The 57671-nt window shown below is 48.9% G+C and carries 38 protein-coding genes (2 of these 38 running past the window's edge); 7 read left to right on the top strand and 31 right to left on the bottom strand.

The genetic code is table 11. The annotated features are described in order from the left end of the window. From gltB to AC2CG4_RS05235, 4 genes are all read right to left on the bottom strand, one after another. Nucleotides 1-4321, bottom strand: the 5' portion of a protein-coding gene (gltB, locus tag AC2CG4_RS05220) for a glutamate synthase large subunit (RefSeq protein ID WP_484485264.1). Its footprint begins 131 nt before the window's first position; only the first 4321 of its 4452 coding nucleotides appear in the window; its start codon is at nucleotides 4319-4321; the stop codon falls past the left edge of the window. A gap of 263 nt (nucleotides 4322-4584) precedes the next feature. Further along, complete coding sequence (locus AC2CG4_RS05225; protein WP_484485265.1) at nucleotides 4585-5043, bottom strand: hypothetical protein; 459 nt, start codon at nucleotides 5041-5043, stop codon at nucleotides 4585-4587. 65 nt (nucleotides 5044-5108) lie between these two features. Next, nucleotides 5109-6644, bottom strand: coding sequence for a tryptophan halogenase family protein (locus AC2CG4_RS05230; protein WP_484485266.1), 1536 nt, complete (start codon nucleotides 6642-6644; stop codon nucleotides 5109-5111). 32 nt (nucleotides 6645-6676) lie between these two features. After that, nucleotides 6677-7630 carry a hydrogen peroxide-inducible genes activator gene (locus AC2CG4_RS05235; protein ID WP_484485310.1) on the bottom strand — a complete coding sequence of 318 codons (954 nt, stop codon included), beginning with the start codon at nucleotides 7628-7630 and terminating at the stop codon, nucleotides 6677-6679. 278 nt (nucleotides 7631-7908) lie between these two features. On the opposite strand from AC2CG4_RS05235, the gene xdp1 reads away from it, so the two are divergent. From xdp1 to AC2CG4_RS05255, 4 genes are all read left to right on the top strand, one after another. Beyond that, nucleotides 7909-8619, top strand: coding sequence for an exosortase-dependent surface protein XDP1 (gene xdp1, locus AC2CG4_RS05240; RefSeq protein WP_484485267.1), 711 nt, complete (start codon nucleotides 7909-7911; stop codon nucleotides 8617-8619). Between the two features lie 149 nt (nucleotides 8620-8768). Then, nucleotides 8769-9542 carry a ThuA domain-containing protein gene (locus AC2CG4_RS05245; RefSeq protein ID WP_484485268.1) on the top strand — a complete coding sequence of 258 codons (774 nt, stop codon included), beginning with the start codon at nucleotides 8769-8771 and terminating at the stop codon, nucleotides 9540-9542. A 36-nt stretch (nucleotides 9543-9578) separates the two neighbouring features. Then, the gene (locus tag AC2CG4_RS05250; RefSeq protein WP_484485269.1) at nucleotides 9579-11081 is read left to right on the top strand and encodes a phospholipid carrier-dependent glycosyltransferase; all 1503 of its coding nucleotides are present in this window, start codon (nucleotides 9579-9581) and stop codon (nucleotides 11079-11081) included. Nucleotides 11082-11083: 2 nt separating this feature from the next. Continuing rightward, the gene (locus AC2CG4_RS05255) at nucleotides 11084-11647 is read left to right on the top strand and encodes a PA14 domain-containing protein (RefSeq protein WP_484485270.1); all 564 of its coding nucleotides are present in this window, start codon (nucleotides 11084-11086) and stop codon (nucleotides 11645-11647) included. A 74-nt stretch (nucleotides 11648-11721) separates the two neighbouring features. Here AC2CG4_RS05255 and secD read toward each other — a convergent pair whose 3' ends face one another. The 10 genes from secD to AC2CG4_RS05305 all read right to left on the bottom strand — a co-directional run bounded on the left by secD (nucleotide 11722) and on the right by AC2CG4_RS05305 (nucleotide 36133). Beyond that, complete coding sequence (gene secD / locus AC2CG4_RS05260) at nucleotides 11722-14028, bottom strand: protein translocase subunit SecD (RefSeq protein WP_484485271.1); 2307 nt, start codon at nucleotides 14026-14028, stop codon at nucleotides 11722-11724. Nucleotides 14029-14122: 94 nt separating this feature from the next. Further along, nucleotides 14123-14527 (bottom strand): hypothetical protein, encoded by a 405-nt coding sequence (locus AC2CG4_RS05265; protein ID WP_484485272.1) that lies wholly within the window; start codon nucleotides 14525-14527, stop codon nucleotides 14123-14125. 139 nt (nucleotides 14528-14666) lie between these two features. Then, complete coding sequence (locus AC2CG4_RS05270) at nucleotides 14667-17666, bottom strand: TonB-dependent receptor (protein WP_484485273.1); 3000 nt, start codon at nucleotides 17664-17666, stop codon at nucleotides 14667-14669. A 68-nt stretch (nucleotides 17667-17734) separates the two neighbouring features. Continuing rightward, nucleotides 17735-22216 (bottom strand): alpha-1,6-glucosidase domain-containing protein, encoded by a 4482-nt coding sequence (locus AC2CG4_RS05275; protein ID WP_484485274.1) that lies wholly within the window; start codon nucleotides 22214-22216, stop codon nucleotides 17735-17737. A 266-nt stretch (nucleotides 22217-22482) separates the two neighbouring features. Beyond that, on the bottom strand, nucleotides 22483-23622 hold the full coding sequence (locus AC2CG4_RS05280; RefSeq protein WP_484485275.1) for an acyltransferase family protein: 1140 nt from the start codon (nucleotides 23620-23622) through the stop codon (nucleotides 22483-22485). A gap of 98 nt (nucleotides 23623-23720) precedes the next feature. Further along, complete coding sequence (locus tag AC2CG4_RS05285) at nucleotides 23721-27581, bottom strand: glycoside hydrolase family 97 N-terminal domain-containing protein (protein WP_484485276.1); 3861 nt, start codon at nucleotides 27579-27581, stop codon at nucleotides 23721-23723. 70 nt (nucleotides 27582-27651) lie between these two features. Next, entirely contained in the window at nucleotides 27652-29517 is a 1866-nt protein-coding gene (locus AC2CG4_RS05290) for a glycoside hydrolase family 13 protein (RefSeq protein ID WP_484485277.1), read from the bottom strand. Nucleotides 29518-29566: 49 nt separating this feature from the next. Next, the gene (locus tag AC2CG4_RS05295; RefSeq protein ID WP_484485278.1) at nucleotides 29567-31087 is read right to left on the bottom strand and encodes a tryptophan halogenase family protein; all 1521 of its coding nucleotides are present in this window, start codon (nucleotides 31085-31087) and stop codon (nucleotides 29567-29569) included. 108 nt (nucleotides 31088-31195) lie between these two features. Beyond that, nucleotides 31196-34075, bottom strand: coding sequence for a TonB-dependent receptor (locus tag AC2CG4_RS05300; RefSeq protein ID WP_484485279.1), 2880 nt, complete (start codon nucleotides 34073-34075; stop codon nucleotides 31196-31198). A 435-nt stretch (nucleotides 34076-34510) separates the two neighbouring features. Further along, nucleotides 34511-36133: an alpha-glucosidase family protein gene (locus AC2CG4_RS05305; RefSeq protein WP_484485280.1), complete on the bottom strand. Its 1623-nt coding sequence runs from the start codon at nucleotides 36131-36133 to the stop codon at nucleotides 34511-34513. Between the two features lie 454 nt (nucleotides 36134-36587). Here AC2CG4_RS05305 and AC2CG4_RS05310 point away from each other — a divergent pair, with 454 nt between their 5' ends. Together AC2CG4_RS05310 and AC2CG4_RS05315 are read left to right on the top strand one after the other, a co-directional pair. Then, entirely contained in the window at nucleotides 36588-38990 is a 2403-nt protein-coding gene (locus tag AC2CG4_RS05310) for a glucan 1,4-alpha-glucosidase (RefSeq protein WP_484485281.1), read from the top strand. Nucleotides 38991-39120: 130 nt separating this feature from the next. Then, nucleotides 39121-40593 (top strand): MFS transporter, encoded by a 1473-nt coding sequence (locus tag AC2CG4_RS05315; protein ID WP_484485282.1) that lies wholly within the window; start codon nucleotides 39121-39123, stop codon nucleotides 40591-40593. Nucleotides 40594-40658: 65 nt separating this feature from the next. Here the strand turns inward: AC2CG4_RS05315 and AC2CG4_RS05320 are convergent, their stop codons facing one another. The 10 genes from AC2CG4_RS05320 to AC2CG4_RS05365 all read right to left on the bottom strand — a co-directional run bounded on the left by AC2CG4_RS05320 (nucleotide 40659) and on the right by AC2CG4_RS05365 (nucleotide 50350). Beyond that, complete coding sequence (locus AC2CG4_RS05320) at nucleotides 40659-40952, bottom strand: type II toxin-antitoxin system RelE/ParE family toxin (RefSeq protein ID WP_484485283.1); 294 nt, start codon at nucleotides 40950-40952, stop codon at nucleotides 40659-40661. After that, complete coding sequence (locus AC2CG4_RS05325; RefSeq protein ID WP_484010553.1) at nucleotides 40953-41192, bottom strand: type II toxin-antitoxin system ParD family antitoxin; 240 nt, start codon at nucleotides 41190-41192, stop codon at nucleotides 40953-40955. Between the two features lie 94 nt (nucleotides 41193-41286). Beyond that, nucleotides 41287-42327 (bottom strand): LacI family DNA-binding transcriptional regulator, encoded by a 1041-nt coding sequence (locus tag AC2CG4_RS05330; RefSeq protein ID WP_484485284.1) that lies wholly within the window; start codon nucleotides 42325-42327, stop codon nucleotides 41287-41289. A 213-nt stretch (nucleotides 42328-42540) separates the two neighbouring features. Next, nucleotides 42541-43731, bottom strand: coding sequence for an ABC transporter permease (locus tag AC2CG4_RS05335; RefSeq protein ID WP_484485285.1), 1191 nt, complete (start codon nucleotides 43729-43731; stop codon nucleotides 42541-42543). Nucleotides 43732-43733: 2 nt separating this feature from the next. Then, nucleotides 43734-44891 carry an ABC transporter permease gene (locus AC2CG4_RS05340; protein WP_484485286.1) on the bottom strand — a complete coding sequence of 386 codons (1158 nt, stop codon included), beginning with the start codon at nucleotides 44889-44891 and terminating at the stop codon, nucleotides 43734-43736. A gap of 2 nt (nucleotides 44892-44893) precedes the next feature. Next, nucleotides 44894-45628 (bottom strand): ABC transporter ATP-binding protein, encoded by a 735-nt coding sequence (locus tag AC2CG4_RS05345; RefSeq protein WP_484485287.1) that lies wholly within the window; start codon nucleotides 45626-45628, stop codon nucleotides 44894-44896. 212 nt (nucleotides 45629-45840) lie between these two features. Next, nucleotides 45841-47064 (bottom strand): efflux RND transporter periplasmic adaptor subunit, encoded by a 1224-nt coding sequence (locus tag AC2CG4_RS05350; RefSeq protein WP_484485288.1) that lies wholly within the window; start codon nucleotides 47062-47064, stop codon nucleotides 45841-45843. 214 nt (nucleotides 47065-47278) lie between these two features. After that, on the bottom strand, nucleotides 47279-48193 hold the full coding sequence (locus AC2CG4_RS05355) for a hypothetical protein (RefSeq protein WP_484485289.1): 915 nt from the start codon (nucleotides 48191-48193) through the stop codon (nucleotides 47279-47281). Between the two features lie 113 nt (nucleotides 48194-48306). Next, nucleotides 48307-48864 (bottom strand): single-stranded DNA-binding protein, encoded by a 558-nt coding sequence (gene ssb / locus AC2CG4_RS05360; RefSeq protein ID WP_484485290.1) that lies wholly within the window; start codon nucleotides 48862-48864, stop codon nucleotides 48307-48309. A 97-nt stretch (nucleotides 48865-48961) separates the two neighbouring features. Next, nucleotides 48962-50350 (bottom strand): MFS transporter, encoded by a 1389-nt coding sequence (locus tag AC2CG4_RS05365; RefSeq protein WP_484485291.1) that lies wholly within the window; start codon nucleotides 50348-50350, stop codon nucleotides 48962-48964. 185 nt (nucleotides 50351-50535) lie between these two features. Between AC2CG4_RS05365 and uvrA the strand changes: the two genes are divergently transcribed. Next, complete coding sequence (uvrA, locus tag AC2CG4_RS05370; protein ID WP_484485292.1) at nucleotides 50536-53409, top strand: excinuclease ABC subunit UvrA; 2874 nt, start codon at nucleotides 50536-50538, stop codon at nucleotides 53407-53409. A gap of 370 nt (nucleotides 53410-53779) precedes the next feature. Here uvrA and rplQ read toward each other — a convergent pair whose 3' ends face one another. From rplQ to secY, 7 genes are all read right to left on the bottom strand, one after another. Next, entirely contained in the window at nucleotides 53780-54172 is a 393-nt protein-coding gene (gene rplQ, locus AC2CG4_RS05375) for a 50S ribosomal protein L17 (protein ID WP_062059535.1), read from the bottom strand. A 138-nt stretch (nucleotides 54173-54310) separates the two neighbouring features. Next, nucleotides 54311-55297 (bottom strand): DNA-directed RNA polymerase subunit alpha, encoded by a 987-nt coding sequence (locus AC2CG4_RS05380; RefSeq protein WP_062059533.1) that lies wholly within the window; start codon nucleotides 55295-55297, stop codon nucleotides 54311-54313. A 26-nt stretch (nucleotides 55298-55323) separates the two neighbouring features. Continuing rightward, nucleotides 55324-55944, bottom strand: coding sequence for a 30S ribosomal protein S4 (gene rpsD / locus AC2CG4_RS05385; RefSeq protein ID WP_062059531.1), 621 nt, complete (start codon nucleotides 55942-55944; stop codon nucleotides 55324-55326). Nucleotides 55945-55957: 13 nt separating this feature from the next. Further along, nucleotides 55958-56353 (bottom strand): 30S ribosomal protein S11, encoded by a 396-nt coding sequence (rpsK, locus tag AC2CG4_RS05390; protein WP_062059529.1) that lies wholly within the window; start codon nucleotides 56351-56353, stop codon nucleotides 55958-55960. A 55-nt stretch (nucleotides 56354-56408) separates the two neighbouring features. Next, entirely contained in the window at nucleotides 56409-56765 is a 357-nt protein-coding gene (rpsM, locus tag AC2CG4_RS05395; RefSeq protein WP_062059527.1) for a 30S ribosomal protein S13, read from the bottom strand. Nucleotides 56766-57004: 239 nt separating this feature from the next. Then, nucleotides 57005-57121, bottom strand: a complete 117-nt coding sequence (rpmJ, locus tag AC2CG4_RS05400; protein ID WP_039912586.1) for a 50S ribosomal protein L36 — start codon at nucleotides 57119-57121, stop codon at nucleotides 57005-57007. A gap of 22 nt (nucleotides 57122-57143) precedes the next feature. Continuing rightward, nucleotides 57144-57671, bottom strand: partial view of a preprotein translocase subunit SecY gene (secY, locus tag AC2CG4_RS05405; protein WP_484485293.1) — the 3' end only. It continues 810 nt past the right edge of the window; 528 of the gene's 1338 nt are visible here — the last part of the coding sequence; the start codon falls outside the window, past its right edge — the gene reads right to left on this strand; its stop codon occupies nucleotides 57144-57146.

The following is a 57671-nucleotide window of genomic DNA, read 5'->3' on the forward strand; positions in this document are numbered from 1 at the left end:
CTTGCACAAATTCTTCAATCACGGTGCGCAGATGATGGCGATGCGCTTCCAGTGCTTCGGTATTGATACGATGGATATCCACCAACTCGTGGTTGTAGCGATCCACAAAGTCATTGGCTTCATCCAATACATAGGCAAAACCACCGGTCATACCGGCACCGAAGTTAACCCCGGTTTGACCCAGTACGGTCACTACACCGCCGGTCATGTATTCACAGCAGTGATCGCCCGCACCTTCCACTACCACATGGGCACCGGAGTTACGCACACCACAGCGCTCACCTGCAGTACCGGCTGCAAACAGCTTACCGCCGGTTGCACCATACAAACAGGTATTCCCCATAATGCTGGTTTTGTTCGATTTGAAGCCGGAGCTGCGCGGTGGGCGAATGACCAGCTTACCGCCTGCCATACCTTTACCTACGTAGTCGTTGGCATCACCTTCGAGATACATTTCCAAGCCACCGGCGTTCCACACACCAAAGCTTTGACCTGCGATACCGGTCAGCTTCAGCTTCAATGGTTTGTCGGCCATTCCTTGGTTGCCGTAGCGCTTGGCGATTTCACCACTGATACGCGCACCGATGGAGCGGTCGCAGTTGGTGATATGGAATTCAAACTCACCGCCGGTTTTGGCTTCGATGGTTGGCAGCAATACCTTGATCATCGCCTCAGCGGTTTCGCCTTTATCAAACGGCTCGTTTTTGCTGACTGCACAAAGTTGCGGCTTGGTTTCAAGGAACGCATCGGTATGGATGATTGGTTTTAAATCCAATTGTTGTTGTTTAACCGTTTCGCCTTCGAGAATCTGCAACAGATCCACACGGCCAACCAGATCACCCAGAGTGCGTACACCTAAACGCGCCATCCACTCACGAGTTTCTTCTGCCACGAACTTGAAGAAGTTCATCGCCATTTCAACCGTGCCTATGTAGTGGTCTTTACGCAGCTTATCTTGCTGGGTAGCAACACCGGTCGCACAGTTGTTCAAATGGCAAATACGCAGGTATTTACAGCCGAGCGCCACCATTGGGCCAGTACCAAAACCGAAGCTTTCCGCACCCAGCATGGCCGCTTTCACTACGTCCAGACCGGTTTTCAAACCGCCGTCGGTTTGCACCCGGACTTTATCGCGCAAGTCGTTAGCACGCAGAGTTTGGTGAGTTTCAGACAGACCCAACTCCCACGGCGAACCCGCATACTTAATAGAAGTCATTGGGCTGGCCGCCGTACCGCCATCGTAACCAGAGATGGTGATCAAATCGGCATAGGCCTTGGCCACACCGGCAGCGATAGTACCTACACCTGGGCGCGATACCAGCTTCACCGATACCAACGCATCTGGGTTAACTTGTTTCAAGTCATAAATCAGCTGCGCCAAATCTTCGATCGAGTAGATATCGTGATGCGGCGGAGGCGAAATAAGAGTCACACCGGGAACCGAGTGACGCAGTCGCGCAATCAGCGCATTCACTTTACCGCCGGGCAACTGACCGCCTTCACCGGGTTTTGCACCCTGGGCGACTTTAATTTGCAGCACTTCAGCGTTAACCAAATAGGCTGGAGTCACACCAAAGCGGCCAGAGGCAACCTGCTTGATTTTGGAAGTCTTGATGGTGCCGTAACGCGCCGGATCTTCACCACCTTCACCTGAGTTAGAGCGTCCGCCCAAGCGGTTCATGGCTTCAGCCAAGGCTTCGTGCGCCTCTGGCGACAAAGCACCGAGCGACATACCGGCCGAGTCGAAACGCTTGATGATGCTTTCGATTGGCTCAACTTCAGACAAAGGCACCGGCTTGCAGGCATCTTCACGGATGGCCAATAGGTCGCGCAGCATGGATACCGGGCGCTTGTTTACCAAATCCGCGTAATTGCGCCAGAGCGCATAGTTACCGCTCTGCACTGCCTTTTGCAGGCTTTGCACAACATCCGGGTTGTAGGCGTGATACTCCGAGCCGTGTACATACTTGAGCAAACCGCCCTGAACAATCGGCTTGCGATCCAACCAGGCAGTCTGCGCCAAAATTTTCTGATCCGCTTCCAAATCTTCGAAGCGCGCGCCCGCCACACGGGATGGCGTGCTTTCAAAGCACATAGAAACCACTTCTTCCGACAGACCAATCGCTTCAAACAATTGCGCACTGCGGTAGGAGGTAATAGTGGAAATACCCATTTTCGACAGGATTTTCAGCAAACCCTTGTCGATACCTTTACGGTAGTTTTTGTAGGCTGTATCAACATCGCTGAGCAATTCACCGGTTTCGATCAGATCGTTGAGCACGTAGTAGCTCAGGAATGGATACACAGCGGTGGCGCCGTAACCAATCAACGCAGCGATTTGATGTGGATCGCGGGCGCTGCCGGTCTCCACAATCAGGTTAGCATCACAGCGCAAACCAACGTTAGTCAAATGCTGGTTGACCGCACCCACTGCAAGCAGCGCCGCAATCGGCAATTGGCCCTTCGCAAAGCCTGCATCGCTCAATACGATCAACACTTTGCCCGACTTAACCGCAGCAGCTACGTCGTCGCACAGCTTGGTTAATGCCGCTTTCAGATTGGTCTCGTCAGCATTGTAATAAAGCGAGAATGTTGCCTGCTCATAACCAGGGCGGTTCAGACTCATCAAACCACGGAACTTCTCTGGCGAGAGTACGGGCGAAGTCAGAATCACGCGGTCAGCATGTTCGGGCAATTCATCATAAACGGGTAATTCACGGCCGAGACAGGTTTCCAGCGACATTACAATCGCTTCACGCAATGGGTCGATTGGCGGGTTGGTAACCTGGGCAAACTGCTGACGGAAGTAGTCATACAGCGAGCGCTGCTGACGTGACAGCACGGCCATTGGGGTATCGTCACCCATGGAGCCAACGGCTTCCTGACCACCTTCCGCGAGTGGGCGCAACAACTGGTCGCGCTCTTCAAAGCTGACCTGGAACATTTTCATATTGGCTTTCAGCGCAATACCATCCAGACCGTTTTCTTTGGCGTCGGTGTTCAGGGTAGATTCAATGCGCAGCGCGCGCTCTTTCAGCCACTTTTTATAGGGCTGGGTAGATTTCAACTGATTGTCGATATCTTTGGTGTTATGCAAAGTGCCAGTCAATGTATCGATCGACATAATCTGGCCTGGGCCAAGGCGACCTTTTGCCACTACGTCAGCCGGATCGTAAGCGTACACGCCCACTTCCGACGCCACGGTGATCATATCGTCTTTGGTGATAACCCAGCGCGATGGACGCAGGCCGTTGCGGTCGAGTGTACAAACCGCGTAGCGACCATCGGTAATTACCAAGCCAGCTGGGCCGTCCCAGGGCTCGATATGCATAGAGTTGTATTCGTAGAACGCACGCAGATCCGGATCCATATTCTCTACGTTCTGCCATGCCGGCGGCACGAGCATACGAATGGCGCGGTGCAGTTCCATTCCGCCAAGGGTCAGTATTTCCAGCATGTTATCCAGGCTGGAAGAGTCAGAACCGGTCCGGTTTACTAGCGGGGTTACGCTGTGCAGATCAGGCAATAGTGGCGTTACAAATTTAGGAGTACGCGCCACCGCCCAGTTGCGGTTGCCCACAATAGTATTGATCTCACCGTTGTGCGCCAACATACGGAATGGCTGCGCCAGCGGCCAGCGCGGCGAAGTATTGGTAGAGAAGCGCTGATGGAATACGCAAATGGCAGTTTCCAGGCGCTCGTCAGCCAAGTCAGAAAAGAAGCGCGGCAGGTCTACCGGCATCATCAATCCTTTATAGGAGAGAATCCCGGTACTCAGGCTGCACACATAAAAAGATTTGTCGTCGGCAAGGCGGATTTCCGCTTTGCGGCGCGCCATAAACAACTTGGAATTGACCTGCTCAATAGTCAGATCAGGGTTGTTTACAAACAGGTGATTAAAGGTCGGCAGCGATTTCAGCGCGATTGGACCGAGGCAAGTCGGATCAACCGGCACTTCGCGCCAGCCAGCTACAATTAGCCCCTGAGCGGTCAACTCTTCCGCCATAATTGCGCGCGCCTTGTCGGCAATGGCAACCTCTGGGCTGAGCATAATCGCGCCCACACCATAGATAGGAGTCAGCTCTGCACCGCAGGCTTCTTTAGCCACAGCGCGCAGAAAGCTGTCTGGTTTTTGGATTAACAAACCACAACCGTCACCGGTTTTGCCGTCCGCATTGATACCACCGCGGTGGGTCATGCAAGTCAGGGCTTCGATAGCAGTGGTAAGCAGGCGATGGCTGGTCTTGCCCTTTAAATGGGCAATCAAACCAAAACCGCAGTTATCTTTGAACTCGTCTATCTGGTAGAGGCCAGTGGTCATAGGCTGATTCTCAACAAAAAACTCTATCAAGGGATACGTGGGCTAAAAGCCTAAAGCACATGCGAAAGCCGCGCCAAATCACATCCCAGACAAAAAAGCCCCTGAGGTGTAGGGGCTAGGCAAATGGGCGCAGGATATTACCCGCTTAGCAGGCTATTAGCAAGACAAGCACCGAAGTGGCAGAGGATGAAAAGCGAACCAGATTGACGCAAAAACACGCCAACCTGACGATTACCCTGCCCCCTAATCTACCATTGGCGGGACTAGGAGGATTTTTGCCAGCGCTCTGGAGTCAGGGTTTGTTTGGCGCCAAAAGCCTGCCGGTCAGCATCAGTAGCGCCATCTTTACACTCGCCGCGCACCCAGAGGTGATAGCGCGAAATACTGCGATCCAGCTCAAAAAAACCGTCGCGACAATAGCCCGCCTGTTTGACGGCATAAGCGGTATTCGTCAGCAGGCGATCGTAGGTATTGCGCCCCAGATCAACACCGCCTTGAGCAAACTCCCGGCCGGGGTCACTCCCCCTGCGCGCGACATTGATATGACTGGGAATTAACTCTTCCGGCCAGCGCAAACGATACGTGAACATTTTGCTAGTGTTGGGCAATATCTCCACCTCCAGCGTCTCGGTCATTTCGGTTTCGACATAGCTGCGCCCGTTGTTCGAACTACAGCCCATCAGCAACATTGCTGCCAAAATCAAAACTCCGCACTTGCTCATGCACACACCCTATTATCAATAATGGATTTCATACCACTTTGGCACTCAAGTAGCTGTGACCTGCATCATCCGCCCGAGTTCAGCGGCACGGCAGTTGGCGACTCCGCAGCTGCACCATAATGCTCCTCTAAATAGGTATCGTGCAAAGGTAAGGTTTTTACCATATTGAAAATGGCAGAGCGCGCCAACTTCAAGGTTTTGCTAATTCGGCCATAATCGAGACTATCTACATGCGGACTGTATTTTAATGGACGAATCCCCATCCCCTCGAACACCGACTGCCAACTGCTCGCGCGAAACAACTCATCATTATCTTCGCGCAAAATTCCGTGCCCTTTAAATAACTCAATACGCTCACGCAGGGATTCGGGCAGCACCAGAGTTTTACACCAGCGCCAAAACTCGCTGTCATCGCGCTCACTGGTGCAGTAATGCAGCAGAATAAAATCGCGCACCTCTTCGTAGTCTGCGCGCATGCGGCGATTGTACTCGCGCTGCAAGCTGGGCTCGCATTCTACGTCCGGGAAAAAGCGCAAAAATAAATCCATGCCGCGGGCGATCAAGTGAATCGCGGTGGACTCAAGCGGCTCGATAAATCCGCCCGACAAACCCAGCGCCAGACAGTTATCTTTCCACAATTCCGTGCGCCGCCCGGTAGTAAACTGGATCACACGCGGCTCACTTATCCGCAGGGCATCCAGATGTCTTAGCAATGTATTTTTGGCTTCAGCATCGGTGCAAAATTGACTCGAATAAACATAGCCATGCCCCGTGCCATTGCGCAACGGGATACGCCAAGCCCAACCGGATTTACGCGCCGTCGCCGTGGTATAGGGCATGCGCGAGCCCGCCACCTGGGTTTTAACCACTATGGCGCGATCGCAGGGCAAATAGCTCGACCAATCTTCAAACTCAACACCAAGTGCCTTTTCGATCAGCTGCGCACTAAAACCCGAGCAGTCGATAAAAAAGTCGCCGTGAATGCTGCGCCCATCCGACAATTCAAGCGCATCGAAAAAACCATTATCCTTGCGTAGCACCTGCACACAATTGCCCTCGCTGCGCACCACACCGCGCGCCTCAGCGTAGCGGCGCAGATAAGCAGCGACCAGCTTGGCATCCAGATGCACTGCATAACTGGCGCCGCCTATCGGCGTATTTATCGCTTGCATGGGAGGAAAAAAACGCTCCTGCGCCGCCATCACCGCACACGGCGAAAAATCCTGCAAATCGTACTGCTCCCCAGCCATAGTCGCCTTGAGCCAGCACTGATAAAAATCTTGCGCGTCGATGCGTTTACCCAGTGCGCCATAGGGGTGGAAATAAGATTGATTTTTGGTGCGCCAATCGACGAACTTAATCCCCAGCTTATAACAGGCCTGAGTCTCACGGATAAACTCGGCCTCATCGATACCCAAGCGGTTAATCAGGCGCACCACCGGTGGAATAGTGGACTCACCCACGCCAACCGAGCTTATTTCATCTGACTCGATCAACTCGATCTCGCACCGCTCGCGCTTGAAATGAGCTGCCAGCATCGAGGCTGCAATCCAGCCGGATGTTCCGCCACCGAGGATGACAATTTTTTTAAGGGGATTCATACCTGTACTCATCGCCACATGGCATTCAATTATTACCAACCTTGCAGCGGCAGCATGGTCTGCTCAACCGCTTCCTGCTCAGTAGTGAAATTCCAGTAGGCGCCACTACAAGTCTGGATTGCCTTGCGCAGCACATCAATCGCCTTGTGGCGCGGGAAACTTGCACGCCACGCCAACCCCAGCTTGCGCTGCCCGCCCACCAGCGGACGAGCGACCAATCGATTAGCTGCACATAATCCCGATTCTGCCGCTGAACGCGGCAACACACTCACACCCAATCCTGCCGCCACCATACAGCGCAAGGTTTCAAGACTATTTCCTTCAGCCCTGTGGCGTGCCGACTGATCATCGCGCCATTCAGGATGCAATGCCAAGATTTGCTCGCGCAGGCAATGCCCCGCTCCCGGCAACAGTAAATTGGCGCTTGCGATATCCGCAGGGGTAACCTCCTGCTTACGCGCCAGCGGATGCGACTGCGGCATAACCACCACTAGCGGCTCATCAAATAATTCTTGGGTCACTACATCCGGCTCAGTAAACGGCAGCGACACCACAATCGCATCCAGCACGCCATCGCGAAGCTTTTTGCGCAAACTCTCGGCGTAATCTTCCTGCACATAAAGCGGCATATTGGGCGCTTGCTGCTTCAGGTGCGGGATAAGCTGTGGCAGCAGATAAGGCCCCAAAGTAAAAATTGTGCCCAGCACCAAAGGGTTGCTCAGCTGATCTCTCCCCGCCTCAGCCAAGGATTTAATCACTGCCACATCAGCCAACAACAATCTGGCTTGGGCAACAATTTTATCCCCTAAGAGGGTGGCGCGGACGTTGGTTTTACTGCGTTCAAACAGCACCACCCCCAACTCCTCCTCAAGCTTGCGCACCGCAATACTGAGGCTGGGCTGACTTACATGGCAGCGCTCAGCTGTTCGGCCAAAATGCTGCTCTTCAGCAAGCACAACGATATAGCGCAATTCAGTCAACGTCATAAAACACTCGATGCTAGTGAACAAACCCAGTGTGCCCGCTGCCCGACTCTGGGTAAAGTTGCCACGCAGCCCAAAATACATTTAACAAGTCACCTCAGCCCGTTAACCGCTGCCACCCACAAATAGGATGATGTCGACATTTCTTACATAAAAAATTGTTGGAGCATAAGGTACAAAACGGATCACGCAGAAAATCAAATGGTTACAATCATGGCGCAAAAATTGCCTTAGATTGCGCTGCAGTACCTACCACTACTCACCCAATGGACTTAATTATCATGCTACCAATTAAATCGCTTATTGCAGGACTCGCATTGAGCACCGGCGTCGCTATGAATGCGCTTGCTGTACCGGTCACTATCAACCTGGCGCCCAACACCGCCGGCTACACCAATTCGTTTAGCTACACATCAACAGAAGCCAATGTCGTGGTCACTGGATGGTCCAACAAATCCACAGGTGACAAAGCCATCGCACAAGATCAAATTGCACGATGGTCTGGTTCGGGCATTGGCGTCGAAAAAGCAAACAGCCCACAACACTCAGTCGACAATTCCAATGGGGATTACGATGCCCTGCTATTCTCGTTTGACAAAGTTGTCGATGTAAGCGGCCTGGGCATTGGCTGGTACAAAACCGATGCCGATGTATCCGTATTAGCTTACACAGGCGCAGCCCCTTTCTCTGGCGGCCTTACCGGCTTTGGCAGCAACTGGGCAGCACTGCTCAGCAGTGGCTGGAGCGTGGTTGGCAACTACGATCGCAACGGCGTAGGTACTTTTGCAGTTAACCCTGCCGATGTGAAGGCGCAATATTGGCTGGTTGGCGCATACAACCGTGCTTTTGGTGGAACGCTTTCGCAAAACAATGATTATTTCAAACTTAAGTCCATCACCTTTGAAGCCGTTAAGGTTCCAGAGTCAGGCTCTGTGATGCTGTTTGCGCTGGGCCTATTAGGTTTGATGGCTTCACGTCGTCGCGCCGCCTAGTTCTCACTGCGAATTAGACCATTCCAAAAAGGGCGCTCTCAGCGCCCTTTTTTATTGCCTATATATTTGTATCGCTTATGATGGCGCCGGTTTAAAAAAAGATAAGAAGAAACCGGGACAACAATACCCCCTATCAGCGAGGCAATAATATGTATAGACGAATCGCGTTATCCTTTGCTCTGATCTGCGCATCCCTCTGCACCACCCTCAGCGCCCAGGCACAACAATTTAACGTTTTACTCTTCACCAAAACCAATGGCTGGCATCATGAGTCGGTTAATGAAGGGGTTACCGCCATGCGCGCTATGGCCTTGCGCCACCACTTCAATATTGATTGGCATGAAGATGCAAGCATCTTCAATGATGAAAAGCTCAAAAATTACCAAGCCGTCATTTTTCTGTTAACCACCGGCGATATCCTCAACGATGAACAACAAGCCGCGATGGAGCGTTTTATCCGTTCCGGCAAAGGTTTTGTTGGCATTCACAGCGCATCGGATACCGAATACGACTGGGACTGGTACACCAAAATGGTGGGGCGCACCTTTCATATTCATCCTGTTATTCAAACTGCCGAACTCACCGTCACCAATCGCAAATTTCCCGGTGTAGAGCGCATGCCAGAGCGGTTTTTGTGGACCGATGAATGGTACGAATTCGGCGCAGAGCGAATTAAAGGCTTGAATTACATTCTTGCGGTTGATGAGCAGACCTATGACCCCAAAGTACAGTGGGGCGAGAAAAAAGGTGAAGGCATGGGCAAATTTCACCCCATCGCCTGGTACCACGACTACGATGGCGGCCGCGCATTTTACACTGCGCTTGGGCACCTGCCCGCGACCTACAGCGACTCACTGTTTCTGGAGCACATCTACGGTGGACTTTATTGGGCAGCAACCGGTAAAGGTTTGCGCAAAAAATAATTCCTGACAACAACTTCAAATATAACAACAGACATCATGAAAAATTTCATAAAAAATTACGCACGATTTATTTATCCCGTCGTCATTTTGCTTATCTCACTGGGGGTTTATTTTCCCTATTACGGCACACCGCAAGCTATGTTTTGGGATGAAAACTATCACGTTGCCTCCGCACAAAAACACATTGACGGTGTGATGTATATGGAGCCACATCCGCCGCTCGGCAAACAACTTATGGCCATCGGCGAAGTTCTATTTGGCGGCAATGAAAAAGTTAACAAAAGCAAACTGCTGGAGACCGATTACCTCACGGGTGATAACGCACCGCCAGAGATGACCTATAAAGGTTTTCGCTGGCCGTCAGTGGTGATGATGGCGTTCTCGGTATTATTTTTTTACGGCATTATCAATTGCATCACCCAGCGCGCATGGCTCGCTGCCGCGTTCACCAGCATGGTGATTTTTGACAACGCTTTGGTCATTCACTCACGCGCAGCCATGCTAGAAGGCATTCAACTCTTTTTTGTGCTCGGTGCACTGTATTATTTTGTGCGCACCGCTACGCAATTTACCCTGCATCAAAAAATCATCCAACTTAAACACTATGCCATTCTCGGCGTGCTGATCGGTTTGGCGATTGCTGTAAAAGTGAATGCTTTTATTTTGCTGCTGCTGTTTGCAATGCTGTTTGGCATAGATCAATGGAGCGCAATTAAACAATGGGATTGGAAAGCATTACTCAAGCGTCTCGCCACCACCGTACCCTCAGGTGTGATTCCAGTTGCCGCCGTATTTTTTGCCGTCTTTTATGTTCATATCGGTATGGGCACACAGGTGTATCAAGATCGCACCTACAAAGCCTCGCCCGAATACCTCAATCAAATTCGCATGGGCAACACTTGGTCACTCAAAACATTTTCACTCGGCATGCGCGACAACTGGAAATACATGTCTGAATACGCCGATGGCGTACCGCGCTTGGATGTGTGCAAAGCCGATGAAAACGGCAGCTACGCCATGAACTGGCCACTGAGCAGTAAAACTATCAGCTACCGCTGGGATAGAGACACAGTTGATGGCAAAACCATTACTAAATACAAGTATCTGATCGGCAACCCGATTGTGTGGTTCTCAGTGGTCGCGGGTATTATTTTATCTTCCGGTTTAATTATTGGCCGCTTTATTTACAACAACCCGATTAAAGATGAAAAACTCTTCTATTGGATTTGCGCATTCACCGGCTTATATATCAGCTACATGATTGCGATATTGCAAATCGAGCGGGTGATGTATCTCTACCACTACCTGGTGCCTCTCCTGTTCGGCGCAGTCAATCTCGCACTTATTTTTAATTATATTTATCGCGATGAAGTGCTCGCCAATAATAAACACACCATTATCAACGCCGGCCTGTTTGCGCTGTTGGTCATCGCCGTATTTGCGTTTTTCTCACCCTTCACTTATGGCCTGGGGTTAACCGAGGATCAATTTGAGTTACGCAATTGGTTTAGCTTCTGGAAATTACAGGTGGTGAGATAATCATGAACATGCAGAACTTTTTAAATAAAAACAGTATTTTCACTGCGCTTATCGCACTCACTGTGATTCTCATCTTAGTGCGCATCACGCCAGTCACTGTCGATCCGGTAGTCAAACTGGTGATCACCAAAAACCGCGTCAGTATTGGCAACATCTATCAGCAGCGTGACATTGAATTCACCCGCGAAGTGATGGTCGACAACCTAAACCTGCTCGACAAAAGTCGTTTCAGCCATCCAAAACTGGGCAATATAGCAACCTATAGCGATGATTTTTTTGTCGATGTCGATCATAAAATCTCAGTCAAACAAGCAGACACCTATCGCTTTTTGATGGGCAGTGATGACGGTTTTTCGTTAAGTATCGACGGCAAACTAGTGTGCGAACATCTGGGCGACCGCCCATACACAGTACAACCCTGTTTAATCTTTTTAAACGAAGGCGATCATCAAGTACACATCTCCTACTTCCAAGGCTTCGGCAATTCCGGCTTCACCGTTGAATACGCACGTGGCGATGAAAAGCCGCGCTATTTTGGTGAAGATTCCAAGAGTGTAAAGTTTTAATTTTTCCCAAGCATGTCATCTAATGAATAACGCCTGTATATGCAGGCGTTGTTCATTTCAACTACCTTAGTTTTTTAGGGTAATGCATCAATTTCACGATGTGCAGCTTCTGCACTTGCATGCAGTTGTGATTTTCCTTTGCGCAACCGCCGCTCACCCAGCAGCAACACAATCGGAGCAGCGATTAAAATTGATGAGCTGGTGCCAATGACTATGCCGAATAACATGGGCAGTGAAAAACTGGAGACGGCGCTGCCGCCTGCAATTGCCATGGGTAAGAGGGCGAGGAATGTGGTGACGGAAGTAAACACCGTGCGCGTTAAGGTGGAGGTGATGCTTTCATTGAGCAATTGCACGAAGGGTTTGTCGGGGGATAAGCGTAAATTTTCGCGGATGCGATCAAACACCACGACTTTGTCATTCACCGAATAACCAATTAACGCGAGTAATGCGGCCACGGCAGTGAGATTAAATTCCACGCCGGCGAGCGCAAAAAAGCCGATGGTTTTGGTTAAATCCAGCGCGAGAGTGATGGTCGCGGCCAGTGCAAAATGGGATTCAAAACGAAGCCACAAATAACCCAACATGCCCAAGCCTGCCAAAATAATTGCAAGGATTGTAGCATCGCCAAAATCCCCGCTCACTCTTGGCCCAACCATTTCTACCCGTGAGAATTCTGCATCGGGCGAGATGGCTAGCACCGCGCTTTTAACCGCTTGTACACTCGCGCCGTTGGCGACATCTTCCGCTGATTGCATCGGCATACGCATCAGATAATGCCCTTGCGCGCCAAATTCCTGAATCGCCATGGGCACAGTATTTTGCTCGGTAAATACGTTGCGTAACTGCGCGATGTTAGTCGCGGGTGCGTTGACTTCAATCACCGTACCGCCGCTAAAATCGACACCGTAATCCAAACCCGGGCTGAAAAATAAAAATACCGAAGCGAGCGACAATACGGCAGATGCGATCAAACCAAAAAAGCGGGCGCGCAAAAAAGGAATGGTATTTTCACTGATGCGATCCAGCAATTTAATACCGGAAATATTGAGCGGCTGTTTACCCAATTTCTCTACCCGCCACTCCATCACCAAGCGCGTAAAAGAAATCGCAGTAAACATAGAGATTAATAAACCCACCGCCATAGTCACCGCAAAACCACGCACGGGACCACTGCCAAATAGAAACAATAGGCTGATGGCGATTAATGAGGTGACATTGGAATCGAGAATGGTACTGTAGGCGCGTTGGAATCCGGCGCGCAGCGCGGTTTTTGCGTTTTCTCCGCGCCGCGTTTCTTCGCGAATACGTTCGTTAATTAAAATATTCGCATCCACCGCCATGCCGATACTTAAAATAAAACCAGCAATACCCGGCAGCGTAAGAGTCGCGCCTAACAAACTCAACACACCAAAACTCAAACCTATATTGATCGCCAAACCGGTGCAGGCGATTAATCCCCAGCGGCCATAAATTCCCACCATAAACGCGAGTACCAATAAGGCGCCGACAATGCCGGTGCTAATGCCCATCGCAATTGCATCGCTACCCAGATCTGCCCCCACGGTTCGCTCTTCAATCACATTTAATGGCGCAGGCAAAGCACCCGCGCGCAACAGTAACGCCAAATCATTTGCGCTCGCACTGGTAAACGAGCCGCTAATTTCGCCGCTGCCGCCTTGAATGGCACTGCGAATTACTGGCGCGGTGACGACTTTGTCATCCAACACAATGGCAAGCACGCGACCAACATTGCGCTTGGTCATATCGCCAAAACGGCGCGCACCTTCGTTATCTAATTTAAAATTAACAACCGGTTCACCTGTCTCCTGATTAAATGCCAAGCGCGCATCGCTGATATGTTTTCCTTCCAACGCTACACGCTCTTCCAATTGATAACGCTCACTGGGCGTATCGCCCTGCACCGAAATAATTTTTCCGAGCAAAGCGGATTTTTCATTCGCCGCCCAATGAAACGTCATGCGCGCAGTTGTGCCCAATAATTCGCGGATATGCTGCGGATCACTCACACCCGGTAGCTGCACCAAAATACTGTCGCTACCCTGCCGCGTGATCATCGGCTCCACCATACCGGTTTCATCCAGACGGCGGCGCACCACTTCCAAACTTTGCTCCACTGCATCGCGCACGATTTGTTCGTGCAGCGCCGGGTTTTTATTAGCGGTTAGTTCGCTGGTATCTACTTCCAACAATAAATGCGAGCCGCCGCGCAAATCCAAACCAAGCGTTAATTGGTTTTGCGCATACCAATCAGGTAATTTTTTTGAAACTGAATCAGGTAATACATTGGGCAGTGCACAGAGCAGCCCAAATAAAATAATCAGGCCATAGACAATCGCCCGCGAAAAACGTGTTTTCATAGCTAATACTCCACCATGCTTTCTTTTTTACCCACATGAACGAGCAAAAAGGAAAACAAAAAATTTAATTAAGTTGTTTTAAAAACGGGAGTGATTAAACGAGTGGCGGAGCGCGGGAGATATTGAGCGTCTGCAATTGCAGCAAGCTGAAATACGGGGAATGAATGATTGGCTTGTGCGTATTCGCCGTTATTAACGGCAGCGCAACTATAAACTCATTTGCACTTAATACCCAGATTGGCTCGATGGGTTCAGCAGACTTGGGCTGATCTTTATAACGATTAAAAAGGCGTTTGAGCGAAAATGAGTGCTCGCTGCTAGCATGCAGCGGCATGTCCACCGACGCCACACGACCATTGCGCTCGACATCGCTGCCGCTATGCTGGATGTGATCGCCAACACTACCCAAGGCCAATAGCCACAAAAATCCAACAGCCAGAATCCCGCTCCATAAGAGCCGGTTAAAGGTTTGCTGTTGCATGGGAGAATGGATAGGCATAGGTGCGCCGAAGTTTGAAGTAGGCAAGAGATGGGGCGAGCTTTTGGTGAATCAAGGGAGAGTGGAAAATAAACTTTATGCCAATAAAAAAGGCGCAACAAATGCTGCGCCAAATCATCGACAGGATGATGGAGAAAACTTAGAACGTGTAATTCACCCCCAAATACGCGGTGCGGCCAAACCATTGCAGGGTGCGGGTTAGCTGTTCGTCGAACATGTAACTTCTGTTCGGTTCGTTGGTGAGGTTGCTGATGGAGAAGACTAGATCTAAACCGTTATCAAATTTATAGGCGGCTTGATAATCCAGCAGGGTTTCTGGTGCATAGATAATCGGTTGCAAGTTGATGTTGCGTGTCTCGCCGACAAACGAATCCTGGAAGGTGGTGGATAGGCGTGTTTCAAAACCGCCGTAGCTATAGAACAAGGTGAAGTTTGCTGACTTTTCTACCAAACCGGGGAATGGCAGATTGTTGTCGCCTTCAAAACTTTCGACCGGATTTACCACACTGATTTTACTGTCGGTGAGTGAGTAACTCGCACTTACACCTAAACCTTGCCAAATTTCTGGCAGGAAATTAAAGGTTTGGGTGTAGGACACTTCCAGCCCGCGAATGTAACCGCCTTCCTGATTATTAATCGAGGTGGCGTAGTCACCGTTTTGCACTTCCGCTTCAACAAAGTTGCCGCCGCCGTCGTTGACAATCCAAGTGTCGGGCATATCAAAACCGGCTGCACGGAAATCAAAATTTTCGTAGGTGATATCTTGAATAAACGATTTGATTTCACGGTGATAAACCGCCACCACAAATGCACCGTTGTAGTCGGGCATGTAATGCTCGTATGACAGGTCAACTTGGTCTGCAATAAACGGCGTTAAGAACGGCGAGGTATTGCTACCGTAGTTGAAATATGGTGTGTCGCCACGCAGCGAAACCGAACCTTCTGAGTCGGGCGCAGCCAAGCGATTAATTGGCGGGCGCGACAAGACACGCGCCAAGGCCAAACGCAAATAATCATCTTCTGCGAGGCTGTAATTTAAATTGAGCGACGGCAAATTGTAGCTGTAGGTCGCGCCTAAATCTTGATAGGAAAAATCAGTTTTGCATTCGCCGACTTCATCGCAAATTTCGCGCGCGCCTTTTTCCAGATTGCCGTTCACATTAATCAATGCAGTACTGGTTTGCTCGGTATTTACATGGCGCACACCGATATTGCCCACTAAATCGCGATTAAATAATGTGGTGGACAAATTAGCTTGCAGATAAAACGAGGTGACGTTTTCATCGATTTCCGAGCGCTGCTTCATCGACCAATCGCGCCCTTCACCCCAGCGTGCCGCAGGGTCAATTGAGCGTGGTGATGCAACCGGATTTAAATTGCCAGCGGTTACCGCAGGCACTGGGGCTAACACCAAACCATTCTCATAGGCTTGCTGAATAATTTTGTCGCCATCGATCGCGAGGAACGAGGGGAAATTAGCAAACTCGCCTTTCCAATTGACTACGTCCGAGGTGTCGGTGGTGATTGGCAACGAGAAATCGGTTTGAATAGTGCCGTTGGCGCCGTCGCCATACACAAATACTTGCCGGCGATCTTTATGGTTGCGCTCGGAGTAGCGCGCACCCGCTTCTACCGAACTAATCAGCGGCAATTCCAATTCGTATTTCAAATCAAAACGCGCGGCGCTGATCACATCGTCATTAATGCGCGGATAGCGCTCGTAGTTGGTCATGCGCAAATTGCTGACGCCTGCAGCATCGTACTGGGTGTAATCGCGGCTCAGGCTGATGCTGGGGCGATTAATGCCATCGAGCAGATACGTCATGGATTGATCCGGGTCGCGCTCATAGGCGTCAAACCCGGCAACAGGCGTTGCTTTGGGGCGATACAAATGCGCACGCACTACGCCATCCGCCTGCACACCCGATGCGTCGGAGTGGGACAAATCGAGCGCGGCGGTCAGTGCATCTTGTTTCCATTTCAGATTCAAACCACCGGATAACAATTCGTTAGTTTGCGTTACATCGTTGCTGTTGATTTGCAAATTAAATGCGGTGGGGTTGGTATCGCCCACTTTGAATTCACCACCGACTACGGCGATATTTTCAAACAACACCAAGTTGCTAATTTCAGCATTTTTTAACGGTTGGATACGGAAGCCGCGTGAGTAACTATCGGATTCAAACTTGGAGTAAAACAAATCCGATTGCACCGAGAGGTGTTCGTTGGGTTCGAATTGAATGGCAGCCATGTAACCATCGCGCGTCTCCTCACCGCCGGTTTGGAACAACTCAAAACCATCGCTCATAAATACGGCGGCCGGGCGGTTGTCGGTGGGCACTGCGTTGAAATCGCGATCCACTATAGTGGTGTTCAGGCGGCTGGTTGGCTCCAGCAGGCTGTAGGCTTCGCCTTCGTAATTGTATTGCTCAAAGCGAGTGGCCGAACGCGGCTGCAGCAAGTGCGCATAGCCCAGGGCTACACCTAAGGTGTCATCAAACAATTTCTTCTGGAAGGACACGGAAAAACGCTGCCCCATTGGCTCGGCACCGTAAATATCACCGGCTTGATCGTTGTAGCTGCCGCGCACGCCGATAGACACTTTCTGGTCTTCGGTCATCTCCAGCGGGTTGGCGGTTTTTAACTCCACCGTACCCGCCACACCACCTTCAATCAGCGAAGCCTTGGGCGACATGTAGACTTCAACCGATTGGATTAACTCCGAGGGGAACTGGCTGAATTCCATCGCGCGGGTGCCGTTGGGCGATACCTGCTCACGACCATTCAGGGTCGAGAAAACAAAGCCTTCACCCATGCCGCGCACCTGAATCGTGCCCGCCTGCCCGCCGGAGCGGGTGACAGTGATGCCCGGCACACGGCCAAGGGCATCGGCGATGGACACGTCGGGCAAACCGCCGATATCGGCAGCGGAAATCGCCTGCACTACGGTATCGGCGTTGCGTTTGGTATCCAGACTGTTTTGAATGGAGCGAGCGTAACCCGTCACCATCACTTCTTCGATTTGTACCTCTTTATCCACCTCTGGCGCAGCATCTTGCGCCAGCAGGGCGTGGGACATTGAGGTCATGGCCAGAGCAGACACTACAGCGGCCAGCGGCTTTACAGTAAATGTTTTCATATGCTTTATCTCAGCGTGTTATCTGTTTGCTATCGCTTCAAGCGCCCTCACGGGGAGGGCGCGACCGGTTAGTTCAGCGCATCAACGGTGATGGTGATGGCGTTTTGGCTGCTGGTATCCAGCGTGAAGCGGTAGTCACCGGCGGTGGTAATGCTTAGGCCGATATTGTCGTTAGAGCCTTGGGTCAGCTCGGTGGGTTGCCCCAACACCGCCGCGGAACCACCCAGGTTGGGGTTGCTCCAATTAGCCTCTGCCACTTTGAACATGTAATCCCCCACTGCCATGGTCAGGGTTTGGGTATAAAGCCCTTTACCCACGTAGTTGAGGCGGTTGACGCTGTTGGTATCGCCCCAGCCAGACGAGGACACAGTGCCGCGCAGGTAGATGGGCGTAGCGGCAAACAGATCCTCTTGGTAGACCTTGATCGAAGGTGCTGCCGGGTTGCTTGCATCCACTTCAAAGCGATAGTTACCTGCCGTGGCAATGGTCAGCAGCAAGTTGTCGTTGCTGCCTTGGGTCAGGCCGACGTAATCACCCAGTGTCACCGCCGTAGCCGAGCCCAAGTTGACTGTGCTCCAGTCACTGGACGCGACTTTGAACATGTAATCGCCCGGCGTCATGGCCACGCTGATGGCGTAGATACTCTTGCCTTCATGGACCAACTTGTTACCGGAATTGGTATCGCCCCAACCAGAGGCTGTGACGGTGCCGCGCAGGTAGACCGAAGTCGCTTTATAGGTGTCCGGATCGATCACTTTCAAGGTCGGTGCGCTGGTGCTGGATGACGCATCCAACTCGAAGCGATAAGTGCCAGTGGTGGCGACGTTAATCGCGATATTGTCGTTACTGCCCTGCGCCAGCGTAATGCTGCCACCCACTTCGATTGGCTGATTGGAGCCCAAGTTTGGGTTGCTCCAATTGGCTTCAGCCACTTTAAAGTTATGGGCGCCAGCAGTGACATTGAGGTACACCGCGTAGATGCCATCACCTTCGTAGGTCATACGGTTGGCTGCGGTGGCATCCCAACCGGCGGCAGACACATCGCCACGCACATAGAGCGCGGTATCGCCATAGGGCACGGCCACACTGGAACCTATAGTCACGTTCGCCGCCAAGCCCATACCCTGTGCACCCGCTTGCGGTTTCACAAAGACAGCGGTGGTGTAGGCAGGCACTGTAAACACACCGTTTTCACCATCGACGGCAAAGCTGGCGTTGCGCACTGTGGCGTCAGCCGAGTTTTGCTGCACTTGATGCAATACAAAACCACTGGCAGTTTTAACCTTGGGCGATTGCGCCGTTGCGGTCGCGTTGACGACCACCACAATGGCATTTACCGCGGCATCCAAATCGGCACGCGCAGTTGCGCTGGTACCGGAAACCGTGCCAACACCGTCATCGATACTCATCACAATCAGACCGGCAACCTGAGTTTTGCCGCCGTCGTGGAAGCCGACGCGATCCATGACCTGCTCAGCGGTTTGCAAGCTGAACAACGGGCTGCCCGAGGCGATTTTGAGGAACTCGTTGAACACTGCAGACGACTTAGCAATATCGGTGGCCATCGGCTTGGTATTGGGGTTGGCAAACAGCGCTTTTACATGCTCATCAGTCACGCCATCGCGCAATTCCGGCGGCAGGCCTACTGCCCAGTTGTTGTTTTGTTTGGTGAAATCCACCGCGTTAAACCAATCGCCCGCGTTGTAGCTATTAGGCGACATGGATTTAGAGCGCAGCAGGTCGCTACCCATTTGGATAAACGGCACACCTTGGCTCAACAGCGGCACCGACAGGGTCAGGCTATCGACCCGCACACGATTGGCGAGCGACATATCGCTAGGCAATGCGCCGGGGCGATGCATCCAATCCCACAGGGTTTCGTTATCGTGTTTTTCAACGTAGTTGATGGCTTCTTGCGGATCGAGGTTGTAAGCACCCACAGTTGCCGCCTTGATCACCGCACCGGATTTGGTTTTGAGCATAAAGTCTTTCAGGTTGCCCGCCAGACCGGCGCGCACTGCATCCAAACTATCGCCTTTGACCAATGCCATCTGCTGCAGCGGATTGCGCAGGCGGTCATTGAAAGTGCCTATACCCGTACCGGCTAATGCCTCCTGCACTGAGCGCTCAGCAATGCGATCGCCCGAGGAGCCGCCACCGGGTGTCCAGGCTTCGGCGTAGAAGTAGTTATCCGGGTCAACCGCTTTCACTGCGTTGTAGGCATCGACCAATACAGCTTTGGGCATATAACCAGACTGGTCAAAACGGAAGCCATCCACTTTGTAGGCTTGCGCCCATTGCACTACGGAGTCGGCGACAAACTTGCCCATCATGCGATGCTCAGTGGCGGTATCCGGGCCTGCGCCGGTGCCGGTTTCCGGCTCGCCGGTGGCGGGGTTAGTGCGATAGTAATAACCGGGCACAACCTTATCGAATACCGAATTGGCAGCCTGATTGCCCGATGACACTGTATGCGGATACACCACATCCATCACCACCCGCAAACCGAGTTGGTGCAGCGCCATATTCATCGCGCGCATTTCTTTCACGCGGGTAATGCCGTTGGGATTAGTGGCATAGCTGCCTTCTGGGGCATTGAAATGCTGCGGGTCATAACCCCAGTTGAAACCATCCAAATTAGCGATGGCAGCGATCAAGTTGCGCGCCTTGTCAGATTGCGGATCAAAACTTTCCAACACACTGCGCACAGTGGCACCGTTGCTGACCGAACCATCGCACACACTGACCGAGGCTTTGTTCGGCACTTTTTGGCAGAGTTCAAAAATGTAGCTGTCCAGATTGACCTGTGCATTCACATCTTCTTCGATGTTGGAGCTGTCGTTATTTGGCAGCAAATGCATATGAGTTAAACCAGCATTTACTAACTCACGCAAGTGTGCAACCGGTGCTGAATTCGCTTCAGTAAACGCCATGTATTTGCCGCGATAAGCCACCGGAGTACTTTGATCATTGATACTGAAATCGCGGATATGACCTTCGTAAATCGTCATAGCTTCAGGCGCAACAACCGTTGGAATTGAATGACCATCCCAACCGGCGGGTTTTGCATCCGCATCGTCCAAATTCACAAATTGTGAGTAGCGGCCATTGGTCGCGAGCGATACAGAATAGGGATCAGTCACTTCCAAACGCTGTACTTTTTTCGCTTGCGCGTTGTAAGTGGTTACACGGAAACGATAAAACTTGCGATCCAATTCCGCGGCAGAACCGGTGTAACTCCAAATACCGGTATTGGCATTCCACTGCATGGCTTTGGAATCCGCCAAGCGCAATGGCTCGCCCGAATAAATACGCAACTCTACATTTTGTGCGGCCGGTGCCCACACCGAAACGCCCACACCATTGGCATAATTCACGCCGAGTTTTGCTTCGTCTGCATCATTAACACCGGCGGTGTACAGTGCATCCAATACCCGTGGCAATTGAATACGGGTTGCGCGGCCACGCTCTACACTGACCATCGCCCCACTGCTGTTTTCTTCAAGTGAATCGTAACGGCCAAGAATTAACAGCTCATCTTTTAAGGCCGCTTTGATGGTGTCGAGGGAGATGCTCGCCGGTAAATCGTACGCGGTGTAAGAAGCCAAGTGCGGCACCAAGGCCTTCTCTTCATTGGTCATTGGGCGGCCAGCATTGAGCGTCGCCAACAATTGACCACCGGCGATACTGCCGTTGTCTGCTGCCGTCATACCACCTTCGGTAGAGCGATAAATTTCAACTTTTTTATTTGCCGCAAATTCGCGATTCCAAATGATAGTGCGCGGGCTAATCCAATGGGCTTCCACATCGGTAATGCTCAACAATGGGCGCTTCAAACTGCACACATCGTTAATACAAATCGGCAATGCACTCACGCGGCTGTTGCGCATATTGTCTGAGTTGATAATCACCCAGGCCATGCGCGCGTAATCGCTGTCATCACGTTTAATATTGATTTGTAAATCGTTGGTCTGCGCTGCACCACCGGGAGTTTTAATAATGTAATTGCCGCAAGTGCCTGTAGCGCTAATCGGAATCACAAAATAAGCGCCGTAGTAGGGGTCGTGTCTTACGCCGATGGGGCCATCATCTTTACTCGCCACACCCGGGCCATTGGGCCAAGTGGTCGGAATCGCATAACTGGCACCTTTGCCATCCACCACTGTACTGCCCCAGCCGTTGCCGCAGTCTTGCCACAAATGCAGGTTGTAGCTGGCAAAACTATCCAACTTGGTGTCGCTATCGACATTGACATAAATAACCGCTTCATTGGGGCCAGCAATTTTTTCCGGCACGGGAAAATCTGGCACTACACAAACTGCGCCATTGCGCACTTGGCCTTCGGGGCATGGCGGCGGCACATAGGGCTCGCGCGGCTCACCGCAGGTGCCGTTATCCAACAACACCAAAGGATCGCGGCAGCTGGGAAAATTAGTTTGTTTATTGTCAGTACCGCTGCCACCGCCACAAGCGCTGAGCAGCAACGCGCCAAATGTTAGAGCCAATAGCCCCAACCTCTGCCGTGTTAAAAGATCGCGTGAAATGATCATTGGATTTATCCCCCGGTTAATTATTTTTGAAATGAAAATTGCGCTAAAAAGATGAGATTGGAAAACCAATAAAAAATAAATGGACACCTGTGGGTCTAGTCTATGAGTGCAAAAAATCATCCGCAATTTACATACGTATGCAAAAACTCAGGTTAAAAAAAAGCCCCTTTGCATACGTATGCAAAGGGGCGAAAGTGGAATAAAAGTAACACTTTTAACGCTAGCGAAAATTCATCAACGCCTGCAGCATTTCTCGCACAGAAAAATCAAAGCTGAACCTCTGCAGATAATTCTTTCCGCACCGCGCGCGGCCTAAACCAGCGGCGCCCCGGCACTTCAACATAACGATAGGAAAAATGCGCTGAAATTAGAGTCAACACCAAAAACACTACAACATAAATTAACTTGAACAGCGCCGGCAATTGCTCAAGGGCAAAAGCCGTTTTAATTAGCGGAAAGGTAAACCAAAATACAAAAAACCAAAGGCCATGAATTAAATAAATAGAGTAAGAAATGGTTCCAATATACTGAAACACAGGTTTATTCAGCAGAGTATAAATTCGTGAGTGGTTATAAGAGGCCGCCAACAATAACAATACAAACACCGGCACAATCAATAAATCAATAACATAAAAATGAAACATCAATGCAATGGCTAGCATTAACAATACAAATACACTATCCCGCTTTAACCAGGCTTTGCCCCAGCGCTTGATATAAAACTGGTACACACCCAAACCGATAATGAATTCAAACAGACAACGTAAAAATCCGTAGTTAAAGGTGATATCTAAATTGCGCCCGGGTAACAAATAAACCAGCATGCACAAGCCGATAAGTGCGAGCGCGACTACAGAAAGAATTAACCACACCGGCTTTTTCCACAACCCAATCACCAATACCAGTGCCGCAACATAAGTCCACCACTCCGCACCTATCGACCAAGAAACCATATTCCACGAGAGATAAACATGCTGATTCATGGCATTAGCAAACAATAACTGCGACGGGATTGCACTCGCGGCAAAATAGGTTCTCCAACTATCGTCAACCACTTGCGGGAAAACGTAAGCGATAAGCGGAGTGGACAAGATTAATAACAGGAGGGTAAATAAGTGCAGTGGATAAATACGCGCAAACCTGGCCCAAAGATATTCCTTAATACCTGCGGGTTTATTTGCTGCCTGCAAGCGCGCACCATACACATGCGCAATAATAAACCCGCTGAGCAAAAAGAAAAAATCAACCCAGAGATAACCCTGCGAAAAAATCCCGGTACTGGTGCGCGGCAGCAATGCACCCAGATCGCGATAAAAAAGGCTGACATCAATATGGAAGAGCACTACCCAAAGCGCCGCTATACCGCGCAAGGGTGTTAAGGAGTGAATGTAGTGAGAAGGCTGCATAAAAAATCCGTTTGAGCTTATTGTTTACTGAAGCAGCATACCCAAACAATTTTTAACCACCAACTCACTACATACGTATTCAATCAGAACAAACTCAATTAACGACTGTTTAGTTGTAACACTGTCGATTCCAGTGGCGCCAAGTGAACAACCAGACTCGCGGCGCCGTTCTTCACCACCAAATTTGCTGGAGCAGAATTATTTTCCAGGCGGGACACCAAAGGATAATTGCCATCATTCAGACCCCACATTTTTATCAAGTGCGCAGGCACTTGCAGCTCAACGTTTTTTATTTCAGTTGCACTGAAATTACTCACCACTAACCACTGCTGTTGCGCATTCCAGCGCGCAAATGAAAATACTGTGCCGTCATACCCATTGGTATTTGCGCGATTGTAGGTGTGCAGTTCAGCATAATCACCGGCAAAACCTGACTCTTGTGCCGAGAGAGTTAACAGCCGCCGATAAAAATCGCGCAGTGATTTTTCAGCAGCAGTAGATTGACCGCCATCAAACTTGCCGCCATTTATAAAACGTTGGTGTGCGGGCACACCGCCATAATCAAAAATACTGGTGCGCGACGGATCGCCAAAACCCAAATCCAAGGCTCCCGCCTCACCTACCTCTTGCCCAAAATAGATCATGGTTGGCGAGCGACTAATCAGCGCGGAAATCACCATCGCCGGTTTTGCTTTTTCAGCGCTGCCGGCAAACTCCGGGCTGGCAATGCGCTGCTCATCGTGATTTTCCAAAAAGTGCAGCATGTGCTCTTCAATATCACTGATGCCCGCTTGCACCGAGGCGATCAGGTCAGTACTCGCCTTGCCTTGCATAATCGCTTTTAAGCTATCGTACATTTCTACTTTATCGTACAAATAATCCATTTTTCCTAAACGAATATAATTGCGATACTCTGCCGGGTTATACACTTCCGCCAATAAAAACGCGTTGGGATTTTTTTGTTTTATCGCTGAGTTTAAATAACTCCAGAATTCCACCGGCACCATTTCAGCCATGTCATAACGAAAGCCATCTACACCTTTATCTAGCCAATACTCGGCGATCTGGCGGAATTTAACCCAGGAATCTGGCACGGTTTTTCCCTGCCAAAATTGTGCGTGAGCGCGCACATCTTTTTGTGCATAGTCTGCAGGCAAAAGTGGGAAGTCCTTGCTGCCATCGGGGCGCACACCGTAATTAATTTTGACGGTTTCATACCAGTCATCGAACTTTGGTTGCGCCAAGCGCGAACCATTGCCAGTCCATTTTGCGGGCACTTCTACAAACTTCCCATCGCTCAGCGAATGGGCTTGGCCACCAAGTGGGCGATAATTATTTTCCGATGCAGGCACTTTAAATTCTTCACCCACCACATAATAAAAATTATTGTCGCGTGCATATTCAACTGTTGTGTCATCAAGCGCACCGAAATCTGTAACGCCGGCAGGTTTACTCAATGAGTGGTACGCACGCGCGATATGATTGGGCACTATATCGATAATAACTTTCATGCCCTGCGCATGAGTGCGCGCAATTAAGTCTTCAAATTCTTGCAGGCGTTTGGCGGGGTCAACCGCAAGGTCGGGATTTACGTTGTAATAATCTTTCACCGCATAGGGCGAACCAGCGCGACCTTTTACAACATCCGGGTCGTCATTGCTGATGCCATAGGCAGTGTAATCACGAATCACCGCATGGTGTGGCACACCGGTATACCACACATGGGTCACACCCAAGGCTTTAATCGATTTGAGTGCAGTTTCATTAATATCATTAAATTTCCCCACACCATTTTCTTCAATCGTACCCCAGGGTTTATTGGTCTTATTGGTGTTGCCGTAGAGGCGCGTGAAAATTTGGTAGACCACCGGTTTGCCCTGTTGTGCCAGCGCTTTAAACCGAATCGCAACACCGCCGCTGGCACCCAACTTAAAATTCAGCACGTCTTTGGCCGTAACAATTTTCTTTTCAATGACCATATCGTAAGGATTAGTTTTCCATTCGGCTTTGGCGCCATCGCGATAAATTTGCGCTTCGTATTGTTTATTTGCATCGAGAAAATCGAGTGAAACTGAAATATCACGCGCATGTTCATCGGTAATTGCCCCTAGATACCAATCCTGCCCATTACGCTCTTTGCGCGTAATTACACTGTAATCCCCCACTTCACCGGCAAGCGCCTTTGACGTTTCCCAATCGGTAGGTACATCGAGAATAAATTGAAAGGCAGGCTTAATTGTTTTGCCATCGGGCTGCAGATAATTTTCAATTAAATCCGCCGCCATTTGGATGGGACTGTAAATAATCACGTAGAGCGCCAGCTCTTTTGCAAGGGTAGATTGCACACGGTTTTCTGCATCCAGCCCATAGGGTGCGAGATTAAAAATACCGGGAGTGTAATCCATAGGGCCAGCCAACATACGGGTGTAGGGCAATATCACCGTATGCTCAGGCGAATTGGGCGGCGAGCCCCACGCGTTATATTCCTGCCCGCGTGCGCCTTCCCGTGCAATCCAGTTGGGATAGGTGCGGCGCAAGCCGGTATCTTTAATCGGCTCGTGGGTATTGATACTGATATTGCGTTTGGCCGCTTCAGTCACTGAACGCAAATATTCGCCCACCATAAATTGACCATCGTGCCACTCGTTGCGCGCTATGCCGTTTTCGTCGATACGCTTGGCTTTGCCGCCATCGGCGACATAGCCGGTTTTTATTTGGGTGACACCGTGTTTTTTATACAAGTCATAGGCAGCGCCCATCTGGTTTTTATAATTAGTGACTGCACCAGAGGTTTCGTGGTGACCCACCAAACGCACACCTTTACTCAACCCATAACGGGTAATTTCGGCGATATCAAAATCTTGATAAGGTTTGGTAAAACTAAATACATCGCCGTTATAAAACCATTCACCATCCCAACCTTCGTTCCAGCCCTCTACCAACACGCCGTCAAAACCATAGCGCGCAGCAAAATCCATATAGGCTTTAGTATTTTCAGTGGTAGCGCCGTGTGTTGGCCCTGAACCCCAAGTGTTTTTATTGAGGTGCATACCCCACCAAATGCCAATATATTTGCCCGGTTTTACCCAGCTCACATCACCCAGTTTATTCGGTTCGTTTAAATTTAAAATTAAACTTGAGTTAATTAAGCCCGCTGCGTTATCGGCAATTTGAATCGTGCGCCATGAGGATTTAAAACCGAGTTTAGCTTTTACTTTAATGCCATCTGACCAAGGCGTGAGCTCGGCTTTCAATACGCCATCGCGCTGTTGATCTAACACCATTGCGGCATAATCGGTCAGCGCCGCCTCGTGAATACTGACATGCACACCCGAGGGCAATTTAAACGTGAACGGTGTGTGCGCGCGATCAACCTTAGTCAGCGCGGTAGTGTTATATAAAAATTCGTAGCGATTCCAGCCGCGACCAGGAATCCACCACGCAGTAGTTTGCGCGGGATCAGGAATAACAAACTCGGTTCTTTCATCAATAATGTCAATTTGTGCAGCGCGTTTTTTAACTAACCCTTTTTGCTCGGGCACTTCATAGCGAAAACCCAAGCCGTCATTAAATACGCGCACGCGCAGGTTCATTATTTTTTTAGTGTTGTGAACACCGCTAAAGCTGACCAATAATTCATTGTGCTGATCGCGCATCACCCGCTGCTCACCCCAAGGCTGCTCCCAGGTTGAATCTGCTGATGCGCGGGTGTGCGATGTGATTTTCAAATCGCGCACAAAGCCATCAATATCGTTAAATTCCAAACCCAAGTGCGAAGGTTTGATGATGTCATTACCGCGATACTTCACCGAATAACTGGGTGTGCCAGCTTCGTCAGTCACAGAAAAGATAATATTCCCGTTGGGCGATGTCTGGCTCAGGGTTTTAGCGTTGAGCGGCGCGCACACCAGTGCAACGAATATAACCCACAATCCAGCATGTATTTTTTTTGTATTCATAGTTCTCTCATTTAATGCGATAGCAGATTAGCCATTACCAATACCAATACCAATACCATTCGATTTTTTATTATTCCAGTTCAATAATCAGCGCTGACCTTGCTTTAAGTTGTAGTGGCTTGCTGATATCCACCGCGCGACTGCCAAGTACATCCACCGCTTTTTTCCTACCCTCCAAGAATTCTCTATACGCCAGCAAATGGTGTGTTATGTCTTGTTTGTTTTTGTTTAACAAAACCATCACCGCTTTATCATCCAAATAACGGACGTACACATAAACACCATTTTCTGGAGCATAGTGGCGCAACTTGCCGCGATGAATAACCTCGGAATTTTTCCTCCAGGTTAATAATGCTTTGATAAATTGTTGCGCATCGCTTTCTTCGGCGGTTAAGCCTTTTCCGTTAAACGCATTTTTTACATCGCCGCGCCAACCGCCCGGCATATCGGCGCGCACTGCACCATCGTCGCGTTCGCGCGGGCTGGTCAATAAAATTTCCGAGCCATAATAAAATTGTGGAATGCCGCGCATGGTAGCCATATACACCATGGCCATTTTGAATAAACCAACATCCTCATTGAGGTAGGAATAAATACGCGAGGTATCGTGATTCTCTGGAAAAATGACCAAATTAAATGGCTCAGCATAGAGAAAATCATTGGCGAGCATTTCGTACAGGCGAATAAAACCTGTGTCCCAACCTTCTGCTTCATTAAGTGCAGTGCGTAAAGTGTCGTGAATGGGAAAATCCATCACACTGGGCATATAGGAGACATGACCACTTTTATTTTCTTTGCCGCGCTGCCAATGGGCTACCACAGCAGGATTGTTGCTCCACTCTTCACCGACAATATTAAAATTCGGATACTCATCCATAATGGCTTTTGCCCAGTGCGATAAAAAATGTTCGTCGGCATAGCCATAGGTGTCTTCCCGAATACCGCTTAAACCGGCGTATTCAATCCACCACAAACTGTTTTGAATTAAATACTTGGCAAGCTGCGGATTGCGCTGATTCAAATCCGGCATGGATTTAACAAACCAACCGCCGACAAAGCGTTCTTTGTCGGCAGCGGCGGCATAAGGATCTTGAATGACTGTGCGACGGTGGGTGGTTTCCGTAAATTCGCCTGGAAAGTTAAGCCAATCTTTGGCAGGCATATCCGCCATCCACCAATGTTTTGAACCTATATGGTTCAGCACAATATCCTGAATAACACCTATGCCTTTTTGTTTGGCTTTGCGCGCAAACTGTTGAAAGTCTTTATTCGTTCCATAACGCGCATCGATCAAATACAAATCCGTTGCGGCATAACCGTGGTAAGAATATTCCGGCTGATTATTTTCCGTGAGCGGATTGGGCCAGACTTGGGTAAAACCCATGTTGGCGATGTAATCTAAATGCTGGGTCATGCCCGCAATATCCCCGCCGTGACGACCACCTTTAAATCCGCGATTGGGCTGTTCGGTTAAACCGGCTACGGCATCGTTATGCGGATTGCCATTGGCAAAGCGGTCGGGCGTAATTAAATAAATAGCATCTTTAGCGGAAAACCCTTGTCGCTGCGCAGAATTTTTATCGCGCGCCAGCAATTCATAATTAAACCGACTTTGGGTTTTGCCATTCACTTGAAATTGAATTGGAAATTTTCCGGGCCTGGCATTTTCTGCAATATCAATAGTGACAAATAAGTAATTGGGGTTATCGGTTTTTACCAGCGACAAAATCTTCACGCCGGCATAATCAATCTGCGGTTGTGTTGCACTGATATTTTCGCCGTGCACCATCAATTCAACCTGATGGTATTTCATGCCCACCCACCAGTTGGCAGGTTCCAAATGTTTTATCGTGTAAGTATTTTCGGCCAATACACTAACGGGGAAAAACAATGTAAACAGCAACGTTAGTACGCCGATGCGAGAACGGTTATTCATGGGTGAATATTCCTTGATTATTATAGTCGCGCAGTTAATGCCCACTTAATTAAGTAGAAATCATTGCCGCTTTTGCCAGCAGCGCTAGCTGTTCACTATGAGGTTTAAAATTCAGGGCACAGCCGCGCACATAGCGCTGGATGTCAGTTAAGTCGTATTGATGAGCCAATTCGTTACCCGGCTTTAGCTGTGCTGGCGTAGGGTATATCCCCTTGCCTGCCAACAGGCAGCTCCAAGACACATTGGGAAAGTAAGCATCGAGTTTTTGTCGTTCCAACTCATCGGTAATATTTTTACCTTGCACCCAGCTCAACAAAATCGCGCGCAGCGAATTCGAAATTTTTTCATTGCGGCTATTTTCAATCCAATAATCCGTATCCTCGCGCGAGGAAATACGGTAGTGGCAAACGATATAATCGCGCACCGCATCAAAGCGGGAATTAATACGCTCATTAAATTCCTGACGATATTGATCGCTGTAATTGCCGTTATTGTAAGCTTCAATAAAACGCGCAACGGTTTCTTGCACCATATCCAATGCAGTGGCTTCCAGAGGTTCAATAAAACCCTGCGCTAATCCCACCGCCAAACAGTTTTTGTGCCACTGCTCAGCTACACGCCCCACTTTGAATTTCAGGTGCCGTGCTTCCACATCGGCATCCAATAAATTCAAATGCGCGCGAAATTCGGTTTCGGCTTTATCTTTATCGCAAAAATTCGAGCTAAATACATAACCATTGCCATTGCGATGCATGAGCGGAATTTTCCACGCCCAACCATATTGCAATGCAGTCGCGATGGTTTGCACTTCAATCTGCGCTTCTTGCGGCGTGGGGAAAACCACCGCAGAATCATTAAACAAAGTATCCGCACAACTGATAAACGGCACCTGCAAGGCTTTTTGCAGCAGCTCACTATTGAAGCCCGTGCAGTCTACAAAAATATCTGCAGCCAACTCTTGGCCATCGCGCATTTTGAGTGAACGAATACTGCCATCCTCGGCCAAGATCACTTCCTGTAAAGTTGCTTGAATATATTTAACGCCTTTGCGCGCCGCCACTCTGGCTAAAAATTTACCCAAGAGTGAAGAGTCAAAGTGATAACCATAATTTATTTCAAACGGAAAATTTTCCGGTGTGACGGGTGACAACTTTTGCCGCGCTAATTCAGTCGCTAAAAAAAAGTGATTGGGGTGTCCATCCAAATCGACACCATTGCGACGCAAATGACTGTTATGAAAAAAAGCCGGCGCGCTGAATTCATCTGGCTGGGATAAAAAGGGATGAAAATACTCGGTAAATCCGGGCTTGATTGACCAGTCTTTAAAGGTGATACCGGTTTTATAGGTGGCTTTGCATTCGGTCATCCATTCATGCTCTTCCACCCCGATCACATCCATGAAACCTCTTAACGGCGGGGTTGAACCTTCACCTACACCGATAATGCCGATATCCGGTGATTCCACCAGCGTGATGTCAAAACCTTTGTCTTGCCAGTGAGTCGCCATCAAATTCGCTGTGATCCAACCCGCTGTACCACCACCTAAAATCAGTACACGTTTGCCATTCATAACAACACCTTTTTTGTCGCCGCCATTTAGTAAAAAAACCGCCCGTCAATTCGGCTCGACGGGCGGTTCCTAGTTGTCGCTGGAGTTCCCCAGTGTTACTTCAGGCTATTAAAACTTGTAGTTCGCACCCACATAGAACTGACGACCAAAGGTTTTGTACTCACCTAAACGATTGTCTGCACCGTAAGAAAGCACCACAGCTTCGTCAGTCAGGTTAGTGACTTCAAACACCACATCGATGCCATTATCAAACGCATAAGACGCTTGGTAATCCATAGTGGTGTAGGCCTGACCAAGAACCGGTGTTGAGCTGCCGGGTACCGGCATGTTCAACACATATTCATCCCGGTAGCGCATGTTGAGGTTAGTGCTGAACTGGCCAATATCCCAGAACGCCGTTACCGACCATACATTTTCCGAAAGACCCGGCAATGAGAGTTTTTCCGAGAACAATGAACCACCGGTAATTTCCATTTCGCTCTGTGTGAAAGAATAGCTTGCAGTAGTACCTAAGCCAGAAAAAATACCGGGCAATGTATCAAACGTATAAGTACCCGCTAATTCAAGACCGCGAATGTAACCGCCCTTCTCGTTGTTGACTGCAGTGTTGTAGGTACCGGCAACCATGCCTGCAGGAATAACTAAACCATTGGCCTGGAAGATAGGTAGCGTGTCTTCCACCACCACAACTTGGCCGCTGCTATCCAATACTGGATTGCCATTGCCATCGCGTTGAATAACCGGATTGTAGGAAATGTTTTCCACCAAACTTTCAATATCTTTCCAGAAACCGGCAAGGGTGATGGCGCCGCCGTTGTCAAAATAATGTTCGTAAGACACATCAAGTTGATTTGCGCGGAATGGATCAAGGTAAGGAGAACCTTTGGTCCATACGTTGTATTGGTTGCCGCCGCGATCACCGCCGTTCCAGGAACCGGCACCACCTTTTAATTGACCTGCTGGTGGGCGACCCATCACTTTTGCTGCAGCAAAACGCAATACATCGTTATCGCTTAACTCAAAGTTCAAGTTCAAACTTGGCAAGGTATCGCTGAATTCCGGACCGTATTCAACGTACTTGTAGTTAGTTTGCGTTACACCAACATCATCGGTAATTGATTCACCATTACCTGCTCCGACGTTTTGTACACCTTTGGATTTGACATCGGATTTAACATAGCGCACACCGACGTTACCGGTCACTGGTACGCTGCCCAATTCGGTTTCCAAATTAACCATTACATAGAATGCATCGGTTTGTTCTTCCAGTGCACCCGATTCAACAAAGGTCCAATCGCGACTGAATATTTGTTTGCCTTGATAATTGCCCGGGCCAAACAACTCATCGGCCAGACCTTGCATGTTCACCACAAAGTGATCTGGCGCTCCATCAACTGAACCCACCGAAACAAAACCATCTATATCTTGTGGCATACAGGCAACAAAAGGTTCGGTGATGTTGTCAGCGCAATAAGATTGCCAATTGCCGCTGCCATCGACATAGTTGAACTGGCCATCGCGTGCACCATACAAGAAAGTACCGCGACGCGAATCAAATACACGCTCGGAAACACGCACACCAGCCTCAACCGATTTGATAAATGGCATTTCCAAATCTTGTTTAACATCGAGCTTGAAGCTTTCCACTTCGTCGGTGTAAACGTGTGGATATTCCTCGTAGCGCGACAAACGCATATTAGAGCTGGTCAGCAAATCAGGATTGTTAAATGAAATCGTTGGTGTTTTTTCGCCATTCTCGGTAATCGAAATGGTTTGACCGGCCAGTTCTTCCCAAGTCGCGCCTGTTACACTCGCGCCATTCAAGTTACCCGTCGCTGTACCAAATTGGTAAGCGTGCATAGAAACCAAACGGTCTTTACGGGTTTTGTCGCCCTTACTGTTGGTGTAATCCAACGTGAGCTTGGTAGTGTCGGTAAGATTAAATTCCAGATTTAAACCCAAACTGTCTGAGTCGGCATTGGTAGATTGATCTTCGGTGCGCGCTTCAATCCAAGGTGAAGAATCGCCAGTGGTTTTAGGGTTGCCAATGCTGATTACACCATTAGTCGCAGTCGCATTTGACAAGCCGCCCACAGTTACACCATGACGCTTGTCTTCTGATTCAAACTCAGATTTAAAATAATCTATTTGCGCTTTGAAAAAATCATTCGGTTGAAACACAGTGGTCAGCATAAATGCATCGCGCTGATCATCGCCGTAGCCGGTTTGAAATTGATAGGCACGGGCAAAATCGGAATTGGCAGAGGCATAACCAATCTGGCCGTCAGCACCTGCACGCGAACCTTCAAAATTATTGGGCTGGGTCAGGCTGGAATAACCCAGTGCAACACCCAAAGTGTCATCCAAAAACTTGCCTTGATAAGAGAGGCTGTAACGCTCACCTTGATCATCGCCAGTCGCGTCATTGTTTTTCGACAAACGCACACCGGCGTTAAAATTGTGCTCTTTCGCCGCCAACAATGGGTTAACAGTTTTGAGTTCAACAACCGCTGCAACACCACCTTCTATGTGCGAAGCCTTTGGTGATTTGTACACCGCCGCCTGACTAATCAACTCAGCGGGGTATTGGTCGAATGACATCCAGCGCAGACTTTCAGTGTAAGAACTGGTAGTCGCTTGCTCGCGGCCATTCAAGGTGGTTTGAATAAAGTCGCCATTCATACCGCGAATATTTAATTGCGATGACTGGCCAGAATCGCGCACGGTAGTGACGCCTGGAATGCGACCCAGCGCATCGGCAATCGACACTTGCGGCAGGGAACCTACCGCACTCGCATCGACCACATCGGCAACCACATCTGATTGACGTTTAGTTTCAATCGAGTTGAGCAGTGTGGCGCGATAACCGGTAACCGTAACTTCTTCGATTTGCTCAGCAGCTTGCTGTGCGTAAACAGTTTGTGAACCCGACACCAGTGCCATTGTGGTGGCCAGCGCGAGCATGTGGTTGAACGATTGCTTTTTCATGAGGTTTCTCTCCGCAGAGGTATAACTTTTATTGTTAACATTGTCTGTAAACGACTCTTGTTTCAGGCGACAAGCACAAAACAGAATGGTTCTGTCGTTGAAATGATAGTAGGCCTTACCCAGCCCCCCTCACAATAGAATGCATACGTATTCAACACACCGCATACGTATGCATTCCAAAAAAACAAATCAATAACAGCGTGTGTTTTACAGGCTTAAGCCTAGTTGATGAATTTTTTCCAGCCAGAATTTGAACAATAGAAAGCAAATAAACAGTGGTGTTTACAGCGCATATAGAAATAACGACTGAAAGAGGAAGATAAAGAGGAAAAAAAAGAGGGCAAAAAGCCCTCTTAAAGCGAGACCAACAATAAAACAACTAAGGGGAGGAACTACAACAGCAAAACAACTACAACAAAAAAACAACAGAAAAAATCAGATAATTCGGGAAATCAGCGCACCAAAAGCAGGCAGCTCAAGCGTGTCGCCAATGGCATCCATTGACACCAAACCATGCCCTTCAATCGCCGCCAAACTATAAGACTTATCAAGCGACACTCGCTGTGACATATTGGCAAAATTAAACGCACACAAAAGCGCTTGATTTTCATAGCGACGAATAAACACCAAATAATCCTGCGCATCAGCAACAAATTCTATCTCGCCCAAACGCAACGCTGGCTGCTGTTTACGCCACCACATAAAGGTACGATACGCATTGAGTATTGACGCACTATCATCATCTTGCAAACTCACTGCGCGCTCTTTGTGAGCTGCGGGAATAGGCAACCAGGTTTTTGCTTGCGCAAAGCCTGCGTGAGTTTCCGTGTGGTGCCACGGCATAGGTGTACGGCAGCCATCGCGACCTTTAAAACGCGGCCAAAAGGTAATGCCATAGGGGTCTTGCAATTCGTGCTGCTGAATTTCCGCTTCAGGTAAACCCAACTCTTCACCTTGATAACTGCACACACTGCCGCGCAATGATAATAAAAGTGCATTGAGAGTTTTAGCTAATTGCGGTGACTGCTCGGTGCCGCCCCAACGCGACATGACGCGCACCACATCGTGATTGCCGATTGACCAACAAGGCCAACCTTCAGATAAGTTTTTCTCCAGGGTTTCTACGGTTTCGCGAATATAAGAACCCGACAATTGATCGACCAACAACTCAAAACTGTACGCCATATGCAGGCGCGCATTACCAGCGGTATATTCGGCCATGGTTTTCAGCGAGTCTTCCGAAGCGATTTCACCGAGTGTAACGGCACCAGGGTAACGGTCCATCAGCTCGCGCAAGGATTCTAAAAACTGCAAATTTTCCGGGCGGTCGCTATCGTATATATGGCGCTGGAATGCGTAGGGATTGTCTTCGCGGAAGCCGCGCCCTCTGCGCTCTTCAATCGGTTTGGCAGGATTGTCGCGCAGCAATTTATCGTGGAAGCAAAAAATAATTGCATCCAAGCGCAGGCCATCGACACCGCGTTTTAACCAGAACTCCACCTCTTCCAAAATTTGCGCGCGTACCGCATCACAGTGGTAATTCAAGTCTGGCTGGGATTTTAAAAAATTGTGCAAATAGTATTGGCAGCGGCGCGGCTCCCACTCCCAAGCCGAGCCACCAAAAATCGCCAACCAGTTGTTGGGCGGAGTGCCATCGGGCTTGGGGTCGGCCCACACATACCAATCGGCCTTCGGATTATCGCGCGACTCGCGGCTTTCCAAAAACCAGGCGTGCTGGTCCGATGTATGGCTCAATACCTGGTCGATAATAATTTTAATGCCGCGCGCATGAGCCTCAGCAATCAACCTGTCAAAATCAGCCAAGCTGCCAAACAGAGGATCTATATCGCGGTAATCGCTAATGTCGTAACCAAAATCTTTCATAGGCGATTTAAAAAAGGGTGACACCCAAATCGCATCCACACCGAGGCTGGCGATATAATCGAGCTTGCTAATAATGCCGGGGATATCGCCAATACCGTCATTGTTGGCGTCCATCAAACTGCGTGGGTATACCTGATATACCACCGCGCCGCGCCACCAGGGATTTGTTGTCATTGCAGAAATCTCTACTTTTTATTGATTTGCGAACTGATTGATGACGAACTGAAATGCTGCATCGCCATCAACCCAACATCGATTCTGTTTCCGATGTACACACCATACGCGAGCGCTATTTTTTCGCCAAGTGACTACATACGTATGCAAGCCGCCGAACAGTAAATTCCGCGCAAAAAGCGCATAGAATACGTATTCATAAACACATAGATTTTTTCACTGAAGTAAAAATTCTGAACTAGTCTTGAATGCATACGTATGCAGGCTGAATACGTATGCACGCACTTGAGTTGATTCTAGCCAAGGCCTAATGTGATGAAAGAGTCATTTCTGCTATGACAGCCAGCGCTTATATCCAAGCGTTACACAACCTTTAATAGCCGCAGATGACCAAGAATACAAAACAGCAATAACATCTTTTAATACAGTCAATTTAAAACACGAGAGTCTTGTCATGAAAAAAAATATTTTAGCGCTGGTTATCAGCAGCAGCCTGTTGTTATCTGCCTGCTCGGATCATTCATCGACAAGCTCTGGCGCTGCCGCCGATGCAGCCGCCCCCGGCGCCCCCGGCAATCCATCGGTGTGGGCTTATGCGGGAAAAACAGGAATAGGCACATCGTACGAACAATACACCAATGGCGCTTACCGCGACTCAGGTGCGACCGGCACCATATCCAAGGTCTGGTTTTCTATTGCACAGGGCGTGCTCACCGAAACCATGTACGGTTTGATTCACCAAGCGCAACTGCAGGAGCTGCAATTTTTTATTAAAGGTCAAGACTTTCTCGATGAAGAAAAGAAAGACACAGTTTCCACCACCAACTATTTAGCTACTGATGCGCAAGGGCGCCCACTATCCCTTGCCTACAAAATTATTAACAAAGATAAAAACCAACAATATGAAATTGAAAAACATTTTTTTACTGACCCGGATTCGCAAAGTTTAATGATGCGTGTGCAATTTCGCGCACTGGCCGATGACATAACTCCTTACGTTTATGTAAACCCTGCAATCGCCAATACCGGTAGCAACGATAGCGCAGCTTTTAGCAATAACAGCTGGACCGCCACCGATGGCGACAACAGCATGACCTTAAAAACCAGTGCGCAAGTTGTGCAAAGCACCGTGGGTTTTGAGGGAACGTCCGATGGTATAACCGAATTAAAAAAATCCGGCACGCTCGGCAAGACCTATGCAACAACCGGCGCAGAAAAAGGCAATGTCGCATTCACTTTGCAACTACCGGCAATGAAAAAAGGTGAAACTGCGCAGTGGGACTTTGTCTTGGGTTTTGGTAAGAATTCAACTGAGAGTCTGGCTTCAGCCGACAAAACCCTAGCGCGCGGTTATGACAAAGTGCTCGCGCATTACAACGGCGATGGCGATGCGATTGGCTGGCAGGATTTTTTACAAACGCTACCCGCGCTAGAAAAATTATCTGCAACCGCAACCGACGGTGGAAAACTACTCTACACCAGCGCGATGGTATTAAAAGCGCAGGAAGATAAAACTCACGCCGGTGCTTTTATCGCTTCGCTCTCCAACCCTTGGGGCGATACCAAACCCGCCGAGCAATCGGCCACAGGATACAAAGCGGTATGGCCGCGGGATTTTTATCAGGTAGCGATGGCCATGCTGGCGCTGGGCGATAATGAATCGCCACGCATTGCATTTGAATATTTACAGCAAGTGCAAGCGAGCGAAAAAATTGCTGGCTACAGCGGTACACCCGGTTGGTTTTTACAAAAAACTCACGTTGATGGCGAACCCGAGTGGGTAGGTGTGCAGCTCGATCAAACCGGCATGCCGATTATGCTCGGCTGGCGCCTGTGGAAAGAAGGCATCTTGAGCGATGCAGAAATTACGCGCTGGTATCACAGCATGCTCAAACCGGCTGCGGATTTTTTAGCGGACGGCGGCAAAGTTAAAATCATGTGGAATGACACTGAAATCAAACCACCCTACACCCAGCAAGAGCGCTGGGAAGAACAAAAAGGTTATTCACCCTCCACCACCGCCGCCATTATTGCCGGTTTGGTGTCAGCCGGTGACATAGCTACTCAAGCGGGCGATGCCGCAGGCGCGGAAAAATATTTCGCCGCAGCCGATAAATATTCCAGTGAGTTGGAATCGCTCACCTTCACCACCAACGGTTCATTAACCGGCGAGATGGGCAATGGCAATTATTATTTACGTATTAACGCCAATGATGACCCCAACGATCACTCCGCGCTTGGTACCAGCAACGCGCAAGTCATTAACGATGAATCACAAGTTGTCGATGGCGGATTTTTGGAATTGGTGCGCTACGGTGTACGCGCCGCGAATGATAAACATATCCTTGAAACCATTCCTGAATACGACAATCAACAACTGCCCGATTTGTTGCGCGTCAAATACGAATTTACCTTCCCCGGTATTGAAGGCACATTCCCCGGCTGGCGCCGCTACGGTATCGATGGTTATGGTGAAGATCTGCAAACCGGTTTTGGTTATGTTGAAGCGAATAACTCCAGCGAAGGGCGTGGGCGCGTGTGGCCGTTTTTCACCGGCGAGCGCGGGCACTATGAATTGCAACTGGCCAAAACCAATAGCGCTATTGATATGGACAAACTGCGCAATACTTACGTAAAAGCGATGGAATTATTTGCCAACGAAGGCATGATGCTGCCCGAGCAAGTGTGGGATGGCATCGGCAGCAATGCCGCCTACAATTATCAAATTGGTGAAGGTACTAACGGCGCAACACCGCTCGCCTGGACCCACGCGGAATACGTGAAATTATTGCGCAGCTACAGCGACGGCAAAGTATGGGATCGCAACGCAAGCACTGAAGCGCGCTATGTGAAATAGTTGCTGTAATTAAATTACGCACGCCGATTTTATCGGCGTGCGTATTCTTTTTTGATCTATCAATTCCTCTATTACAAGACCCATAAATAAATTAACAACACCAATAAATTTATAACAAAGGCAGCACACGATGACGACAAAACAACCCACTCTCCCCTTCTGGCAAGTCTGGAACGTCAGTTTCGGCTTCTTAGGGGTGCAACTTGGCTTTGCATTACAAAATGCTAACGTCAGCCGTGTGCTCTCCGATCTCGGCGCGGATTTACATTCGCTCTCACTTTTCTGGCTCGCAGCGCCGATTATGGGTTTATTGGTGCAGCCTATTGTCGGTGCTGCATCTGATCGCACCTGGAACCGCGTTGGTCGGCGCCGCCCTTATATTCTCGGTGGTGCGATTGCAGCTGCTATCGGCATGTTATTAATGCCTAACGCCTCGCTGTTTGTTGCGTTTATCACCCCCATGTTATTTGGCGGCTTGATGCTGGCGTTAATGGACGGCGCGTTTAACGTGACCATGCAGCCGTTTCGTGCGCTGGTGTCCGATATGGTGCCCAATCAACAGCGTACACTTGGCTATTCAGTACAAGCCCTGCTAATTAATATCGGCGCAGTGATTGGTTCCATCTTACCTTTTGTGCTCACCAATATTATCGGTCTCGACAATACCGCCGCAAAAGGTGAAGTAGCGCCAACGGTCACCTGGGCGTTTTATATCGGCGCTAGCGCTTTATTTCTCACGGTGCTCTGGACGGTAATTCGCACTAAAGAATACGCGCCGGTTGATTACAATCGCTACAAAGGCCTCACTGCCGCCGTAGCGCCAGCAATTAAACCATCGCTCGCTGTACGCCTTGGTAATTTCTGGCAATTATTTATCAATATGCCGAAAACCATGCGCCAACTCGCGGTGGTGCAATTTTTTTCCTGGTTTTCATTATTTATTATGTGGGTTTATACCACTCCGGCGATCACCCAATATATTTGGGGCATAGAAGCCAAATGGTTTGATGCCGATTATTTACATTCACTCGATGTAATCCCACCAGAAATAGCAGCAGCCAAAGGTGCAGCGGGAGATTGGGTCGGCATCATCTTCGCCGCCTATTCATTATTTGCCGCTCTATTTTCGATTGTACTTACCCGCATCGCGAATCGCTTTGGCCGCAAGTTCACCTACTCCCTTTCGCTGCTTGCCGGTGGATTGGGTTATATGAGCTTTTTATTATTTCAAAACGCAGACGTTGTGCACGTGAATTTGTGGTTAACACAGGTGGATGTACCACAAGGCGCGCTGAATTTATTAATCCCCATGATCGGCGTCGGCATCGCATGGGCCGCAATACTCGCCATGCCCTACGCGATTCTCGCCGGTTCACTCCCCGCCGATAAAACCGGTGTGTACATGGGAATATTTAACTTCACCATCGCCGCACCACAAATTGTTTCCGGTCTAGTCGCAGGGCAAATCGTGAAATATATATTTAACAACGAAGCGATTTATATTTTAGTGCTCGCCGGTGTGTGCATGATACTCGGCGCAATTTCAGTGTATTTTGTGCAGGATGCGGGAGAGGAAAGTGATTTGGTTGTGCAGGGGCATTGAAACAAAATCGAAACATAAAACCCCTGCCGTTTATTAAACGACAGAGGTTTTGATTTTTTATCGTGTTAGATATGCGAGTCTATATCCATGTTCTTGTGCAGAACTCTTACGATTAAGATTCCATTTACCTCATTTTTCTTGTAAAAAATAATATGGCTTGCGTGCGGGAACTTTCTATAACCTGCACGAATATTATCACACGCCAAACCTGCATCAAAATTTTCACTGAGCAATCTGAATGCATCATCTAATTGTTTGATATACAAATTTCGCTGTGTTTTCCCCCAGCGATTCTGGGTGAACAATGCGATTGCACGCAGATCTAATTTCGCATCTTTACTAAGTTGAAATAATTCCATTTACGATTTCTGTTCATCCAATTCAGCAAGGAAATCCTTGTAGTTATAATCAGCAACACCGCTCTCTTCACCTTGAATCAGCATTTGCCGCAGGACTTGTAGTTTATTTTCCGAGTCTTCCAATAAACGCAAACCAGCCCTGACAATTTCACTGGCGGAGCCATAACGCCCCGACTCCAATTGCGCACTTATAAACCCGTCAAAGTGATCACCTAGGGTAATACTTGTGTTTTTAGCCATAAATCCCCCATAAAATACCTATATTAAGTATTTTATGGTACCTGGAGATCAATATTCAAGCGGGTATTGCTTATATCTTCAGTTAAACATGACCCTATTTCTTAACCGGCTTCGCCCCACAAGAACCGCGCACTATTAATTTGGCGGGTAATAACATCGACTCTGGACGCTCTCCTTCGACCAAGAGCAATAAGTTTTCTACCAGCAATTCGCCAGCGAGCAAGGTGTCTTGCTGCACGGTGGAAAGTGGGGGATAGGTGTAGGAGGCCATGGGAATATCGTCAAAGCCCATCACTGCAACATCTTGTGGAATATGCATACCCGCTTCTTCCAATGCTTTCATCGCGCCTATGGCGATCAAATCACTCGCGCCAAAAATGGCATCAAACGGCAGGCGGCGCTGCAACAAACTGAGGGTCGCTTTGTAGCCTTCTTCTTCCGAAGTTTCGGCGGCAACTTGCAATTGAGGATTCACTGCAATGCCCGCTTCTTGCAACGCTTTGCAGAAGCCGCGATAGCGATCAGAAAACTCGGGACTGTGTTCAGAGACATCGCCAAGAAAGGCGATATTTTTGCGTCCAAGCGATAATAGATGCTGCGCAGCGCTGTAGGCGCTATTGAAGTTATCGCAGCCAATTGAAACACCTGGCTGACCTTCAAGTACTGGCCCCCAGGTAATAAAGTGTGCGCCGACTTCAGTGAGATAGGTGAGTTTTTTTACAAAAGTTTCATAGTCGCCATAACCCAAAAAGATAATGCCATCGGCGCGATTGGCATCTTCATAATCCGCATGCCAGTCCTCACTGAATTGCTGAAAGGAAATCAACAAATCGAACCCGCGACTCGCGGTTGCGCGAGTGATACTACCGAGCATGGATAGAAAAAAGGGATTGATTAAGGAGTTGCCGGTGCCGTGATCTTCGCACAATAAAAGTGCAATCGTTTTAGTCTGCTGGGAACGCAGGCAGCTCGCGTTTTTATCGACTTTGTAATTCAATTCGCGGGCAATTTGCTGAACTTTGAGGCGTGTTTCCAAGTTAACTAAGGGGCTGTTACGCAACGCGCGGGAAACGGTGGACTGGGACACCCCGGCACGAAAGGCAATATCAAAGGATGTGGGTTTATCGTCTTTCAACTTGTTTACCCTCGCTGTGATTCCATTTTTGTTGTAATTGTTGTTTTGCATATTTATGCAATAAGGGAGCGATACTACATCAACCCCCTTTTTACGTACAGCATGCAAGAATAGCCCAGCACAGACCAAATATTGACCTGCAGCGCAAAACTGCCAGCCATAAAAAAGCCGCTGACAGGCAGCGGCTTTTACCGGAAAACCCCTAAAGATTATCTACACTTCGCGCAATGCCGTCGCCACCGGCAAGCGGGCGGCGCGAATGGCGGGGAAGAAGCCGCCGATAAAACCGATCACTATTGCAAATACAACACCTTGAATTAACAGGTCCGGGGTGACGGCAAAATCAAACACTACCTGACTGAAGCTGGCAAAATTTAAGGTGGAGACCGTGTAACCATTAAATACCAGATACACAATCAGCGAGCCGATCAAACCGCCGATCACCGCTAGCACCAGCGATTCAACCAAGGTTGAAATAGCCACCGGTGTTGAACCAAAACCAATTGCGCGCAGCGTAGCAATTTCGCGGGTGCGGCTGGAGACTGAGGTATACATAGTATTGACTGCACCAAAAATTGCACCGAGCGCCATTAAAAATGCGAGCGGGTAGCCCACCATTTTAATAAACTTACTCAGCGGTTCTGATTGCTCGGCGAGGTAATCTGCCTCGCGTTTTACATCCAGATTAAATTTTGGATCTGCTGCGATGGCTGCTTTTATATCTGCAAAGCCATTTTTATCGTCCAACTTCGCGCGCACGATTTGATAGCTGTTGCCACGGCGATAGGCATTTTGCAAAATTTTTGCATCACACCAGAGTTCAGATTCGGCCAAACCGCCGCCAGCCTCAAACGCACCGACCACTGTCCATTGATTTTGGCCAAACTTCACCACCGAGCCGACCGCCAAATTGGCAAATTGTGTTTGCGCTGCGCGGCCGACAATCAATTCATTTTTGCCCGGTTCAAAATTGCGCCCTTCAATAATCTTGAACGAATTGCGCACTTCAAATGCCATAGGTTCTACACCGCGCAGTGGTGCATTGGCATTGGTGTCTTTGTTGCGCATAGGAATATCAACGATCACAAATAATTCCGGCGAGCTGAGCGGTTTACCATCGAGTTTGGCGATGCCGGGCAAGTTAGCGATTAGTTGGGTTTGGTCATAACCCATGCCGCTACTCATCTCCGAGGTTGCGCCCGCGCGCATTAGAATTAATACATCATCGGCGCCGGCGCTCACCATAGTGCGCTGAAAACCGCTGGCCATTGAGAGCACCGCAATAAACACCCCCACCACACAGGCCACACCAAAAACAGCAACAGCAGAAGTGCCCAAGCGCTGCGGTAAATTGCGCAAATTCATTAGGGTAACAACAATAATTTGAGTAATTGCATTAAACATAATTAACGCCTCCGCAATGCTGCAACAATATTAAGCTGCAAACCTTGCAGCGCGGGAATAATGCCGGTGAGCAGGCCAAACAAAAACATCAGGCCTACACCGAACAACAGCATGGTATTGGATAGGGTTAAACCCGGCAGTGTAGCGGCCATGGATTCTGCCGCGCCGGTAATAAAAAATTTCGCCAGCACTAAGCCTGCAAGGCCGCCGATAAGCGAAATTAAAATCGCCTCTGACAACACCATTAGCATCACCGCGAGATCGGAAAAACCCAGGGTTTTTAAAATCGCTAACTCTGGAATGCGCTCGCGAAACGATTGTGCCATGGTATTGCCGGCAACCAGCAACATAGTAAAAAACACAGCACCGAGAATTAACGTAGTGATTAAACCTATATCGCCAAATTGTTTAGCAAAAGATTTGGCGAACTCTTTTTCGCTGCTGGTTTTGGTTTCGGCAGGAGAGTTGGCAAACAGCGCATCGATAGCGGCAGCCACTTGGGCAGATTGTTTTGGATCGCTTACGCGAACAATCAACCAGCCCAAATCACCCTTGCCGTACTGACGCGCCTCATCAAAATAAGCGTAATGCATGAGCATGGCACTGGTATCGGCACTTTTGCTTTTCGCTTCATAAATACCTGAAATTTCAAATTCCCATGTGGTGCTGCCACCCTCGCGCGGAAACATACCTTTTAACGAAACCCGATCGCCAATGTTCCATTTAAAGCGATCCACCAATGCTTTTCCGATCACCACACCAATGCGATTTTTTTTCCATGCCTGCATTTGTTCATCGGGCAAGCTGATCATTTCTTTATAAATCTCAAAATAATCTTCCGCGATAATCGGAAATTGCGGAAATTGATTTTTAGGTTCTTGATAGTAACCACCAAACCAATTGGCAGAGGTCGCTTTATCGACACCCGCAAGTGCTTGCACCTTGGGCAGATAGGACTCAGGCAGGGGCTGGATCAAACTGATTTTATTAATGCTGACCAAGCGGTCTTCACCGGCGATTTCTGCGCCCTGATCAAATGCTGCGGCCAAACTGCGCAGTAAACCAAATAATAAAAACGCGATCATGATGGAGAGCAGGGTCAGTGTGGTGCGCATTTTTTTGCGCCCCAAATTACTCAATAGAAATTGCAAGTAGTACATGATTAGTGCCCCCCTGCATTGCCATTATTATTGGTGACCAGCGAGCCCTTATCCATATGCCAGGTATGGCGCGCGTGTTCAGCGGCGCGTGGATCATGGGTCACCATGATGATGGTTTTTTGCTGTTGCTGGTTGAGGGTTTGCAAGAGCGAGAGAATTTCATCCGCAGTCGCGCGATCTAAATCACCGGTCGGTTCGTCGCACAACAACAAATCCGGATCGCTTACCAGTGCGCGGGCAATTGCAACACGCTGCTCCTGCCCGCCAGACAATTCACTGGGGTAGTGTTTGGCGCGATTGGACAAACCCACCAATTCCAATGCGGCTGCCACATGCTGCTTGCGCTGCTTGCTGGACAAATTGGTCAACAAGAGCGGCAGTTCGACATTTTTTTCGGCGGTTAATACCGGCATCAAATTGTAAAACTGGAAAATAAAACCTACGTGACGCGCACGCCATTTGGTTAACTGCGAGGAGGACATTTGATCCAACCGCTGGCCGCCAATCATTAATTCACCGGCACTGGGTTTATCCAAACCACCCAGCAAATTTAACAGCGTGGTTTTACCTGAACCCGAAGGCCCCATCAGCGCCAAAAAATCACCGCGATGAATATCTAAATTGAGATTCTCTAATACGCTGACTTGCTCTTTACCTTTTTTATAACGCTTACCTACTCCTTTTAATTGAACCAGCAATTCATCGGCAACCAATGTTTGGGATTCGAGCGCAGTCATAGATCCTCCAGGAAGTTAGACCAGAATTAACAGACAGTTTTAGTCGAGCAATTTTCAATAAAAAATCGGCAAACAAAAAAAGACGGAAAATAAACAATAGAGCGCGGTTTAATTAAAATAGCTTTTGAACAAACAATTTTTACAGCAAGCTTATTGTTATTAGCCTGCCTCAACTCCATAGAGGAGCGAGGCAGTTATCAAAAATGATGACGTTATTGCAACTCCACTTTCACGCCGTCTTTTACTTCCGGGGTGATATTGACAATAAAATCCTCACCCGGGCGCAGGCCAGTTGCGATATAAACATCGGTGCCGTAGCTTGCTTTGAGTGTCACTTTACGCAACTCGGCTACGCCATCTTTTACCACAAAAATAAATTTATCTTCCTCTTCAGAGCGCACAGCACTAATCGGCACACGCACCCCCAGCGGCTCTTTGGTTTGCTCTTCGACCACCGGTTCGGCATTCATAAATGCAACCTTCACCCCCATATCGGGAAGAATTCGCGCATCGCTAATTTGAAAACCGATGCGCACTTTTACCGTTGCCTTTTGGCGATCAGCGGCGGGAATAATGGCGATAACTTTGGCTGGAATTTTCCAATCGGGATAAGCCTCTAACACCGCTTGCACAAATTGATCGACACGCACGCGCTGAATGTAAGATTCATTGACATCGACCTCAATTTCCAGCGAGCTCATATCGACGATGGTACAAATACCGGTGCGAGTAAAACCGCCGCCCGCCGAAATAGGTGAAATCATTTCACCTGGCTGTGAATCCTTACTAATAACCACACCGGTAAAAGGTGCGCGCAAGGTTAAGTCATCCAAATTTTGTTGCTGCAAGGCCAAGCGTTTTTCACTCACGATAATGTCGGCCTGACGCGATTTTAATTGTGCATTCAGCGATTCAAAATCTGCGCGCGCTTTATCTAATATTGCTGTGCTCACCAGCTGACGGCGCGCCAATTCAGTGTTGCGCTCCAAATTTAATTTGGCCTCGGTTAAACGCGCCTGAGTTTCCGCTACATAGGTTTTAGCCGAGTGCAATTCTGCTTTACTCAAATCCCATGATCTACGGGTATTGGAATCATCTAACAGTGCAACCACCTGATCTTTTTCGACCTGCTGCCCCTCTTCAATATAAATCTCGGCAACTTTGCCCGTCACTTTTGAAGACACAGTGGCAGTGCGGCGAGCGACTACATAACCGGTGGCATCCAATACTGTGGCAGAAGAAGAATCGGGCACCGCCATGCGCGCCATTTCGACTTGTACTTTGATCGGTGCTGGGTCACTCAATAAACTGATGCCCACCACTACAGCAGCAACAGCTGCCGCTATGCCAATCCACAAGCGAGCCTTATGATTGGATTCATCTGGGTGGTCGCGATTAATACGCAGTTGCGATAGGAGTTCGTCTTTATTCGTCACAATATGTCCTGTTCGTTGGCGGCGGAAGGAAAACCGATAAAGGTGTCGCGCAGCATTATCAATCAATATCCGCACCTGAGCCTAGAGGTTTTCCCAGTACCGCAATGATCCTTAGGCTGGGATATTTTTATGACCTCAGAATAGCCCTGCAGATAGCGATATCACAGCAGCCAATGTCATGAGATAGCAATGACATTTCTCACTCACTCAAGACTTACAACATAGACGTAAAGTCGGCCATCTCGCTCGGTAAAATGGGATTCTTCAAGTTGATCATCCTGCGCGCCGGTATATCTACTTCTAATAAATCAGCGGCAAAATAGCGTTTAAAAATACCATCGAGCACACCATTGGCACTGATCGTTTGTAAACCCTGCATCACGCGCTGCGCTAGGAGTTTATTATCAGGATTCACATAAAACACCAAAGGAAATGGATAAAAAACAACAAGCGAGGATTCGACAACCAGTTTGCCCGACGCCGCCGCGCGCTCGGCAAACACACCAGTCACTTCGTTTGCACCAAAGGTGACATAATCAAATTCGTTATTTTCCAGACGCACAAATAAATCATCGAAGCTGCCCTTTTCTTCTACTCGGTAACCATTGTGGCGAAACAATTCTGCATCCGCCCAAGTGCTAGGAATGCCCATGCGTAACGCTTGCAATTGTTGGGCGGATTTAATTGCCGCAAACTTTTCTTTGTCTTCCGCGCGAATAATTAGAATTCGGTACCCCAACAAACCCTTCATCAATGGCAGAGGAATAAGATTTTTCTTTTCATTTGCTAATTTGGTATTGCCCGCCACAGTGCCAAAAATATCAAAACCTTTGCTTCGAAATACGCTGGCTTCGTCGGCGGCGAGCGGATAGTCCGTCAGGTCTTCTTGCAGTTGCCACTGACCGTGTGATGCAACAGTCGCAGCAAGCGCGGCTTGCAGCACTTCGCGCTCATACTGCTGACGCGATTGGGTTTTATTGCCGTTCCATAATTTGATTTGCGCAACACTAGCGCCACTCGCCGATTTTTCTGCGGCGAGCACAGTGCAGCTCCACAAGCAAATCATCGATACGACAAACAGTTTTTTTATCTTGAACAGGGACATGAAGGATTGTGAATAGGCCGACATAAATGAATCTCCCAATAATTATTGTGGTGTTGATTTGAACCCGCCAGAAACAAAACAGGGCGCAACTTGTAACAAGCGCGCCCTGTTAAAGATAACAAACTGTGAATCAACCACTAAAAGGGAATATCGTCATCAAACGAATCAAACCCTGCAGGCTGTTGTGGCGCACTGTGCTGCGGTGCCGGTTGTTGTGGCGCGCGCGCAGGCTGCTGATAACCACCTTGATTATTGCCTGCAGGGGCATTGTTGTACTGGGGAGTTTGATCAAAACTGTTGGCGATTGCCGCTGCGCCCATACCGGCGCCACCGCCCATGCTGCTGCCTTGGTTGTCGCCGCGACCGTCGAGCATTTGCATTTCATTGGCGACGATTTCAGTGGTGTAACGATCGGTGCCATCTTGCGCTTGCCACTTACGGGTGCGCAATGAGCCTTCGATATACACCTTGGAGCCTTTCTTCAGATATTCGCCCGCGATCTCGCCCAGACGATTGAAGAATACAACACGGTGCCATTCGGTGCGCTCTTGCGGTTGACCGGTATTTTTGTCTTTCCAGGTCTCAGAGGTGGCTACACTGACGTTGGTCACGGCGCCGCCGGAGGGCATATATTTCACTTCGGGGTCTTGCCCGATGTTGCCGATCAAAATAACTTTATTAATACCGCGAGCCATGCTGCATTCCTCTTGATTGTCCGAGTATCCGCCTTCTGTCGTTACAGTGCGGCATTCAGGTTGATGGGTTGTTGCCCCGTGCGGAGCGCAGGATACTTTACACTTCCGCCACAATCGCCGCCAGCTGTTTGCGATCAACACGGCGCTGATCCACTTTCAGGTAAACGGTATTTTCCGAGGCGACAATCACCACCTCAGCCACGCCATCTACCGCACGCAGTTTCTCCGCCAAGACTTGATGGTTTTGCCCACGCAGTGGAATGAGCACACTGGCTAGAAACTCCGGCGGTTTCATCGACCAGGCGACTGCCAACCAAATCAATACCAACCCTGCATTGAGCAAGAACACGGCGTTTGCGCCCTGCGTTTGCAATAACCATCCTCCCAAAGCACCGCCGCCAAATACGCCGAGCACTTGAAAGGTGGAGTAAATCCCCGTCGCAGTTCCCTTGGCGCCAGCCGGGGCAATTTTGCTGACCATTGACGGCTGGGTCGCCTCCAGAATGTTAAAGGCGATGAAGAAAACAAACAGCACTAGCAATGCGGCAATCCGGCTGCCGCCAACCCACATCAGCGCCAATTCCGCCAATAACAGCAGGGACACCGCAATCAGAAATACGCCTTTAATCTTGCGGCGCTTCTCGGCGATGATCACAAACGGCAGCATTAAGACAAAGGCGAAAGCGAGCAGCGGGAAGTAGACAAGGCCGTGATACTCACGTGCGATCTGCAATTGATCTTGCAGCAGCAGCGGCAGCACCACAAAACTCGACATAAGCACAAAATGCAGCACAAAAATCCCGACATTCAACCGCAGCAACTGCGGATGCATAAGGGTATCGCGCAGCAACCCTGGCACCGCTACCGCCTCGCGCTTGGAGCTGGTGGTCTTGGCCACATCGGGTACCAGCTGCAGCAGAATATAGATCCCCACCACGCCCAAAATGGCCGTCAGCCAGAAGATCGCCCCTACTCCGCCCCACGCCGCGAGCAGCGGCCCGACCGTCATGGCAACCGAGAAAGAAACGCCTATCGACGCACCAATCGTGGCCATCGCCTTGGTGCGATTTTCATCCGAAGTAAGGTCGGTCAACAGCGCCATCACCACTGCCGATATTGCCCCACCGCCCTGCAGGATACGCCCGAGAATCAAACCGTATACCGAGTCCGCCAGGGCCGCGACCAAACTACCCAGCACAAATACAATCAAACCCGCGAGGATTAACGGCTTGCGCCCGATACGGTCAGACATAACCCCAAATGGAATCTGCAGCAGCGCCTGACTAAAGCCATAGGCACCCAAAGCCAAGCCGAGCAAAAAAGGGCTGTGATGCGCATATTCAGTGCCATACAGCGCCAATACCGGCAGCAGCATAAACAGGCCAAACATACGAAAGGTGTACAGCGCCGCCAACGAGTAGACCACCTTGCGTTCAAAGGTGACAGACGCGGAATGGACAGTTGCAGTCTCAGTAGATTCTTGCATGGGATCAGATGTCGGTAGAGGTGAATAAAAGCGTCAATTATTAAAAGGCCGACAGTGTACCAATTCAAGCCGCCTGCGACCTGTAAATCCTGCGCAAGATTGGATTAATTGCCCTGCTGACATCTGCTGGCAATCTATTCACGTATAATCGCTCGTTTTGAATGACCATAGGCGGATTGCAGTAGATGGACAAAATTATTGTCAGGGGTGCACGCACTCACAATCTCAAAAACATTGATCTTGATATCCCACGGGACAAGCTTGTGGTGATTACCGGGCCGTCTGGTTCGGGCAAGTCGTCACTGGCGTTTGATACGCTTTACGCCGAAGGTCAGCGCCGCTATGTGGAATCCCTTTCTACTTATGCGCGCCAATTTTTATCGATGATGGAAAAGCCCGATGTCGATCATGTGGAAGGCCTGAGCCCTGCCATCTCCATCGAACAAAAATCCACCTCGCACAACCCGCGCTCGACCGTGGGCACCATCACTGAAATTTATGATTATCTGCGTTTGCTCTATGCGCGCGTAGGTGAACCGCGCTGCCCGGAACATGGCGCCCCCCTTACCGCACAGACGATTAGCGAGATGGTAGACACCACGCTCGGACTGCCAGAAGGCACCAAACTCATGTTGCTGGCGCCGGTGATCCGCGATCGTAAAGGTGAGCACCTGCATGTCTTTGAACAACTGAAACGTGATGGTTTTATTCGCGCGCGCATCGACGGCATTCTCTGCGACTTGGATGACACACCAAAACTCGACAAGAAAAAGAAACACACCGTCGAAGTTGTCATCGACCGTTTTAAAGTGCGCGAAGATTTAAAGCTGCGCCTGTCGGAGTCGTTTGAAACGGCGCTGAACTTATCGGAAGGCATTGCGTGCATTAATTATATGGACGGTGAAGCACCCGACCGCTTGTTTTCATCCAAACACGCCTGCCCGATTTGCGACTACAGCCTGACCGAACTCGAACCGCGCCTGTTCTCGTTCAACAATCCTGCGGGCGCTTGCCCCACATGTGACGGTTTGGGCGTACATCAATTTTTTGATGAAGATAAAGTCATCCAAGATACGGCGCTGAGTCTTTCTGAAGGTGCGATTCGCGGCTGGGACAAGCGCAATGTCTATTACTTTCACATGCTCGCCTCACTCGCCAAACACTATGCATTCGACGTGAACACCCCTTGGGCAAAACTCAAAGCCAAACAGCGTGAAGCGGTGCTGTACGGCTCGGGTGAAGAGATTATCGAATTTAATTACATCAATGATCGCGGCGATGTGTACAAACGCAGCCACAGTTTTGAAGGCGTGCTGACCAATATGGAGCGCCGCTATCGCGATACTGAATCCAACTCTGTGCGCGAAGATCTAACCAAGTTTTTATCCAGCCAGCCTTGCCCTGAGTGTGAAGGCACACGCTTGCGCGTAGAGGCGCGCAATGTGTTTATCGATGAGCGCCCGCTCCCCAGCATCACCGAAATGCCAGTCGCCGATGCTTACGATTACTATATGAAGCTGGCTTTCACCGGGCGCAAAGCAGGCATCGCCGATAAGATTCTGAAAGAGTTGCGCGACCGCTTCCGTTTTTTGGTGGACGTGGGTTTGAATTACCTGACCCTCAACCGCAGCGCTGAAACCCTCTCCGGCGGCGAAGCACAGCGCATCCGCCTCGCCAGCCAAATCGGCGCTGGCTTGGTGGGCGTTATGTATATTCTTGATGAGCCGTCCATCGGACTACATCAACGGGACAACGAGCGCCTACTCAAAACCCTCACCCATTTGCGCGATATAGGCAATACCGTGATTGTGGTGGAGCATGATGAAGATGCCATCCGCCAAGCCGATCATGTCATCGACATTGGCCCAGGTGCGGGCGTACACGGTGGACAAGTTATCGCCCAAGGCAACGTCAAAGCCATCATGGCCAATAAGGATTCGATTACCGGCCAATACCTGAGCGGCACAAGGTCGATTGCCATTCCGGAAAAGCGCCATCCATTCGATAAGACGCAGATGCTGCGTCTCGTTGGCGCCAAGGGTAATAACCTACAAAACGTTACACTGGAAATTCCAGTAGGACTGATGACCTGTGTGACGGGTGTTTCTGGCTCGGGCAAATCAACCCTAATCAACGCTACGCTCCACCCTCTGGCAGCAACCGCACTGAATGGTGCGACCACTTTGACACCCGCGCCTTATGAGTCAATCGAAGGAATGGATTTGTTTGATAAATGCGTGGATATCGACCAGAGCCCGATTGGTCGCACACCGCGTTCAAATCCTGCCACCTATACTGGCATCTTCACGCCAATTCGCGAATTGTTTGCTGGCACTCAGGAATCGCGCTCACGCGGTTATCAACCCGGTCGCTTTAGTTTTAACGTGAAAGGCGGCCGCTGCGAAGCCTGTCAGGGCGACGGTGTAACCAAAGTAGAAATGCACTTTTTGCCCGACGTTTACGTTCCCTGCGATGTCTGCAAAGGTAAACGCTACAATCGCGAAACACTGGATGTGAAATACAAAGGGAAAAACATCAACGAAGTTTTGGGAATGACAATTGAAGATGCACGCGCATTCTTTGATGCCGTCCCCTCCATCGCCAACAAGCTGCAAACACTTATTGATGTTGGTCTGTCCTATATCTGCTTAGGACAGTCAGCAACAACCTTGTCCGGCGGCGAAGCACAGCGGGTAAAACTGGCGAAAGAATTATCCAAACGCGACACAGGAAAAACGCTCTACATTTTGGATGAACCCACAACCGGTTTACATTTCTACGACATCCAGCAATTGCTCAACGTACTGCATCGCCTGCGCGATCACGGCAATACCGTTGTGGTAATCGAGCACAATTTGGATGTGATTAAAACTGCAGATTGGATTGTTGATTTAGGGCCGGAAGGAGGGAGCGGTGGAGGCCAGATTATCGCAACAGGAACACCAGAAGAAATAGCACAATTAACACATTCACATACTGGGCGATTCCTTGCCCCGATGTTGAATGTCGTCACAAGTAAAAAAGCCAAGCTCGCTAAGAGCGAAAAAACAAAAGCATAATTTACTAAAAAGAAAAATAGGGGCTTTGCTTCCTGCAAGCCCCACTGCTTCCTGCATGGGCACACCGATCATCATGATCGTGCAGTATCCTTACTCATCATTTGTACTTCCCTAGAAAAGTTTCATCCTAAAACTTAATCCTCTAATCACAACTTCCTGTTCTGATTAGCATCCCTGTGTTGAACATTTTAGCGATTTTCTAATCTTAAAGAAGTCGACAATGGCTGAAACTTTTGTGCGACATTGACTATAGAACCAAGCAGACAAATGTGACTTGTGAAGCAAAATCAGAGACATAATCATTTGTTTCTCCAAAAACAAAAAGGCCAAGCATTGCTGCTTGGCCTTTTTGTTAGCGATTGCTAAACGCTTATTCAGCGTCTACAGCAACTTCAACAGCTTTAGCTGGACGATCAACCAACTCTACATAAGCCATAGGCGCCTTATCACCAGCACGGAAGCCACATTTCAAAATACGAACGTAACCACCTGGACGGGTGTTATAACGCGGGCCAAGCTGGCTGAACAACTTACCTACAGCTTCTTTGCTATTCAAACGTGCGAATGCCAAACGACGGTTAGCAACGCTATCTACTTTAGCCAAAGTAATCAAAGGCTCTGCAAAACGACGCAATTCTTTTGCTTTTGGCAAAGTAGTTTTAATCAATTCATGCTCAACCAAAGAAATAACCATGTTACGGAACATGGCTTTACGGTGAGATGCATTACGGCCTAATTGACGACCACTTAATTTATGACGCATGAGATATACCCTTCAAAAATGGATTGCTAAATGCAATCTCGTTAATCACCCGCACCGAAGTGAGTTAACGGGCAAACTAATAATAAAAACCACATACAAATATCAATTCAATGATATCTGTATGTGGTTTTAGGTTTTTTAGTCGTTTCTCAAACTGGCTGGAGGCCAGTTTTCCAAACGCATACCAAGAGAAAGGCCGCGTGATGCAAGCACATCTTTAATCTCGGTAAGAGATTTTTTACCCAAGTTTGGCGTCTTCAACAGCTCAACTTCAGTGCGCTGAATCAAATCACCAATGTAGTAAATGTTTTCTGCTTTCAAGCAGTTTGCTGAACGAACAGTAAGCTCAAGATCATCAACAGGACGTAAAAGAATCGGATCAATAGCCTCTTCTTTTTGCTCTGGAGCTGATTGTTTTTCGCCTTCAAGATCAACAAATACTGCAAGTTGTTGCTGCAGAATGGTAGCCGCACGACGAATAGCTTCTTCAGGATCTATAGTACCATTAGTCTCTAAATCCAAAATCAACTTATCCAAGTCAGTACGCTGCTCAACACGAGCACTCTCAACACTATAAGCCAAACGCTTAACCGGGCTGAATGATGCATCCAACTGCAAACGACCAATAGCGCGACTCTCATCATCATCGCGACGACGACTGTCAGCTGGTTGATACCCGCGACCACGAGCAATGGTCAAGCGCATTTTCAATTCAGTATTGCCAGTGATGTTCGCAATTACATGATCGGGATTTTTAATTTCCACATCATGATCAACTTGAATATCAGCAGCAGTAACAACGCCAGGGCCTTTTTTAGTCAAAGTAAGAACCGCATGATCCTTACCGTGCATAATTACTGCAACACCCTTGAGGTTCAAAAGGATTTCAATAACATCCTCACGAACACCCTCAATTGCGCTGTACTCATGCAACACGCCATCTATTTCGACTTCTGTAATAGCGCAACCCGCCATTGATGAAAGCAAAATACGACGCAACGCATTGCCTAAAGTATGTCCAAAGCCACGTTCCAGGGGTTCCAACACCACGCGTGCGCGTGTTGGGCCACTTTCTGAAACATCGATATGACGCGGAGTTAAAAATTCGTTTACTGCAGTCTGCATAGCCACACCTGTTAGCGGTTCGTCCCTTACTTGGAGTAAAGCTCGACGATGAGGTTCTCGTTGATGTCAGCAGGTAAATCAATGCGATCAGGAACGCGCTTGAATACGCCTTCTTTTTTCTCGCCATTCACATCTACCCACTCAACATTGCTGCGTTGACCAGCCAAATTCAACGCGTTTTGTACGCGCAGTTGTTTTTTAGCTTTTTCACGCACAGCAACTACATCACCAGCACCTACTTGGAAAGAAGCAACATTAACAGTCTTGCCGTTAACGCTAATTGCCTTGTGAGATACCAATTGACGTGATTCAGCACGAGTTGAACCGAAGCCCATACGATATACAACATTATCTAAACGGCATTCCAACAGTTTCAACAAGTTTTCACCGCTTGCGCCTTTACGACGAGCCGCTTCTTTGTAGTAACCGCGGAATTGCTTTTCCAGAATGCCGTAAATACGACGAACTTTTTGCTTTTCACGCAACTGCACACCATAGTCAGACAAACGACCACGACGTTGGCCATGTTGGCCAGGTGCAGTTTCAATTTTACATTTTGAGTCTAACGCACGCGCACCACTCTTTAAAAAAAGATCAGTGCCTTCACGGCGAGACAATTTACAGGTAGGTCCAATATAACGAGCCATTTTCTAATCCCCCTTATACGCGACGTTTCTTCGGCGGACGACAGCCGTTGTGAGGAATCGGCGTAACGTCAGTAATGTTAGTGATTTTATAACCAACATTGTTAAGTGCACGAACAGCAGATTCGCGACCTGGGCCTGGCCCCTTAACTTCGACGTCGAGGTTTTTTAAACCATATTCTTTTGCCGCTTCACCAGCGCGCTCAGCAGCAACCTGAGCAGCAAAAGGAGTACTTTTACGTGAACCACGGAAACCAGAACCACCGGAGGTCGCCCAAGCAAGTGCATTGCCTTGACGATCAGTGATAGTCACGATGGTATTGTTAAAAGAAGCATGGATGTGAGCAACACCATCGATTACTGTCTTTTTAACTTTTTTCTTGGCTGTGGTTTTATTACTTGGCTTCGCCATAGCAATTTCTTCCTACTAATTTGTTACCGTAAGTGAATGAAAGCGTAAGCAAGAATTACTTCTTAATAGGCTTACGTGGGCCTTTACGGGTACGAGCGTTCGTTTTAGTACGCTGACCACGAAGCGGTAAACCACGACGATGGCGTAAGCCACGGTAGCATCCCAAATCCATCAAACGCTTAATATTCATAGATATTACACGACGCAAGTCACCTTCTACGGTGCGCTTAGCAACCTCAGCACGGATAGCATCCATCTGCTCTTCAGACAAAGTGCCGATTTTTACATCTTCGGCAATGCCAGTAGCAGCACAGATTTGCTTGGCTGTGGTACGACCAATCCCATATACATAAGTCAATGAGATAACGGCGTGTTTGTTATCTGGTATGTTTACACCAGCAATACGAGCCATTCAAATTACTCCAGTAACACATAAATTGCAGCGTTGACAGCGTAAGCGCCACCCTCGCCCCTGAACAAAAGGCGCGCAGGATAGCCGCAAATACACCATAAAGCAATAGCCGAGCAATTTCTTACTCGACGACAGTCAACGCCCCCAGTTGGTAATACTTAGTACAAACCACACAGAAAAGAACAGGCAGGAAGTCTAAGACAGCCTGCCTGAACTTTTTACCGCTGAAGCGCTAAATATTAGCCTTGACGCTGCTTATGGCGCGGCTCAACGTTGCAAATTACACGCAGAACACCGTTACGACGCACCATCTTGCAGTTACGACAAATCTTTTTAACAGAAGCACGAACTTTCATGATTCAACCTCAATATCGCGGATTAGCGTGCGTTGCCGCTGCCATATCCTTTCAAATTTGACTTCTTCATCAATGATTCGTATTGATGAGACATCAAGTGAGCTTGGACCTGAGACATAAAGTCCATCACAACAACTACCACAATAAGTAGTGATGTTCCGCCCAAGTAGAATGGCACACCAGTGGCAACTACAAGGAACTCAGGCAACAAGCAAACTGCCGACATATAGATAGCCCCAACCACTGTTAAGCGAGTAAGAACACTATCAATATATTTAGCGGAATGCTCACCCGGACGAATGCCCGGAATATAAGCACCCGATTTTTTTAAGTTATCTGCCACTTCTTTAGGATTAAACATTAATGCCGTATAGAAGAAACAGAAAAACGTAATCAGTCCAGCAAAAAACAAAATATATAATGGTTGACCAGGACCTATTGCAAGAGCCATTTCCTGCAGTATTTCATTTACAACTCCCTCACCACCTTGACCAAACCACTGGGCAATAGATGCTGGGAACAACAAAATACTACTGGCGAAAATTGCCGG

The organism is Cellvibrio sp. ATLC23 (assembly GCF_057196725.1).

Excerpts from the sequence above, each read along its gene's own strand:
- AC2CG4_RS05225 (WP_484485265.1), bottom strand. The coding sequence starts at position 5,043 with ATGAGCAAGTGCGGAGTTTTGATTTTGGCAGCAATGTTGCTGATGGGC.
- AC2CG4_RS05230 (WP_484485266.1), bottom strand. The coding sequence starts at position 6,644 with ATGAATCCCCTTAAAAAAATTGTCATCCTCGGTGGCGGAACATCCGGC.
- AC2CG4_RS05235 (WP_484485310.1), bottom strand. The coding sequence starts at position 7,630 with ATGACGTTGACTGAATTGCGCTATATCGTTGTGCTTGCTGAAGAGCAG.
- xdp1 (WP_484485267.1), top strand. The coding sequence starts at position 7,909 with ATGCTACCAATTAAATCGCTTATTGCAGGACTCGCATTGAGCACCGGC.
- AC2CG4_RS05245 (WP_484485268.1), top strand. The coding sequence starts at position 8,769 with ATGTATAGACGAATCGCGTTATCCTTTGCTCTGATCTGCGCATCCCTC.
- AC2CG4_RS05250 (WP_484485269.1), top strand. The coding sequence starts at position 9,579 with ATGAAAAATTTCATAAAAAATTACGCACGATTTATTTATCCCGTCGTC.
- AC2CG4_RS05255 (WP_484485270.1), top strand. The coding sequence starts at position 11,084 with ATGAACATGCAGAACTTTTTAAATAAAAACAGTATTTTCACTGCGCTT.
- secD (WP_484485271.1), bottom strand. The coding sequence starts at position 14,028 with ATGAAAACACGTTTTTCGCGGGCGATTGTCTATGGCCTGATTATTTTA.
- AC2CG4_RS05265 (WP_484485272.1), bottom strand. The coding sequence starts at position 14,527 with ATGCCTATCCATTCTCCCATGCAACAGCAAACCTTTAACCGGCTCTTA.
- AC2CG4_RS05270 (WP_484485273.1), bottom strand. The coding sequence starts at position 17,666 with ATGAAAACATTTACTGTAAAGCCGCTGGCCGCTGTAGTGTCTGCTCTG.
- AC2CG4_RS05275 (WP_484485274.1), bottom strand. The coding sequence starts at position 22,216 with ATGATCATTTCACGCGATCTTTTAACACGGCAGAGGTTGGGGCTATTG.
- AC2CG4_RS05280 (WP_484485275.1), bottom strand. The coding sequence starts at position 23,622 with ATGCAGCCTTCTCACTACATTCACTCCTTAACACCCTTGCGCGGTATA.
- AC2CG4_RS05285 (WP_484485276.1), bottom strand. The coding sequence starts at position 27,581 with ATGAATACAAAAAAAATACATGCTGGATTGTGGGTTATATTCGTTGCA.
- AC2CG4_RS05290 (WP_484485277.1), bottom strand. The coding sequence starts at position 29,517 with ATGAATAACCGTTCTCGCATCGGCGTACTAACGTTGCTGTTTACATTG.
- AC2CG4_RS05295 (WP_484485278.1), bottom strand. The coding sequence starts at position 31,087 with ATGAATGGCAAACGTGTACTGATTTTAGGTGGTGGTACAGCGGGTTGG.
- AC2CG4_RS05300 (WP_484485279.1), bottom strand. The coding sequence starts at position 34,075 with ATGAAAAAGCAATCGTTCAACCACATGCTCGCGCTGGCCACCACAATG.
- AC2CG4_RS05305 (WP_484485280.1), bottom strand. The coding sequence starts at position 36,133 with ATGACAACAAATCCCTGGTGGCGCGGCGCGGTGGTATATCAGGTATAC.
- AC2CG4_RS05310 (WP_484485281.1), top strand. The coding sequence starts at position 36,588 with ATGAAAAAAAATATTTTAGCGCTGGTTATCAGCAGCAGCCTGTTGTTA.
- AC2CG4_RS05315 (WP_484485282.1), top strand. The coding sequence starts at position 39,121 with ATGACGACAAAACAACCCACTCTCCCCTTCTGGCAAGTCTGGAACGTC.
- AC2CG4_RS05320 (WP_484485283.1), bottom strand. The coding sequence starts at position 40,952 with ATGGAATTATTTCAACTTAGTAAAGATGCGAAATTAGATCTGCGTGCA.
- AC2CG4_RS05325 (WP_484010553.1), bottom strand. The coding sequence starts at position 41,192 with ATGGCTAAAAACACAAGTATTACCCTAGGTGATCACTTTGACGGGTTT.
- AC2CG4_RS05335 (WP_484485285.1), bottom strand. The coding sequence starts at position 43,731 with ATGTTTAATGCAATTACTCAAATTATTGTTGTTACCCTAATGAATTTG.
- AC2CG4_RS05340 (WP_484485286.1), bottom strand. The coding sequence starts at position 44,891 with ATGTACTACTTGCAATTTCTATTGAGTAATTTGGGGCGCAAAAAAATG.
- AC2CG4_RS05345 (WP_484485287.1), bottom strand. The coding sequence starts at position 45,628 with ATGACTGCGCTCGAATCCCAAACATTGGTTGCCGATGAATTGCTGGTT.
- AC2CG4_RS05355 (WP_484485289.1), bottom strand. The coding sequence starts at position 48,193 with ATGTCGGCCTATTCACAATCCTTCATGTCCCTGTTCAAGATAAAAAAA.
- ssb (WP_484485290.1), bottom strand. The coding sequence starts at position 48,864 with ATGGCTCGCGGTATTAATAAAGTTATTTTGATCGGCAACATCGGGCAA.
- AC2CG4_RS05365 (WP_484485291.1), bottom strand. The coding sequence starts at position 50,350 with ATGCAAGAATCTACTGAGACTGCAACTGTCCATTCCGCGTCTGTCACC.
- uvrA (WP_484485292.1), top strand. The coding sequence starts at position 50,536 with ATGGACAAAATTATTGTCAGGGGTGCACGCACTCACAATCTCAAAAAC.
- rplQ (WP_062059535.1), bottom strand. The coding sequence starts at position 54,172 with ATGCGTCATAAATTAAGTGGTCGTCAATTAGGCCGTAATGCATCTCAC.
- AC2CG4_RS05380 (WP_062059533.1), bottom strand. The coding sequence starts at position 55,297 with ATGCAGACTGCAGTAAACGAATTTTTAACTCCGCGTCATATCGATGTT.
- rpsD (WP_062059531.1), bottom strand. The coding sequence starts at position 55,944 with ATGGCTCGTTATATTGGACCTACCTGTAAATTGTCTCGCCGTGAAGGC.
- rpsK (WP_062059529.1), bottom strand. The coding sequence starts at position 56,353 with ATGGCGAAGCCAAGTAATAAAACCACAGCCAAGAAAAAAGTTAAAAAG.
- rpsM (WP_062059527.1), bottom strand. The coding sequence starts at position 56,765 with ATGGCTCGTATTGCTGGTGTAAACATACCAGATAACAAACACGCCGTT.
- rpmJ (WP_039912586.1), bottom strand. The coding sequence starts at position 57,121 with ATGAAAGTTCGTGCTTCTGTTAAAAAGATTTGTCGTAACTGCAAGATG.